A 57671-nucleotide genomic window follows, 5' to 3' on the forward strand; every position below is an offset into this window, starting at 1 on the left:
CCGCGCCCGCGGCGGCCAGCAAGGCCAGGGCGGCTCCTGCCCAGGCCGCGCCGTGTGATGCATCCGGTTCCAGCACGGTTTCGGGTTCAAGCGGTGCTGCGCGCGGCGTCTGCGGTACCGCCGGCTGTGCAGGGCCAATCCGGGGGTCGTCATCGTCGCGTACCGAGGCACCGGCTGCGGGCCGGGCCTGCTGTGCGTAGTCCGGCACTGAACCGCGCGAGGGCGTGGGCTCGAACCGGACCCATCCGGCCCCTTCGAAGTACAGTTCCGGCCAGGCATGGGCATCCGTGGAATCCACCTCGAACTCGCGCAGCGCCTCGCCGTTGGGGCCGGTCCCATCCGGCGTCCGTCCGGTGGCCTTCCCGGGTGCATACCCGAGCGCCATCCGGCTGGGAATGCCCTCCTGCCGGGCCATCACGGTCATGGCGGCAGCGAAGTGGATACAGTACCCGGCCTTGCGCTCCAGGAATTCCGAGAGGACGTCCATGCCGTTGCCGTCATATCCGCCCTCAACAGGCGCATTGAGGGAATACGAGAACGCAGGGCCGCGAAGGTAGCTCTGGATTGCCATGGCTTTGGCATAGGGTGACGACGCCGTGCCTACCGCATCCCGGGTTGCGTCCGCGATTCTTTCGGGCATGTCCTGCGGCAGGGCGGTGAAGACCGGGTCCACGGTGCCGGGATCAGCCGCCGGCAGGCCGCCCAGCCGCTCGGGGGTCAGGTCGGCGGAAACGCTCAGGACCTGGTAGTCCCGTCCGGCGGCGCTGCCGGAACCGTCGTCGAGCATTGTCATGGTCTTCGGGTCCCAGGACCAGGCGCCGTCGGCCCCGGAAACACTCAGCGGATAATACGGGGCCAGCAGCCACGGACTGGCATAGCTGTTGCTGCTGATCCGGGTGACCACCGGGGTTCCCGGGGTGCCCTCGGGGGAGGTGTAGCCGGTAGTTCCCTGCGCCATCGAAGCCACTCCGTCACGCCGCTCGTCCGCCCGGAGGTCAGGCGCCCAGCGCCGGCCGGAAAAGTCCTCCAATGTGGTCGAGCGAAGGTAGACGGGTTCCGTGGAGGAGGTGGCATAGGTGATCCGGCCGGCGGATTGCGGCTGGCGCAGGTCATTTCCCAGGGTCACGATGGGATTCAACCCGCTGGTGCCGGACCAGAAGTTGAACCGGGATCCCTCCGGAAAGGCGCCGGCGGTGAAGCCGGGCAGCACAGCGGGAAGCAGCATCGCCAGCGTGAGCGCAGACGCCGCAACGGCGGTGCTCCTGCCCAGCCAGACGCGCGTCACCGGAACCCCGGGGCCCTGCTGTTCACGGCGGGATCCGGCGGCCAGCAGCAGCAGGAACCCGGCGGCGGCCAGCAGGAAATACCCGGAACCGAGGCTCTCGGGTTTCAGCACTGCCGGGATCATGACCACCGCAAACAAGCCCAGACCGGCCGTGGCGGGCATCCGCAGGGTGGCTGCCAGGGTGTCTGCGAGGACAGCCACCAGCCCCACCCCTGCACAGCAGAGGAAGATAATCCCGGGCAGGGGCTGTACAGGGGTAACTTCGGTGATGATCACCGTCCGCGCCTCCGCCAAAAGGCTGTCGGCCCGGGCAAACGCGGCCGGACCCGGGAACAGCCCGAGCACTGACACCGAGGCAGCGAAAAGCCAGGTCAAAGTGCACACCAGCACCGCGATTCCCGCCAGGGGAACCGCCGGCAGCGGCAGGCCGATCCGCCGTGCCCCGGCCGTTGCGCCCAGGGGCACCGTTACCGACAGGAACAGGGGTGGAAGCCAGGACCAGCCCTCGATTACCCCGTGGATGCTCAATGCAGCCAGCAGCACGGCCAGAGCAGTGGCAGCCCCGACAAGCAGGTTTGCGCTGCCCCGACGGTCCGCCGGCCCCGGCACCGGATCCGCGTGCGTGCCGCCGGCCGGCCCTGCAGGCTGCGGACGGGAGAGGAGTGCGGTCATGCGGAACCCTTTCCAACGCGGGCGGACCTGGCGGAGCCGCCGGAGCGTGCGGTGGCTGCGGCGTCGGGCTGCCCAGTATCTGCGGCATGGTCCGGGTGCAGCAGCGACCAGGCAGCGGAGAGCCGCGTGGCGGGGGTGGCGGCCGCCGCATTCCACCCCGCCTCACGCAGGATCTTCAGCGCCGGACGCAGCTCCACCGGTCTGTCGCCAACCAGCAGCGCCATGGGTTGGGGGGAATAACGGGTCACTTGGGCAAGGGCGGCAGCCTCTGCCGCACTGATGCGCCCGGCCACCACCAGCAACGGTCCGGGAGAGCGGCCCGCGGCCAGCTCGTCCAAGAGGGCGTCGCCGAACGGAGACGCCGCAGGAGACAGGCCGTCCGCTTCCTGCCCGGTGTCCTCCAGGCCCAGGGCAGCCAGCCCCTCGGCCAGGTCCTGGATGCCGTCCGCGCCGTGGAAAAAGCGTTCGCCGGGATCAACGGCCGAAGGAGAGCGGCGAAGCCCGGGGCGGGACAGTTCGTCCGTAAAGCGCAGGGAATAGCCGGTCTCGGAAAACAGGACGGCGCTCGAAATGACGGCGGAGACGGCCCACTCGAAGGACTCGGAGGTGAGCAGCCCGCCGGCTTCGTCAGCGGAGAACGCGCCCGGGGCACCGTAGGAGAGCCGCCGCTGGTCCAGCAGGAGGGAGGCAGTGGGAGACGTGACCGGCTCTTCCTGCCGGACCATCAATTCCCCGTGCCGGGCGGTCGCTGTCCAGTGCACCCGGCGCATCGGGTCGCCGTAGCGGTATTCCCTGGTGCTGACGTCGTCTTCGCTGGGAGTCCCGCGGCGCCTGCTGGGGGAGGATCCGTCCGTCCCCGGAGCGCCGAAGAGCGGCAGCGGGGCCAAGTCCCGCGGGGCAGGGGCCACGGCCAGATGGTTGGTGCCGCCCACCGTATGCACCGTCCGGGCCAGGCCGAACGGATCCAGGAACTCCGCCGTCACCGGCCCGATGGGAAACAGCCCGCGGCGGCTGGAACGCAGCCGGTACCCGTAGCTGGCGGTTCCCGTCCCGGCCCGTCCGTCCGGCGGAAAGCGGAACACCGGGCTTGCCCCGAACCGAAGCGGCAACCCCTCCCGCAGCAGGGTCGCCGACGCCGGCCCGCTGCGGCTGGTGATGTGCAGCGTTACGGTGGCGGCGGTACCGGTTTCCACCAGGGGCGGGGCGAAGGAACGCTCGACGTCGAACCTGGGCCGGAACAGGCGCAGGGCGGCTGCGGCCAGCACGGGCAGGGCAATCAGCAGGACGGCCAGGGCCAGCAGGTCCTTCCGCCCCAGGGCGGCCGCGCTCAGCAGGGCCAGGGCCCCGGCGGACAGCAGGCCCCATCCGCGCGGCGTGAAGAGCCCCCTGACGAAGGAGTGTGCCATGGCGGCCTTTCGCTAGGGGTGCCGCGTTGCCGGCACCGGGGATCAGCGGCGCGAACGCTCCGGCGCGGCAGCCGAGCGGGGGACCGGGACCGAGGCAACAACGGATCCCACAATGCCGGATGCGCTTTCACCGGTACCCGCAGCCTTCCGGTTCAGCAGCAGGCGGTGGGCCAGTACCGGATCGGCCAGCCCTGCGACGTCGTCGGGCAGGACAAAATCGCGGCCCTCCAGCGCAGCGTACGCCTTGGCCGCCCGCAGGAGCTGGAGCAGCGCCCTCGGACTGGCGCCCAGCCGCAGGTCAGGGTGCCCGCGGGTAGCCCGGCCCAGTGCGACGGTGTAATCCTTCACGGCCGCAGATACGTAGACGTCCCTGACCCGGGCGATCATTGCCGAAGCTTCGCGCATCCCCACAACGGGGGTGATGCTGTCCAGCGGTGACCCGGCCTGGTGGTTTTCGAGCATGTCCGCCTCGGACCGCGCATCCGGATATCCCAGCGAAATCCGTGCCATGAACCTGTCCCGCTGCGCTTCGGGCAGGGGATACGTTCCTTCCATCTCAATGGGGTTTTGGGTGGCCACGACCATAAACGGGGCCGACAGCCGGTGGGTGCCCCCGTCCACGCTCACCTGGCGCTCCTCCATGCACTCCAGGAGGGCGGACTGGGTCTTGGCCGAGGCGCGGTTGATCTCGTCGGCAATGACCACGTTGGCAAACACGGGGCCCTGGCGGAACTCGAACCGGTGGCTGTCCTGGTTGTAGATGGACACGCCGGTGACGTCCGAGGGCAGCAGGTCCGGGGTGAACTGGATGCGGCTGACGGTGCAGTCAATGGTCCGGGCAAGTGTCTTGGCAAGCATCGTCTTGCCGACGCCGGGAACATCCTCCAGCAGTACGTGCCCCTGGGCCAGCAGGACGGTCAGGACCAGCCGGGCTGCTTCTTCCTTGCCGTCGATCACCGTCCCGATGGCGGCCAGGATGCCGTCGGCCGCGGTGCGGAAGGAGGCGGCGTCGGCGGTGGAGGGCTCGGCGTGCAGCGCCGTCGTACCGGCTGCCGCCGAGGGCGGGCCGGAGGGAAAGCCATTGAGGGATGCCGCAGCGGCAGACGGGATCGGAGCGTCCATGGACACCTTCCATGTTGGGCGGTTGCAGCTGCAGCCTGACGGGTCACGGCCGGCGCCGACCCGTCAGTAACCGGCGTCGGCGACCTTTTGGCGGAACGTTTGCTTCCAGCCCCGGACAGGAACGGGATAACGATCGAACGGTAAGTTCCGACGGCACGGGTGCCCGCGGACCTGCCCATGGATCCTTCCAGCGGAACTACCCACGGACCTGCCTGCGGATCTACCCACGGACCTGCCTGCGGATCTACCCACGGACCTACCTGCGGATCTACCCACCAGTGGCCCGACCAGCGGCACTTGTCTGTACAGGGTACTAGCTCACTTAGGCTTAAGAACATGAGTAATAGCAGCGGATATGTTCCCGGCAGCACACCGGCAGCCTACCTGCCCCGGGAGGGTGCTCCCGGCTCGGACGGGCAGAAGCGCAAGGGTTATCCGCCGGCACCCGAGCCGCTGCCGGTTCCGGTGATGGACAACCACACCCATTTCGACTTCGCCGGAGACTTTGCGGGGGACCTGGCGGCGGCCCTTGATGCGGCCGAGGCTGCCGGGGTGCAGGGCGCCATCCAGGTGGGAACGGACCTGGCCTCCTCACGGTTCACGGCGGCCGCCGTCGACGCCGATCCCCGCCTGCTCGGCGCGGTGGCCATCCACCCTAATGATGCTCCGCTCCTCGCCGCGGACAACGCACTGGAACCGGCGCTCGCGGAAATCGAAACACTGGCAGCCCATCCGCGGATCCGCGCCATCGGCGAGACCGGCCTGGATTACTTCCGCACCGGCCCGGAGGGGCTGGACCGCCAGCAGTACTCCTTCCGCCGGCATATCGACATTGCCAAGCGCCTCGGCCTGGCCCTGCAGATCCATGACCGGGACGCTCACGCTGACGTGCTTCGGCTGCTGGCCGAAGAAGGCGCCCCGGAAAAAGTGGTGTTCCACTGTTTTTCCGGCGACGCGGAGCTCGCCAAAACCTGTAATGACAACGGCTGGTACATGTCCTTTTCGGGGACCGTTACGTTCAAGAATTCACACGGCCTGCACGAGGCGCTGTCCGTTGCGGACCGCGACCTGCTGCTGGTGGAAACCGACGCGCCGTACCTCACGCCGCACCCGCACCGCGGCCGTCCGAACGCCAGCTACATGGTGCCGTATACCGTGCGTTTTATGGCAGCACACCTGGGCTCGGACGTCGCCGATCTTGGTTCCAGGCTGGCCGCCAACACAGAGCGCGCCTACGGTTCCTGGGTGCTGGACTAGGAACGCGCGGCGGTTCCTGCGGCACTGTCCGGGCGCCTGCAGCCCGAAACGCCCGGTTGCCCTCACATCACGGTTCGGTTACGGTAGGGAGCTATTAGCCGGGGTCGGGGAAGGCATCCGGACTATTTGATACGTATAACTGCGTATAGGCAGGGCCCTGCCTGCGCTGTTTCGGCAGCTCGTGGTGCTTCGGCACCTCGTGCGTTTGCCGCGGCAGTCGTGGCGGGCCCTGGCGGCCATGCCTGCGCCTGGCCGTGTTCCCGCTCCGCCTCCACGGGCGGAATTCCGGGAGCGCGCCAGGGCGCTTCAAGTCCCCGTGCCCGGATGCTGTGACAGTTTGGGATTTTGTGGCACGTTCACTCGCATTGCGTGGGATAAAGATTGTTGGGCAGGCCGCTGTGATGGTGTGCCTGGTCCTGGGGCTGGTGGCCTTCGTCGGGGCCGCCAAGACCGTGGTGGTCACCGTCGACGGCGAGAGCCAGGAGGTGCAGACCTTCGGCGACACAGTTGCGGATGTGCTGGACAAGGCCGACGTAGCGGTCAGTGCAGCGGACCGGGTCGCGCCGGAGCCGGACACCGCCCTGACGGACGGCACCGCTATCGAAGTCACCCGCGCCCGCACAGTGGACGTCACCTTGGACGGCAACGGCACCACGGTGCACACCACCGGCCAGACCGTTGGAGACCTCCTGTCCGAACTGAGGGTGTCTGCACAGTCCGCGGTATCGGCCTCCATGGATACCTCGCTGGCCGGTCTGGATGGGGGCATCTCGATCTCCACCCCCAAGACCGTGTTCCTGACCGTGGACGGCAAAACGCACGAACGAAGCACCACGGCCGGAACAGTCCGTGACCTGCTGAATGAATCCGGCGTCAGCCTCGGGTCCACCGACCGCGTGTCGGCCCCGCGCAGTGCCGCCCTTGTGGACGGCATGGGCCTGAAAGTGACCCGCGTTTCCGCTCCGGTGCAGGAGACCCTCACCGAGGCGGTCCCCTTTACCAGCACCGAGGCGCCGGACCCGGACATGTTCGAAGGTGAAAAGAAGGTCACCACGCCGGGCGTCGACGGCGAACGCGCCAAGGTGTTCTCCGTGACCGTGGTGGACGGCCGGGAAGTGGGCCGGACCCTCATCAGCGAAAGCGTCGCCCGGGAGCCGGTGGCCGAGGTCGTTGCCAAGGGCACCAAAAAGCGCGCTGCTGCCGCCGCTTCCGGCGAGGCCCCTGCCTCCGGCACCTGGGCCGCCCTGGCACAGTGCGAATCCGGGGGCAACTGGCACATCAACAACGGCAACGGCTACTACGGCGGACTTCAGTTCAGCTCCGCCAGCTGGCTGGGCGCCGGGGGCGGAGCGTATGCTCCCGTGGCCAGCGAAGCCACGCCCGAGCAGCAGATTGCTGTAGCGGAGAAGCTGCGGGCCAACGGCGGATGGGGCCACTGGCCTTCCTGCGCCTCGAAGCTGGGACTGCTCTAGGAACCTGGGCGGCTCCCGGACTCCGGGCAGCAGCCCCACCTCAGCGTGCCGTGATTTCATGCGCCAGGGCAGCGGCATGCGCAGCGCGTTCCCCGGCACCCACCGACCGGAAAGACTGCTCACTGTCGGCCAGGTAAACCGACCCGGCATCGGTGGCCCCGGTCCTTGCCAGGGCCAGTCCCAGATGCAGTGCCACTTCCCCTGCAGCCTGCGGAGCCAACTCTTCCCGGTGTGAGTACACGTCGGACAGAATGTCCACCGCTCGGCTGTGCTCCCCGTTCAGGTCCAGCCAGAGACCGCGGCTGTGGGCCAGCTCCAGCTGCTCCGGCGCCGGAAGCCCCACCACCGCCATGGCCGCTTCGGCATGCTCGATGCAGTCCCAGGTCTCGGCGTCGTGTATTCCGGCAGCCAGACGGGCCGCGGACGAGGCCGTATTAAACCGGGCCCAGAGCTCGACGTCGGAACCCGGCAGCAACAGCGCGGCAGCGGTCCGGTGGTGCAGCAGCCCGGTGCCGGGATCCCCGCGGCGGAAGGCGACATCTCCGATGGTCCAGAATGCCCTGCCCCGGGCCTCCCGGAGCACCTCCGCTTCCAGCACCGGCAGCATCAGGGTGCGGCAGTACTCCCAGGCCTCATCGAGCTGCCCCGAACCGGCCAAGGCGGACGACAGAGCCCCGCAGGCCTCGAGGAACAGTTCCGCGCCGACTCCCGGGGCCTGCACCAGGCGGACCGCGGCGCGCGCATGCGAAACGGATAATGCCAGCTCTCCCGTTCCCTGGAGGGCGGCCGCCAGAAGGACCTCCGCCTCCGCCGCGAGGACGGGGTGTTCCCGGGCGAGGGGATGTCCGGGCAGGCCGGATGCCTGGCCGGCGGCATCCCGGTACCGGTCCATGGCCAGCAGGGACCGGGCGGCCAGGCAGGTCAGGTCCCACCATGTGCGCTGGTCTCCCGCATCCAGTGCGGCATCGGCGGCCAGCCCCGCAAATGCCCGCGCCGCCGCATAGTCCCTTTCGTCCATGGCCTGACGCGCCGAGAGTTCCAGGAACAGTGGCCCGTCCCCCCGGCCGTCCGGGGCAGGGCCGGCGCTTTCAAGCCGCCGGCTCAACAGCCGCAGCGCCCCGGGCGCCGGTTCCCGCCGCCCCGTTTCGAGCAGGGAAACATCCCGGGGCCTGAATGTTCCGTTTCCGAGTTGCGCCTGTGACAGATGCCGGTCCAGCCGCGCTGAACGTAGTTTTTCGCCGAATGATTTGCCCATCGTTGTTCCCGCCAATCACCGGGTGCGGCTGCCTGTAGGGTGCCGCAAGTGCGCTCGATGCTACCGGTCTGGAAAGGGCCACGGCAGAGCAGGCAGCCCTTCCGGGAGGCAAAACGGCCAACTGGGTTTCCGGGGCCCGGCACCCGCAGGGATGCCCATTGATTCCGTCTCCCGTCCCGGGCGGGACGGCGGCGGAGGGCCGGGCCGGACGCCGGGGGTGGGCGCCGTCCGGCTCCGGCCGGGCCGCCCTGCTCGGCTAGTATTACTGGGTGAGTGAATCCGAACCCGCCCCCCGTTCATCGGTCCCTGCGCTCCTTGGTGCCACGGATATCCGGGCGCTGGCGGAGGAGCTGGGTGTCCGCCCCACCAAAACCCTGGGCCAGAACTTTGTTATTGACGGCAATACCATCCGCAGGATCGTGGCTGCAGCAGATATCCGCCCCAACGAAACGGTGCTGGAGGTCGGGCCGGGTCTCGGCTCGCTGACGCTGGGCCTGCTTGACGCCGCCGCGACGGTGGTGGCGGTGGAGATTGATCCCGTCCTGGCCGGCAGGCTGCCTGCCACCGTCGCCCAGCGGCGTCCCGAAGCCGCCGCGAACCTGCATGTGGTGCTCGGCGACGGCATGCGGATCACCGAGCTGCCGGCCGAACCGACCGCGCTGGTGGCCAACCTGCCGTACAACGTCGCCGTCCCGGTGGTGCTGCACCTGCTGGAACACTTCCCGTCGCTGCAGCACGGGCTGGTCATGGTCCAGGACGAAGTGGCGGACCGCATGGCAGCCAAGCCCGGATCCAAGACGTACGGCGTGCCCTCGGTCAAGGCCGCCTGGTACGCCAGCATGCGCAAGGCGGGAGTGATCGGCATGAACGTCTTCTGGCCGGCACCGAAGATCGCGTCCGGGCTGGTGGGCTTCACCCGGCACGAGCCGCCGCAGACCCGGGCGAGCCGGGAAGAGGTTTTTGCCGTCATCGACGCCGCTTTTGCCCAGCGCCGCAAGACGCTGCGGGCCGCCCTGGCAGGCTGGGCCGGCAGCCCGGCCGACGCTGAAAAAGCGCTGCGGGCCGCGGGTGTAGACCCGACCGCACGCGGCGAAGTCCTGGATATCGCCGCGTTTGCCCGAATCGCCGAGGCTGCGAAGCCGCTCATTGCCTGAGGAAAGGGAAACGATGGGCATACCTGCCTCTGTCCGTGTCCGGACCCCCGGCAAGATCAACGTGTCACTGAACGTAGGTCCGCTGCGTCCGGACGGTTACCACAGCGTTGCCAGTGTTTACCTGGCCGTCTCCCTGTTTGAGGAAGTTACTGCCGCTCCGCTGGCGGGGGACGAGGTCCGGCTCACCATCAGCGACCCGGACCACCGGGTCGCGGTGGACGGCATTCCGCTGGACGGGAGCAACCTTGCGGCACGGGCCGCACGCGCGGTTGCCGCGCGGGCCGGACGCCGGGAGGCGGGGGTTCATCTGCACATTGCCAAGCGGGTACCCGTAGCGGGCGGCATGGGCGGAGGGTCGGCCGATGCCGCCGCCGCCCTGGTGGCCTGCAACGAGCTCTGGCAGGCCGGCCTGTCCTCCGCCGATTTGTCGGAGCTGGCCGCCGGGCTGGGCGCCGACGTGCCGTTCGCCCTGATGGGCGGGGCTGCCGCCGGACTGGGAGTGGGGGACCGGCTCACGCCTGTACCCGCCCCGCATCCGCTGCACTGGGTCCTGGTCCCCGCCGCGTACGGGCTTTCCACGCCGCAGGTTTACGCCGCCGCAGACTCCCTCCGGGCCGGCGCCGACGTATCCGAACCTGCCGGGGTGGACCCGCGGATACTGGCGGCCCTGGCGGCCGGGAACACCGCCGGCCTGGCAGCCGTTCTTGAAAATGACCTGCAGCCGGCCGCGTTGGAGCTCGCGCCGGAACTGGCCGCCGTCCTGGCCGCCGGCACCCGAAACGGCGCCTTGGCCGGAATGGTTTCCGGTTCCGGCCCCACCCTTGCGTTCCTGGCCTCGGATGCAACCCACGCCTCCACACTGGAGGCTGCACTGCGCGGCGAGGGGCACAACGCCCTGGCCGTCTACGGCCCGGCGCCGGGCGCCGTCGTCCTGCCGGAGACGGACACGGATCCCGCCGCACCACCGACGTACAGAAAGTAGTACCGATTGGCACACCTGCTTGGTGCTGAAAACCTCAGCATTTCCTTTGGCACCCGCACCATCCTGGACGGGGTTTCCCTCGGCCTGGAAGAAGGCGACCGGATCGGCATGGTCGGCCGCAACGGTGACGGCAAATCGACCCTGATGAGCCTCCTGGCCGAGCGGCAGACCCCCGACGACGGACGGGTCACCCGCCGTCGCGACGTCACCGTGGGCTACCTGGACCAGACCGATGTGCTGGACGGGGACCTGACCGTCGGCCAGGCGATCGTGGGGGACGCGGCTGACTACGAGTGGGCTTCGAACCCGCGGATCCGCGACGTCATGAGCGGGCTGGTCCAGGAAGTGGACTGGAACGCCCAGGTCTCCTCGCTCTCGGGCGGACAGAAGCGGCGGGTGGCCCTGGCCAAACTGCTGGCCGGAGACGACGACGTCATTATGCTTGACGAGCCCACCAACCACCTGGACGTGGAAGGCGTGGCCTGGCTGGCCCGGCACCTGAAGCAGCGCTGGCGGGCCACCGACGGCGGCCTGCTGGTAGTCACCCACGACCGCTGGTTCCTGGATGAGATCTGCACCCGGACCTGGGAAGTGCACGACGCGATGGTTGAGCCGTTCGACGGCGGCTATGCCGCCTACGTGCTGGCCCGGGCCGAGCGTGACCGGATGGCGTCCGTGGTGGAAAACAAGCGCCAGCAGTTGGTCAAGAAGGAACTGGCCTGGCTGCGCCGCGGCGCACCTGCCCGTACGGCCAAACCCAAGTTCCGCATCGAGGCGGCAAACACCCTGATTGCCGACGTCCCGGAACCCCGCGACACGCTGTCCCTGAACAAGATGGCCACCGCCCGCCTCGGCAAGGACGTCCTGGACCTGGAAAACGTTTCCCTGCGGCTGGGGGACACCGACCTGTTCCGGAACATCACCCTGCGCCTGGCCCCGGGTGAACGGCTGGGCCTGGTAGGCGTCAACGGTGCCGGCAAAACCACGCTGCTGCGCCTGCTCAACGGCGATATCGAACCCACTGCAGGACGGCTCAAGCGCGGCAAGACGGTGCAGACCGCGGTCCTGACGCAGGAAGTCAAGGAACTGGACGAGGTGGCGGACCTGCGCGTCATCGAGGTCATCGAAAACGAGAAGCGGGTCTTCAACGTGGGCGGCCGGGAGCTGTCTGCCGGCCAGCTCGTGGAGCAGCTGGGCTTCAGCGCCCAGCGGCAGTGGACTCCGGTCAAGGAGCTTTCCGGCGGCGAACGGCGGCGGCTGCAGCTGCTGCGCCTGCTGGTGGGCGAACCGAATGTCCTGATGCTCGACGAGCCCACCAATGACCTGGATACCGACACCCTCGCCGCAGTGGAGGACGTGCTGGACGGCTGGCCGGGAACCCTGGTGGTGGTCTCCCACGACCGGTATCTGCTGGAGCGCGTCACCGACCACCAGATGGCGCTGCTGGGAGACGGGAAGCTGCGGGGGCTGCCCGGCGGCGTGGACCAGTACCTGGAGCTGCGCGGCGAGGCGCTGGCCGCGAACTCCTCCGCCTCCACGGCGGCCCGGGGCTCTTCGCAGGCAGCACGCGCCGCTGCCGCCGGGGCCACCCGTCCCGGCGCGGCTCCGGCTGCCGGCGCGGCCGCGTCCGGCGGGACGACGACGGCGCTGGCCGGCGTGTCCGAAGCCGAAAAGCGGGCAGCCAAGAAGGACCTTAGCCGGATTGAACGGCAGCTGAGCAAGCTGGCGGCGCAGACGGAGAAGATCAACGCGCAGATGAACGAGGCAACGCAGAAATCCGGCGGGGCTGACTTTGAGCTGCTCGCTGACCTGAATGCCAAGCTGCAGGCCGTTGCCGCAGAGCAGGAGGAGCTGGAAATGGAGTGGCTCGAAGCCTCGGAGATCCTCGAGTAACCGGGCCCGGGCGGCGGCAGCGGGGGACGGGTCCGGGCGTCAGCCCGGCAACCCGGTGCCGCTCAGCCGAGCAGCCGGGGCAGTATGTGGTCGCGGAGCAGCGGGGACAGGTCGCCGCGCTCGGCTGCCGCCTCCGGTGCCGCCCAGAGGATCTCCTCGATCTCGGCAGCGGCGGCGGGCTGAACACCTGCGGGCAGGGTCCAGGCGAAGAGACCGGCATCAATGAACGTGTTTTCCTCGTTGGCGGCCGGCCCGTACCAGCGGCCCAGATCCTCCAGATCGGCGGGGGCGGCGTCCACCCCGAGCTCCTCGCCCATCTCGCGGGCCGCGGCTTCGGCGAAGGACTCGCCGGGTTCAAGCTTGCCGCCGGGCTGCATAAACCGGGAGGTCCCGCGCTTACGCACCAGCAGGATCCTGCCGGCGTGGTCCCGGACCAGGACCGCGGAGAGCCGCAGCACCGCAGGGGCGTCTTCGACGTGGCCGGTGCCTTCCGGGCCGGCCGCGTCCATGTGGGAGAGTTTCGGATCCTTCTGCAGCCCTGTCAGCCCGTTCCAGGACAGGTTGACCAGGTGGGCTGCCACGGTGGCCTTGTCGGGGGAGCGGGAGTCCAGCCACCACTGGCCGGTCATGGCGACCATCCCCACCAGCATCTGCGCGTACATACCGCCCACCTCGGCGCTGAGGCCGCGGCTGCCGAACTCCTTGGACAGGATGTGCTCAACATCGCGGGCAATGCGGGAGAGCAGGGTGGAGAAGGTTCCGTCGGGCTGTGAAGGCGGTGCGTCCCGGGTGAGGATCCGGAAGCCGTCTGTGTGGTTTTCGATGTAGTCCAGCAGCGCATAAGCGGCCCGCTCCAGGAGTACGCGGGGACCGGCCGGGGCATTGAGGGACTCGGTGATGGCGTCCAGCAACCGGTGGAATTCGGCGTCCACCACCTCGGTGTACAGTCCCTCCTTCGAGCCGAAATGCTCGTAGACCACGGGTTTGGACACCCCGGCTGCCGCTGCAATCTCCTCGATGGTCGCGCCGTCGAGCCCGCGCAGGGCAAAAAGACCGCGGGCCACTTCAATGAGCTGGGCGCGGCGCTGGACGCCGGTCATACGCAGGCGTGCAACGCCGGCGGAAGTCTTTACCACCGCTTCAGTCTACCCATGTGCCGGCGGCCGCCCGTGGTCCAACTCGCGCACGCAACGGCTCCCGTGGCAGACTAAACTCTTGTGTGCGTGGCAAGCCAGGCACATGATCCGCCCTGGTGTAACGGCAGCACCCCGGCCTTTGGAGCCGTGGAGTATAGGTTCGAATCCTATGGGCGGAACGCTGTGCGGCATCACCGGACCCATCCGGGCAGCCGCGCCGCCGACAAGAACCGGCCGTACCAGCAAGGAGCGCCATTTCGTGACCACCAACGATGTCCGGACCGACGGAAATTCTGCGGAGGGGCTGGCTGCGGTTATTGTCCTGGCTGCCGGTTCCGGGACACGGATGAAGTCCCGTACGCCGAAGATCCTGCACCCGGTGGGCGGCGTTTCCATGCTCGGCCATGCCCTTGCCGCCGCCGAGGCGCTGCACCCCCGTTTCCTGGCCGTCGTGGTCCGCCACGAGCGCGACCGGGTATCCGCCCACGCGGCCGAACATGCCCCCGCCGCCGTGATCGTTGACCAGGACGACGTCCCCGGCACCGGCCGAGCCGTGCAGGTTGCAGTGTCCGCCCTGGACGCGGTGGCCCCGCTGGAAGGCACCGTTGTCGTTACATACGGCGATGTCCCGCTGCTTGAGGCCGACACCCTGCGCAACCTCGTGGCCGTCCACGAAACGGACGGCAACGCCGTTACTGTGCTGACCGCGCGGCTGGCCGACCCCGCAGGCTACGGCCGCGTGCTCCGAGCCGACGACGGCACCGTAACCGGCATCGTGGAACACAAGGACGCCACCGACGCACAGCGTGCGGTGAATGAAATCAACTCCGGCATCTATGCCTTCGACGCCGTGGTGCTGCGCCGCGCGCTTGAATCCGTGACCACGCAGAACAGCCAGGGCGAAATGTACCTGACCGATGTCCTGGGGATTGCCCGGAACGAAGGCGGCCGGATCGCCGCCGTCGTCACGGAAGACCAGTGGCAGGTGGAGGGCGCCAACGACCGTGTCCAGCTGGCTGCCCTGAACGCCGAGCACAACCGCCGGATCCTGGAGAAGTGGATGCGCGCAGGTGTGACCGTGGCAGATCCCGCCACCACCTGGATCGATTCCACCGTCACCCTTGCAGAAGACGTCACCATCCTGCCCAACACGCAGCTGCACGGGACCACCAGCATCGCCCGCGACGCCGTCGTCGGCCCCGACACCACCCTGACCAATGTCCGGGTAGGGGAGGGCGCAACGGTGATCCGCACGCACGGCAGCGACGCCGTCCTCGGCGCCGGCAGCAACGTCGGACCGTTTGCCTACCTGCGCCCCGGAACCGTGCTGGGCGCCGCGGGAAAGATCGGCACCTTCGTGGAAACCAAGAACGCCGTCATCGGCGACGGATCCAAGGTTCCCCATCTTTCCTATGTGGGAGATGCCACTATCGGCGAACAGTCGAACATCGGTGCAGCCTCCGTTTTCGTCAACTACGACGGCGTCAGCAAGCACCGGACGACCATCGGATCCCACGTGCGGATGGGCAGCGACAACATGTATGTGGCGCCTGTCACCGTGGGCGACGGCGCGTACAGTGGAGCCGGAACGGTGATCCGCAAGGACGTCCCGGCCGGTGCCCTGGCCATCAACGTGGCTCCGCAGCGCAACATCGAGCACTGGGTGGAGTCCAAGCGACCCGGCACCGCCGCCGCAGACGCCGCCGCTGCGGCCCTTTCAGCTTCTTCCCCCACAGGTAACCCCACGCGAGAAAGCGACCACGAATGAGCAGCGAAATCACCTCCAAGGGTGAAAAGAAGCTTGTCCTAGCCACAGGACGGGCCCATCCAGAGCTGGCAGAAGAAATTGCACGCTGCCTGGACACGGATCTGCTGCCGCTGGCTGCGTACGACTTCGCGAACGGCGAGATCTACGTCCGCCCGGGTGAGAGCGTGCGCGGCACCGACGCCTTCGTTATCCAGGCGCACCCGGCACCGCTGAACAACTGGCTGATGGAACAGCTGATCATGATTGACGCGCTCAAGCGTGCCTCGGCCCAGCGCATCACCGTGGTTTCCCCGTTTTACCCGTACGCACGGCAGGACAAGAAGGGCCGCGGCCGCGAGCCCATCTCTGCCCGCCTGATCGCCGATCTGTACAAGACGGCCGGTGCCGACCGGATCATGAGCGTGGATCTGCACACCGCGCAGATCCAGGGCTTCTTCGACGGCCCGGTGGACCACCTGATGGCCATTCCGCTGCTCGCCGACTACATCCGCACCCGCGTGGACGCCGCCAATGTCACGGTGGTCTCGCCTGACACCGGCCGGGTCCGGGTTGCCGAGCAGTGGGCCGAACGCCTCGGCGGGGCTCCGCTGGCCTTCGTGCACAAGAGCCGCGACCTCACGGTGCCCAACCAGGCCGTGTCCAAGCAGGTTGTGGGCCAGATCGAGGGCCGCACCTGCGTGCTGATCGATGACATGATCGACACCGGCGGAACCATTGCCGGCGCCGTTCGCGTGCTGAAGGAAGCCGGAGCAAAGGACGTCATCATCGCTGCCACGCACGCGGTGTTCTCCGATCCCGCAGCTCGCACCCTGGCCGAATCCGGCGCCCGCGAAGTGGTGGTGACCAACACCCTGCCCATCCCGGCGGCCAAGCGCTTCGAGCAGCTCACCGTGCTGTCCATCGCCCCGATGATTGCCCGGGCCATCCGGGAGGTCTTCGAGGACGGGTCCGTGACCAGCCTCTTCGACGGCAAGGTCTAAGCCGCACCGCACCTTACCCAAAGGCGCCCGCCCGGACAGGAGTTCGGACGGGCGCCTTTGTGCTGATACCATGGGAGCCGATGCCTAGGCGAGGGAGCGGTCCGGAAATCTTCGGACGAACTCCGTTATCGACGGTGGCTGGCAACTTCTGATCGTGCGAGGGACTGGTGTGGACCGGTTCCGCAGTTCGTACGGTGCACTGTTCCGAAACCGGCGCCTATGCCAATGGAAACAGGCCCCCTGGAACGCCGACACGGCACCCACGGAACACCACTTACAGGAGTTAGCAATGTCTGAGCAGAAGCTCGCAGGAACCGCCCGCACCGATTTCGGCAAGGGTGCAGCCCGCAAGGCCCGCGCCGCCGGCCAGATCCCCGCCGTCATTTACGGACACGGCGCTGACGTCATGCACATCCTGCTGCCGGCCAAGGCCACCACGCTGGCCGTCCGCACCGCCAACGCGCTGCTGGAAATCGACGTCGACGGCGAGTCCCACCTGGCCCTGGCCAAGGACATCCAGCGCGATCCGATCAAGCAGATCATCGAGCACATCGACCTCCTGACCGTCCGCAAGGGCGAAAAGGTCGAGGTTGAGGTCAACGTCCACGTTGAAGGCGAACTCGCGCCGGGCTCCGCAGTCTTCAACCAGGAAGCCAACACCGTCCTGGTTGCAGCCGACGCCACCAACCTGCCGGAAACCATCGTGGTCAACATCGAAGGCCGCGAAGCCGGACAGCACATCTTCGCCAAGGACCTGGAACTGCCTGCCGGCGTAGAGCTGCTGCTGGATCCGGAAACCATGATCATCAACGTTTCCGAGTCCACCGTGCAGGATCTGGGCGAGTCCGCTGACGCCCCGGCCGAGGGCGACGTGGCTCCGGAAGTTGTCGAGAACTAATACCGCGTGAACAGCAACACCTGGCTTGTAGCCGGGCTCGGCAACCCCGGGCCCGGCTACAGCCGTAACCGGCACAATGTGGGACAGATGGTCCTGGACGAACTGGCCGCCCGCATGGGCGGGAAGTTCAAATCGCACAAGGCCCGCGCCTCGGTGCTCGAGGGCCGGATCAGCCTGGGCGGACCGCGGGTGGTCCTGGCGAAGCCGCTGACCTACATGAATCTTTCCGGGGGACCGGTGTCCGCACTGGCCCGGTTCTACGACATCGATCCCGGGCAGATTGTGGCAGTGCACGACGAGATCGACATCCCCTTCAACACCATCAAGCTCAAGCGCGGCGGCGGCGAGGGCGGCCACAACGGTCTGCGCGACATGAGCAAGGCCCTGGGGACCAAGGACTACCTCCGCGTCCGGGTTGGTGTTGGACGTCCGCCCGGCCGGATGGACACCGCGGATTACGTGCTGAAGGACTTCTCCGGCACCGAAGCGAAGGAACTTCCCTTCCTGATCGGCGACGCGGCAGATGCGGTGGAGCTGCTGCTGTCAGAGGGCCTTGTCGCTGCGCAGCAGAAGTTCCACGGCGCCGCCTCCTGACCGTTGCCCGACACTAGGTAGCGGGCTCCCGGAATGGGGTAGTTTTCCCGCGGCCGGTAACTCCCGGACCCATTGTTTCGGTTCCGCGCCCGGTCCTAAAATGGAAGAAGCCTTAAGGGCTCCCAAAGCGGGGCCGACGTCGGGAGGCCTCCGAGACTGGGCCACCCCCATCCCGGCGTCGGTCCCTTTTATTTGCACCCGCTTGTTACTTGCACCCGCTTGCGGGCACTCCCTTCCCTGCATCCGCCCCGATAACAGGCACGCGCGCAGTGCGGAAGTGCGCAGTCCGGGATGTGCCGCATGCCGCAGTCCGGAATGTGCGCTGTGCGAAACGTGCGCATCCGCGGTCCGCCGGTCCGATATCCGCACTCCGGATCGATGTGTCTGCATCTACTGGACGGCGCCTTGGGCCGCGCGTATGCTCTCGTCTACTGAGCGGTAGCTACCGGTTGCTGGGGTATCTGCCATCCGTGGTCCGGATACGGTGGGCGTTTTTTGGGGGCGTGGCTTGACCGATGGGAAATGCGTCGACTGTGGCCGAACTGATAGGCCGTGCGGACCTGCTCGATGACGTGTGTGCGGCGGTCACGGAAGGCCGCGGAGCGCTGGTCCTGGGCGGCTCCGGCATGGGCAAGACAGCCGTCCTCAAAGCCGTGGCAAAGCGCTTGGACGAGGAATTCTCCACCCTCTACATCCGCGGCACCGCCCTGTCGGCGGACACGCCGTACGGCGCTCTGGCCTTCCTGGTGGGCGGGCTTTCCGAAAAAGCCGTAAACGATCCCCTCCGGCTGCTCCGGGAACTGGACCGGTCCCTGGCCGCCCGGGCCGCCGGGCGGCGGATCCTGCTGGCGGTGGACAACGCGGACCGCCTGGACCGGTTTTCCAGCATGGTGCTCTCGCAGTTGCTCCGCCGCGGCAGCGTGGCCATAGCGGCGGCCGCCTCCGCGCACTGGGAGGCAGGTTTCGAACTGATGGACCTGTGGAGCGAAGGACTGCTGGCACGGTTTGCCTTGGAACCGCTCACGGAGCGGCAGACGAGGCAGATGATGCAGCAGATCCTGGGCGGAGCGGTCTCCTCCCTCGCCGCCGGAACCATGTGGCGGGAAGCGGAGGGCAGCCCCCGTTTCATTCGGCTGCTCACCGAAGCGCAGGTCGCATCCGGAACGCTGGTGCGGCGCGGTCCTGTGTGGGTCAGAACAGGAGCTTTTGCCTGGACCGGTGAGGTAGGCGAAGTAATCGACACGGTCCTGGGCCGGCTCGGGCCCCCGGAACGCCGTTTGGTCGAAATCCTGGCCCTTGCGCGCAGCCTTCCCCTGCCGGTTGTCCTGGACCTGGTCCCGGCAGCCGTCGTTGATGCCCTTGAGGAGCGCCAGGTGATCCGTGTGGACCCCCAGAACGGCGTCCGGTTTGCCGGTGGGAACCTCGGCACCGTGATTGCGGCGGCCATGCCACTTGGACGGAAAAGGGAACTTTGGGAAGACGTTTCGGCCCGGATAGCCCCTCAGGAGATGGCCTCGTCGGAGCTGGACGCCTACGTAGCATGGAGCCTGGCATGCGGCGAGGCACCGGGGCCGGTTCCCGTGCTGGAGTCAGCAGCGGCGGCTGCAAACACCGCAGCGGATCCGCTGCACGCCTTGGAACTCGTCAGGACTGTTCCGGCCGGGGAGCGCACGCCGGGACTGGTGCTGGAAGAGGCGCGCGCCCTTGACGCGCTCGGGGATCCCGAGGGCGTGATCAGGGTGGTGCGGGAGGCCCGGCCCCGGATTGAGGGCGGAGACCGGGCCGGTTACGTGCAGCTGATGCTGCTTTACGCCTCATCACTCGCCAGGACGGCCCGCGGAGACCCGGATGAGGTACTTGCCGGCGTCGGGCGGTCTGCACAGGGCAATGACCCCGATTCGGCGGCCGCACTGGCCATAGCACGCATAGCCCTTGCCCTGGACTACCGTGCAGCGCCGGAAGCGGAGGCGCTTGCACAACTGGGGACCGTGGTCCTGGACCCCCGGCTGGGCCCTGAAACACGCACCCATGCACGGGCGCTGTATGCCAACGCGCTTGCCGTGACCGGCAGAAGCAGCGAAGCGCTGGCCGCTGTCGCGGCCATGGGCAGGCCGGAGGGATACTCCCTGACCCGGGGGAACGCGGCCGAAGTGTGCACCAGGGTATTCGACACTTACATCCTGGCCGGCGATTTGATGCAGGCATCCGACTTCGTCAGGGCCTTCGACGAATCGGGCATCCGGCCTTCCTATCGGGGCAGCGCCGGGGAATTGGCTGTTGCCGTGCTGGCTGCCTGGCAGGGGCAGGACGGGGCCGCCAAGGAAGCCCTGACCGGCAGCATCGGGCAGTTGTCCGTACACGATCCGCAGGAGATGCTTCCGCTGGCCAGGACGCTGGCGGGGTACGTCCACCACAATCTGGGGTACGCGCACGAGGCAGCGGGGCACCTGCTCGAAGCAGGAACCCCGAGGTTCCGGGAGCCGTACTTCCGCCGGTTCCAGCGACGGTATTTCGGTCTGCTGTCGGAAGGACCGGTGCCGGCAGAACGGTGCCGGGCCTTGCGGGAAGAAGCAGCTGAGGCATTGGCGAATGGGTACGGTGCACCGGCCTGCCTGCTCTACACCGCGGCATTGCGCTCCGGAGACAAAGAAGCAGCAGCTGCACTGCTTGAGACGGGGGACAGGATACAGGGACGGTTCGCCGAGCTGGTGTCCCGGTACGCTGCCGGGACGCTCAATGATGACCCGGCCCTGCTGCTGGGAGCCGCCAAAGGGTTCTCCGACCTGGGTCAGTATCCGCTGTGCCGGGATGCGGCACGTGCCGCGGCGGACCTGCTCGCTGCAGGAGGTACGGGTGATGAGCGCGGGTTGGGCAGGACGGCCAGGACTCTGGTGAATCTCAGCATGAGACGGATGAAGCACATTGGCGGACGCGCGGAAACACTGTCGGAATTGAGCGGGTTTGAAGCAGATCTTGCGCATCGGGCCGTTACCATGGCCACAACCTCGCAGATAGCCAAGGAATTGAACTTGTCTCCTCGAACCATCGAGTGGCACCTCGGGAAAATCTTTGCGAAGCTCCACGTCTCCGGACGTGCCGAGCTGGCCGAGGTATTGGCCTAGGAACCGGGGGGAGAACGGATGTTGGGGTTGCACCCGCGATCACTGGCGGGCAGGGACGATGTGCTCTCCGCCGTGCTGGAAAGCCTCCGGCGTCCGGGCGGTCATGGCGCAGTGGTGGCCGCCGAAACAGGACTGGGCAAGACGGCCGTCGCAGCGGCGGCCGCGCGTGAGCTCGGCTCCGCACTGGCCATCCACTGGGTCTATGCCAGTCCTGCCCTCACCTCCGTTCCCTACGGCGCACTGGCCGCACTCCTGCCCGACATTCCTCCGGCCCAAACGGCTTCGCCGCTGGCCGTTATGCGCGCGCTGATCGCCAAGCTCCGGTCCGAAACCGGTGACAATGCCGGCGCCAGGCGTGAGGGAGCCGAGCCGCTGGTCATCGTAGACGACGCCCATGAGATGGACTTCTCCAGTCTGGACCTGCTCTCGCAACTGCTGGATGCGGGGGAAATCAGGCTGCTGGTGCTCACCCGCACCTTCTCGGACGTGTCGGGCGTGCTTCCGCAGCTATGGGACGGCCAGCTCACCCGGCACCGGCTGTTGCCCCTGACCGAGGAGGAAGTCCACTTCCTTTGTGAACAAGAGCTTCCGGGCCAGGTCAGCACAACGGCTTCCGTGGAGCTGGCACGCATCACCGGGGGCAACCCGGTGTATGTGCTCGCGCTGGTTGAGGAAGGAGCGCGAAGCGGCTATCTCATTGAGCGGCACGGTATCTGGGTCCTGTCCGATGCCCGGCTCCCGGTGGGTGGACGGGTAGCGGACCTCCTGAAGGCGCGGCTGAGGGGTCTGGACGCGGAGGACCGGGCGGCATTGGAAACCATCTGCCTCGCGGAACCGTTCCCGGTGCGGGCGGCATTCAGGCTGGGCATGCACCGCTCCCTGGACCGGCTGGAGCAGTCCCTGCTGGTCCGGATATCCCAGGAGCCCGACGGCGCACAGGTGCTGCGGCCGCTCCACCCGATCTACGGGGCCACGGTTCGGAACATGGTGCCGGCGGCCCGCAGTGCACGCCTGCTCGCCCAGGTTCAGCAGGATCTCCCGGGGACGGACGAGGAAAGCCTGCTCCGCTGGGTGGACTGGTCCCTCACCCTCGGCGCTGCCCTCCCGGAAGAGCAGTTGCTGCGCGCCGCGGAAGCAGCCAACAACCGCTCGGATCCGCGGCTTGCACTGCGGGCCGCCGCCGCTGTCCCGCCGGGCAGCGGAAGGACTGCAGCCAGGCTTGAGGAAGCCCGGGCGTTGCTGCAGCTTGCCGAACCCGAGGCAGCGGCGGCTGCGGCCCAGGGGGCCCTTGAGGAAGCTGCCGATCTCCGCACCCTGAAGCAGGCCGTGATGGTGCAGATCCAGGTGTGCCTGCAGTCGGGCGGCGCCGACGACGATTGGCTGGTTGATGTAGCGAACGACTGGAGGATGGCGATTGCGCGCCTCAGCCCGGGTGAATCTCCGGAAGCAGTGGCACGGGCCGGCTGCGGGGTGGATATGCTCCTGCTCCTGCACATGGTCCGACAGGGTGAATATGCCCGGGCGGAACCAGAGCTGAATGCTCTGCTGGCCCGGGCCGGAGCCGACGATGAAGCAGTCCTGTTTGCCGAAGCCCTGCTCGCCGAAGTGCTGGTGGCCACCGGCCGGGCCGCCGCAGCACTGGGTCACAGCAGCGCTGCCATGGCCCTTCTGCGCCGTGATGGAACCGGAGCAATGCTCAGCTGCCCCTTTGTGCTCCACCGGCACCTCACGGCTTTGGTCTGGCTGGGGGAATGGGACGAAGTCCGGCGCTGTGTTGGATCCGCTGACTCCCCGGCACAGCAACTCCTCCTGCATTCCGGCGGCATGGCGGACTTCGCCTTGGGCCTTTGCGGCCTGCGCACGAGCGTGCTGGACGAGGCAGTACGGCACTTCACCGCAGCAGCCGAATCGGCCGAAATGGCGAAGGACCCTGAAGGTGTGCTTCCGCTTGCCTTGGGGCTGGGTTCCTTTGCCGCGGCAAGCCTGGGCCGCCGGGAACTGGCGGCCAGGCTTCAAGAGGCGGGGGAGCAGGCCGCCCTGCGGGGGCCGCAGCAGTACCGGATCCTGGCCGCCGGCATTCTCAGCGGGGGCAGGCTTGCAACGGAATCCGGGGATGCCGTGGCGCAGGGACTCAAGGAGTTTTCCGCCACGGCCCAGGAACGTTCCTTTACCGCCGTCGAATTCACCTTGCGCCACCTCGCCATGCGGCTGGGTGACTTTTCCGACGCCGGCCGGCTGCTGAAGGTCGCCGAAGGGCTCGAGGGGCCCCAGGCGCCGGTAGTCAGCCAGGTTGCACGCGCTGTCCTGGACCAGGACGTGCACGCGCTTGCAGCCCTGGCCACAATGCAGGATCCCGAAATGGACCTCCTGCTGGCCCGGCAATGTTCCTTGGAGGCGTTGCGGCTGGCGCGAAAAGGGTCGGACCGTGCCACCCTGAACCGCATCCAGCGGCTGGTGGGACGGCAGGCCGGAAGCGGGCATGCCTCCCTGCCGGAGCTCACGCGCAGGGAACACGCTGTCGCAGAGTTGGTTGCCTCCGGCTACCGCAACGCGGAGATTGCCGCGCGGCTGAATCTGTCCGTTCGCACGGTGGAGGGCCATATTTACCGGACCTACGAAAAACTCGGGATCAGCCGGCGGGAGGAACTCAAGGCCCGGTTCCCCTCCCTGAGAAATCCCGCCGCGGACTGGAACCGTCCGCCCGGGTAGTTTCCTCGCCAAACACCAGTAGGTTTTACTCGGGCAAAGCCTTTCCAAGGTTCGTAGCGTTAGGGCGTTACCTGAGGTGTACGGGTGAGGCAGTGCGCGGGCTTCGAAGGTGTCTTCCTCTGGGGGTGGTCGAAGACGCCCTGGCCGGTACTGGCTCACCCGAACCTCAGGTCCCACATACGGAGCCGGCGGCGTCGATGCCCTCTGAGACCGGGGCGTCCCCCCAGCCGCCGCCGGCTCCTTCCCCCTAGCGACAGGTCCCTGACAGCACCCGAGATTCTGAGAGCACTGGCCCCTACAGCCCGGTGGTCAGATGGAGCCGTTCGATGGATGTTGCCGGCCGCGGACTGGTCCGCAGCAGCGCCGATAGCCCCTCGCCCCAACAGGAACCGTCCCCGCTGCTGCCCCAGGTGCAAAGCGGGGCAGCGGCCGCCGTGGAAGCGCTCGAGGAGGGCAGGAGCGTCGTCATTTCCGGTGTCGCCGGAACGGGTAAATCCACGCTGATGGCCCGGATCCTGGCAGACCTTGGCGGCGGGTTCTCGGTGCTGCGGCTCCGCGGCGCGGCCGCCTGGTCAGGGAAACCCTTCGGCGGGCTGTTTTGGCTGCTGAGCGAGCTTCCGCCGGAGGCACTGGCCAACCCGGTGTACGTCCTTCAGTTCATCCGGAGGGTGCTGGACGAAAAGGCAGCCGGCCGCCGGCTGGTGCTGGCAATCGAGAACGCCGAGGACCTGGATGTGTCCACCATCGCTGTCCTCCTCCAGCTCTGCCGTGCCGGCCATACCCTGATGCTGGCTACCGTGCGGGACCCTGCGGCCTGCCCGGAGGAGTTTATCCGCTGGTGGGCCGAAGGGACGGTCCACCGCGAGGACCTTGGGACGTTGCAGGCCGGTGAGACGCGCACGCTGTTGGAAGGGCTGTGCGGCGGCCCGGTCTCCAGCCGCCTCGTAGTGGAGGTTCAGGAACGCACCGGCGGGAACCCGATGCTGGCAACACTGTTCTTCCAGGAACAGATGGAGGCAGGGACAGTGGTTCGGCGCCGCGGCACGTGGGTGTGGACTGGTGCGGTTTCATATGCGGGGGCCCTGTCGGAACGGGTGGAAACAGAAACCCGGGGCCTTTCCCCGGCGGAGCGGTACGCCGTGGACGCACTGGCACTCACGGGCGGATTGCCTGTGCAGGTGGCCCTCCGGGTGACCGATGCTGCGGCTGTGGAACGGCTGGAAGAGATGTTCCTGGTAGCCGCGGACCCAAGCACCGCCGGAATCCTGCGCCTGAAGGATCCGGTTCTGACGGGAGCCGCCGCGGCGCTGGTGCCGCACGGCCGGGCACAGGAGATCCGGTCCCGGCTGGCCGGTGCCGCGGCGGCCGGTGAGGCAACGGGCGGCACAGGACCCGCCCCGGAAGAGACGGCGGCCCGGGCCGCTGCCAGGGAAGCCCGGGACATGGCACGCAACGGCCGGTGGGGCGAAGCCACTGATGCGGCGCAGGCAGGCCTTGCCTTGCTGGCCACAGGCAGCGGCCCGCACCGTGGTCTGTTCGCGGATCTCTTTTGCGTGTTCCTGCGCTGCGGGGAGTTGCGGCTCGCGGGACATTTGCTGGCCCGGACGGAAGCAGGCGCGGACGGGGTGGAATTGCCCGGCGGCAACGATTTGTGCGCCGGCCTGGTGCATGTATTGGGCGGACGCGCGGACCGGGCGCTGGAGTACCTGCAACGTGCCCTCGCGCAGCTGGAGGAAAGCCGTTCGGCGGAACTGATCCCACTGGCCCACGCGGCCGCGGCCTATGCCTGCGTCCTGCTTGGCGACCCCGAGGCCGCGCGCGGATACCTGGCGGCACCGGTAACAGTGCCGGGGCCGTCCGCGTCCCAGGCAGGTGGCAGTGGGGCGCCGGACCGGTGGGGACAGGACTCGGCAGAAGGGGTCACCAGATGCCTTCTACTGCTGTGTTCCGCGCGCGGGGTGCCGGCAGAAGGCGACGTCGGCAGTCAGGCGGGAAGTGAGGTGGAACCTGCACTCCGCCTGACGGTGCTGGCAGCATTGGCACTGCGCGGAGTACCCGGGGCCGCCGGTAAGCTGGAGGACGGGGCCGCCGGCTGCACCGGCGCGGCCGCAGCCATGTATACGGACCTCGCAGCCGGACTGACCGATGCCGACAGGACGCGGATGCTGCGCGCTGCGGAATCCGCGCACAGCCTCGGCCAGTACCTGCTTGCCCATGAGTCGGCCGGACGCGCGGTCCGCCTGGCCCGCCGCCAGGGTGACCGAACCGCACTGCGCGCTGCGCGCCGGGTTGAGAACGCGAGTTTCCGGATGCTGCTTGCTGCGAACTCGGTCCCGGACCGGCTGCCCGACCTCTCCGAATTCGAACGCGGCCTGGCATTGGGAGCCGCCGCAGGGGAGAGCAGTTCGCACCTGGCCGCTCGGCTGCACTTGTCTCCCCGCACCGTGGACTGGCACCTGGGCCGCATTTTCTCGAAGCTCCGGGTTTCAGGACGGGCCGAGCTGCGTGAATGCCTTGAGGCCGCGCGCCCGGAAGCATAGCTCCCTCCCGTCCCGACGGTGGTTCTGCGCACCGGCAGGTGGTTCCAGGCCGCCGATCACGTAGGCGGACACCCCTTTCCCGTTACATTTCCAAGTAACCAAGTGCTTCGACTAGGGGACGCTACTCGTGTACCGCCGGAAAACGGTTCCTACTCTGGTGCGCAACAGCGATGCCGGTGACCGGCTCCAAATGGTCGGGTACCGGAGTTGAACAGCAGAACCTGAATCGATAGAAACCGGGTCTCAAAGTGCAGCCTCACGATGATCAGCCGTCCTTTAGCCGCCTTGCCGCTCCCGCGCCCGCCCCGGGTTCGCCTCCGGACGGAGGTTCCAGCGCCCCGACCCAGCCGGCCGTCGTCGGCAGGGCGCCCGTCCTGGAAGACATACTGAAGGCCCTGTCCGGAACGGCCCCGGGCACCGGGTGCGTACTGGTAGGCGAAACCGGTATCGGGAAGACCGCCGTTATGCAGCACGTCCTGCGCCAGCTGCAGGACGAAACATACATTGTGCAGGTCCGGGGGTCCGAATTCGCCGGCCGGACACCGTTCGGGGCGCTGACGTTCCTCCTCTCGGACCTGGAACCGGAGCTTTCCAGCCATCCGGTGATGATCCTCAGGGGCCTGACCAAGCTGGTGAAGGAACGTTCGGCAGGCCGGCCGGTGCTGCTGGCGGTGGACAACGCCGAAGACCTGGATGACTTCTCGGCCATGGTCCTCACCCAGATGGTCCTGAACCGCAGCGCCAACATGCTGGTGGCCTTCCGTGATTTCAGCTCGGCCCCGGGGGAGTTCACGGGACTCTGGCGCGACGGCATCCTCTCCCGGGTGGACCTTGACCCGCTGACCGTGCCCGAAACCGCCTCCTATCTGGGCGCGGAACTTGGCGGAGCCGTTTCCCGGGCAGCGGCAGCGGCTCTGTGCGGTTTTGCCGGCGGAAATCCGCAGCTGCTGTCGCTTGCCCTGCAGGACTTCCAGGACGCCGGGCGGCTGAAACAGCACAACGGGACCTGGATACTCACCCCGGGCGAGGACATCCGGGGCGGGCGGGCCGCCGCAGCTGTCCAAGCGGGCCTCACCAACCTCAGCGCCGGCCAGAACCAGCTGCTGCAGATGCTCGCCATGGCCGGCTCGCTACCGCTGCCGGCCGCCCTGGCGCAGCTGGCGAGCCCGGAACTGGACGAACTGCAGGAACGCCGGTTGGTCAGTCTGGACCTGAACCCGGTACCCAACGTGTTGATCCGGAATCCTGCACTGGCCCGGTCCCTCCGTGCCGGACTCAGCCCGGCCCGGCAACGGTTGCTGTTTGAACAGCTGGCGCCGTCACTGAACACCGTCGAGGGTTTCGTCCTGGACCCGGTCCTGCTGGCGCGTTGGCTCGAGGGAATTGGCGAAGTGCCCGCCGTCGACCTGGCAGTCCGCGCAGCCCGGCAGGCCACTGCCGGGGGTGATCCGGAGACCGCGGTCCGGGTGCTGATAGCCGCAACGCAGTTCGGCGAGTCCGCCGGTGCCGTCGTCGAACTGGCCCGTGCCCGCACTGCCCAGGGCGAATACGGTGCCGCGCTGGGTGTCCTCGCCCGGTTCCGCGGCGGCGACACGGCGCCTTCGCCCGAGGACCGGGTAAGGCTCCTGCTCGCCGAATGCCGGGTGCTCTGCATCGAGGCCACGGGGCTCCGGGACCCGCGTTCCACCGACACGCCCGCGGAACCTCCACGGATGCGGCACACGGATCTGTTTGCCCAGGTGGAACAGGAAGTGGCCGGCTTGGATGCCAACCTGCCCGTGACGGCGGAACTCAGGCGGGAGCTGGCCGAAGCCCGCGCGGAGTGCCATTCGGCCCACGGCCGGTTCCAGGAAAACATGGCGTACCTGGCGGAGCTGGACCTGTCGGGCGGCCCGGAATTCCAGCTCCAGCGGGCAGCGTGGCTGTGCGAAGCGTGGGGGATGACCAACAGGCAGGACGACGCCGTCGATTTGGCCGGGAAAGTGGAAAGGATGCTGGCGGGAGCAGAGGTCAGTCCCGGTACCCGTGCCCGGGTTGTCGGCAGGCTGCTGCACACCTACCTGCTTACCGGTGCATTGCCCTCCTGCGAACTCCTGCTGGCACGGGCGGCCGCTTCCGGCATGGAAGGGATCTACACCGAGCTGGCGGAGGGACTGCTGCACGCGTACGCCGGGCGGCCCGGTCCCGCGCTCACAGCCCTGACCGGAACGGTAAGCCAGCTGGCCGTGACGGGGCCTGCCGCCTTCCTTCCGCTGGCTGCGGCAGCTGCGGCCTATTGCCATGCGATGGAAGGCCGCGCCGAGCAGGCGCGCCACTACCTGCAGATGCAGCGGTCATCGGCCGACGGCGGGCCCTGGTCCGTCCGGCGGGGCGCCCGGCACTTCGCGGCCCTGGCCGAGGCAGCACTCGGAACGGAAACGGGCAGCGCCCGGTTCTCCTCACTGGCTGCCCAGGACCACCGGAGGGGTGCCCACGCCTACGAGCTGCTGGCCCGCGTCACAGCCATGCGGCTGGGTGACGCGGAGAGCCTGGACGATGTGCTTTCGGTGGCGGCGAACCAGCAGGGCGACTTCGCGTCCCTGTGTGAAAGCTATGCGAAGGGACTGGGCAACGCTGATGCCCAGCTCCTCCTGCGGGCATCGGAAATCGCAGCAGGATCCGGCCACGAGCTGTTGGCCCGGGAGATTTCCGAGCATGCCCTCGGGATTGCTTCCGGCGCCGGGGACCGGGCCACCGTCCGGTTTATCCACCGGAGCAGAAGGGTGGCCGCACCGGATCCGGCCGCGGAGGCCGCCGACGAATTCCTGGGCGGGCTGACCGCACGGGAGCGTTCAATCGCGCGGAAGGCGGCCGCCGGTACCAGCAACAAGAAAATTGCCGAGGAACTCGGAATCTCCGTCCGGACGGTCGAAGGCCACCTGTACCAGGTCTACTCGAAGCTCCATGTAGGCAGCCGCAGGGAACTGGCCCGGACCATTGCTGAGCAGTCAGGGGCAAAGAAATGACGCTATGGGGTCAGGACAGGCAGTTGTTCGGGCGGGAACGTGAGCTCACCGAAGTGACCAACCGGCTCTTGGACCCGGGGCTGCGCGGGGTGGTCATCCTCGGAGCGGAAGGCATCGGTAAATCCTCCCTGGCCGAGCAGGCGGCTGAGCGGCTGGCCTCCATCATGGCGCCGTACTACGTCTGCGGCAGCCCGGTGCTTTCCGGCATGCAGTACGGCATCCTGTCCACCTACCTTGGTTCCGCCACCGCCGCGGAGATGGGCTCCCCGCTGTCGGTGCTGCGGACAGTGCGTGCGCACTTCCAGCGCCTGGCGGAAACACGCGGCATGCAGACGCTGCTGGTGGTAGACAATGCCCAGCACATCGATGAAGCCAGCGCGCATCTGCTCACACAGCTGGCCATGTCCGGGGAACTCCGCCTGATGGTGATTTCCCGTGCCCGGGCTCCCCGCATCCACGAGCTGCTGTCCCTGGCCCGGGACGGCCTGCTTGCCCGGATCGACCTGGGCCCGCTGTCCCGTCCGGCGGTCCACGAATTCTGTACCAGCGTGCTGGGCGGGCCGCTCCTGCAGTCCTCTTCAACCCTGCTCAGCCGCACATCGGGAGGGAACCCGCTGTATGTGAAGGAACTGCTCAGCCGGGCGCAGCGGCAGGGCCGGCTGGTGGAAGCCAATGGTGCCTGGTACCTCAAGGAGGAGCCGGACTGCGTGGATACCTCCCTGATGGACCTCATCAAGGGCATGCTTGCCTCCCGCACGCCGGCGGAACGGAACGTGCTGGAGACGCTGGCCCTGGCGGGAAGCCTGCCGCGCGCCGTGGTCTCGGCGGTAGCGGATGACGAGGCGGTGCGGGCACTGGTGATTGACGGCCTGGTGGAAATCCTCCCGGACCGCACCGAATCAGCCCACCTGGTGCAACCGCTGCACGAGGAGATCATCCGCTGCCTGGTGCCGGCGGCACGCAGCGCGGAGATCAGGGCACGAGTGGAGGCCCGACGGATCACCGGGCAGCCGGACCGGACGCCGAGCCTCAGGCAGACGGAGTGGGCCCTCGATTGCGGCGAACGCCCGGGAGCAACGGACCTGCTTGCGGCTGCCCGGACAGCCAACGGTGCAGGCGATGCACTGCGCGGTCAGCGTTTCGCCGCGGCGGTGACATCCCCGGCGCTCCAGACCGCGGCCGAAGTGGAACTTGCGGTTGCTTGCGCCCAGCAAGGCAGCTATGCCACGGCACGCGCGCGGCTGGAGGGCCTGGTGCAGGGCACCCGGGGGGACAGGGCCGGTGCCTGGGATCAGGAGAGCATGCGCCGGGCCGCCTTCACCTGCGGTATGCTGCTCCGGCATACCGGCCGGCGGGGTGCCGGAATCGCGGAGCTGGCGGACAAGTGGCTGGACGCAGCGAAAAACGATTCCGCCGTGCCCGCCGCGGTCCTGCCCGCGGCCGAAGTGCTCCGGGTAGCCGCACTTATCCTGGACGGTCACTTCACGGAGGCCCGGACCAGGCTGGCGGAAATCACGGCCGGGCATTCGCGTCCGGAGAACGACGCCGACGCCGAGCGGATGCTGGTGGCCCACGGTCTGTACGCGGAGGTGCTGGCAGCCTGTGGCGAAGTGGGTGCGGGCCTTGACCAGGCACTCGCCGCGGCAGCCCTGTTGAACTACGCAGAGGGGAAGCTCCAGTCCTATACGGGATTCGTTTTTGTCCGGCAGGCCCAGGCGCTGCTCCATGCCGGCCGCTTTACGCAGCTCGACCAGCTGCTGGCCAGGATGCATGCCGGACCGAAGCACCTGCTGACTGCCCTCGGGGGAACCCTGGGGGTTTTCGAAGCGGCACTTGAAATCCACCGCGGCAGGCTGCACGAGGGACTGCGCCGCCTGCGTCCGTCCGTAGAAGCGTTGCGCGACAGGGATCCGGAGCTGCTGCTGCCCTACGCCCTGGGGCTGGCCCACTACGCGGCCACCGTGGTTGCGGACGGCACTCCGGCCACTGGATTCGGGGCAGAGGTCAGCGGCGGCCAATACCGGGGGCCGCTGCACCTCTGGCTGACGGCCCAGGCCTACGTTGCAGCCGCCGAGGCTTCACAGTCAGCAGAGGGACCTACCTCGGGCCACCTCGCCATGCTGGCTGCGCAGGCGCGCGAGGCGGGCCTGCGCAGCACCGAAAAGGACATCCTCGAGCTGTGCCTCGCCGTCGGTGACTTGGCCCAGGTCCCGCGGCTCGCCGAGCTCACCGCGGATTTCGAAGGGGGAGAAGCGGAGGCACTGCATGCGTATGCCGAGGCGGTCGCCTCGGGAAACCCGGACCGGATGGTCGCAGCAGCCGAAGACGCCATCCGCGCCCAGAAATACCTGGTAGCGGTTGAAAGCATCGGCCATGCCATCCGCTTCTACGGTAACCACGGGAACCTTCGCCGCCAGCGGGCCCTGATCCAGCAGCTCCGGCGGCGCAGGGAGGAACTGGCCGGAGTCACTGTCTCCTACCTGAGCCCTTCCCTGCATCTGGTCCGTCTTACCCGGAGGGAGCACGAGATTGTGGACCTGCTGCTCTCCGGGGCAACCAGCAAGGACATTGCCACCCACTTCACCTTGTCCCAGCGGACCGTGGAGGGCCACGTTTACCGGATCTACGTAAAACTGGGCATCAGTCGCAGGGCCGATCTGGAGTCTGCCTACCGGGCACTGGAACCCGGGCCGCGCAGCGGGTCGCTTCTCTAGGACATTCCTTTCCGGTACCCGTCGCCGCCGGAAGCAGCACGTCCGATGTGCGTGCTGCTTCCGGCGGTTTTTGCGCGCCTTGGAGGGGCGGATGCGGCTGGTGTTTCTCCTGTTTCCCCGCCGCTGAGGGCATCTAAGAGTTTCGGCTCCCGAGGTGAGTAGTGAGAGCCGTAAGAACGGAACGAACTGTGCCGGGCCGGGTATGGGGTACTCGTGCCTGCCGTATCCGCCGATCCTAGGCTGAGGCCGATCCAGTAATCAAAAAGGTCTTATTTGCGGGTTGTTCTTGGGGGATAAAGATGACGGCGATACAGGAATCCGGGACCGAAGTTCTCCAGGCACCCACCTTCACCTTTCCCAGCTTCACCACGCAGGGCGTGTTCGGCAGGGACGGCCACCGCAGGAGCGCAGCGGTCGCGTGGAGCCGGCGTTACTGCCGGATCCTGCTGGCCTCGGACGCACTGGTGGTGTCCGCATCGGTCCTGTTGGGACACCTGGGGAGGATCCCCGGAGGAACACCGGTCCTGAAGATCGGACCATTCCGCGATCTGGCAGTGTCACTGCTGATAGGCCTGGCGTGGATGCTGGCGCTGCATGTCTACCGCAGCCGGGATGCACGCATCACGGGCATGGGCACCGACGAATACAAGCGGGTGGTCAATGCCACCGTAACCCTCGTGGGCAGCCTGGCCTTCGCCGCGGTGGTGTTCCAGGCGGAAGTGGCCCGCGGATATTTCGGTCTGGTGTTTCCCATCGGTGCAGTCGGCCTTATCTGCAGCCGGTGGGTTTTGAGGAGATGGCTGGGCCGCCAGCGGCGCCAGGGACGATACCTCTCCAAGGTCGTAGTCCTGGGGCGGCCCAGGGACGTGCGCTACGTAGTCCACCAGATCAACGGGAAGTCCGCCTATCAGGTGGTGGGCGTAGCCCTGAGCGGGAAGCCCCGGACGTGTTTCACCGTGGACGGGACGGCGCTGCCGGTGGTCTCCGACGAGGAATCGGTGGTCCAGGCGGTAAGCAAGGCGGGAGCCGACGCCGTGATCGTTGCCGGCCCGACCAAAGGCGGAAGCCAGTATGTGCAGGAGCTTGGGTGGGAACTGGAGGAATCGGCAACTGAACTGATCCTCACCACCGGACTGACAAGCGTCGCCGGTCCCCGGATCCATTCGCGTCCGGTGGAAGGGCTGCCGCTGATGCATGTTGAACTGCCCCAGTACTCCGGTGCACGGCACGCACTCAAGCGATTGTTCGACATTGTCCTGTCCGCAACGGCACTGATACTGCTGTTCCCGCTGATGGTGCTACTCGGTGTGCTCGTCAAACGGGACAGCCCGGGACCCGCACTGTTCCGCCAGGAGCGGGTAGGGCGCGGCGGCAGGAAATTCCTGATGCTGAAGTTCCGCTCCATGGTCGAAACCGCCGAAGACGACCTGGCTGGCCTCCTGGACCGCAACGAGGGAGCGGGCCTGATGTTCAAGATCCGCAATGACCCGCGCGTCACCCGGGCCGGAGCCTGGATGCGCCGCTATTCCCTCGACGAACTGCCGCAGTTCTGGAACGTGCTGATCGGCGATATGTCGCTGGTGGGTCCGCGCCCGCCGCTGCAGCGGGAAGTGGACGGCTACCGCAACCGGGTGCACCGCAGGCTTTACATCAAGCCGGGGATTACCGGGATGTGGCAGACCAACGGCCGCTCCAACCTCAGCTGGAGGGACAGCGTGCGCCTGGATCTGTACTACGTGGAGAACTGGTCCCTGACCGGAGACCTGATCATCCTCTGGCGCACCGTTGTCCAGATGTTCAAACCCCTTGGGTCCTACTGATGACGTGCTCAATCCTGTCTATCCACTCCATCCACATCGGGAAGGCGGCTAACATGGCCATTCGTATCGGCTACGCCGCAGGCGCTTTTGACTTGTTCCACATCGGTCACCTCAACATCCTCCGGCACGCCCGCTCGCAGTGCGACTACCTGATTGCGGGGGTGGTGTCGGACGAACTCTGCGAAGAACGCAAAGGCCGGCCACCGGTCATTCCCTTGACAGAGCGCCTCGAAATTGTCCGGGGGCTCCAGTGCGTGGACCGCGCCGTTGAAGAGGTCCTGCCGGACAAACTCGACACCTGGCAGCAGCTGCGATTCAACATCTTCTTCAAGGGAGACGACTGGAAGGGTACAGCGGAGGGAACGGCGCTGGAGGCATCCTTTGCCGCCGTGGGCGTGGAAGTTGTCTATTTCCCCTATACGGTCCACACCTCCAGCACCAGGCTGCGCCGGAGCCTCGAGATTCTGGATGCAACGGCCGGGAGCCGGATATGACCGGGAAACGGGGGTGGACGCAGCAGCCCTCCCTTAACGTGGCGCTGGTGGGAACCCGCGGTGTACCGGCGCGCTATGGAGGGTTCGAGACCTGTGTCGAACAGGTGGGCCGGCGGCTGGCCGCCCAAGGGCACCGGGTAACGGTGTACTGCCGCACCGACCAACAGACCGACACCTCCGAAACCGAGTATCTCGGAATGGACCTGGTATACTTTCCGGCCCTGCGGAAGCGCTCCCTCGAAACACTCAGCCATACCGGGCTTTCCTCGTTCCACCTTCTGCGCCACCGCCCCGATGCCGCCATCGTCTTCAACGCCGCCAATGCTCCCTGGCTGCCCCTGTTGCGCGCAGCAGGCATTCCGGTTGCCACGCATGTGGACGGGCTTGAGTGGAAGCGGGCCAAATGGGGGCCGGCAGGAAAACGCTATTACCGGGTCGCAGAGGCGCTCGCAGTCCGCTTCTCCGATGCCCTGATTGCCGATGCACAGGGCATCCAGGACTACTACCGGGAACGGTTCGATGCTCAGAGCACGCTGATCGCGTACGGTGCGCCGGCGCTCAGCGGTACCGGCAGCAACCGGCTGGCTGAGCTGGATCTGGCCCCCGGCAACTACCAACTGGTGGTGGCCCGGATGGAGCCGGAAAACCATGTCCACCTGATTGTCGAGGGATATGTGGCGAGCGGTTCCACGCTGCCCCTGGTAGTGGTGGGCAGCGCGCCCTACGCCGAGCGATACACCGCCGCAATACGGGACATGGCCGATGACAGGGTGCGGTTCCTCGGCGGGATCTGGGACCAGGAACTGCTGGACCAGCTGTATGCGAACGCGCGGGTTTATTGGCACGGCCACTCGGTCGGCGGCACCAACCCCTCCCTGCTGAGGGCCATGGGCGCAGGAGCGGCAGTAAACGCGTTTGACGTCGGCTTCAACCGGGAGGTCCTGCGCACCGCAGGCCGGTTCTTCGAAACCGCTGAGGACGTGGCCAAGCTGGCGGTCGACGCCGACGCATCGCCCGGCGCCCTGGCCGAACGCGGCAGGGCGTCCGCCCGTGAAGCTGCCCGATACGACTGGGACGAAGTGGCGCGCGACTACGGGCAGTTGGTCCAACGGCTTGCCGCAGGCAAAGCGGAACGTCCGCGTGTGTCCCGGCGGCATCGGGCAGGAGCGGGGGCATCATGACGCAGAAAACGCATGAAGACGCCGTTCCGGCACGGCAAGGGGCTCACCGGTCTCCGTCTCCGGGGTATGCCGAAACGGTGCGGTCTTTGGCCGCAGCCCAAAAAAGGGCCGCCCCCGGAGCCCCGGCGTACTCGCTCCTGATCAACCGGCGCGCCGGCCGCCATCTGGCTGCAGCGAGCCACCTCGCGGGAATGACGCCCAACGCTGTCAGCGCGGTAAGCGCCGCCTTTACCTTCAGCGGAATCCTGGTGCTGGCCCTTACCACTCCTTCCTGGCTCAGTGCGGCGGCCATCAGCCTCTGCTTGGCGGCCGGATATGCCTTCGACTCCGCTGACGGCCAGCTCGCGAGGCTGCGCGGGGGCGGCTCGCTGGCGGGAGAGTGGCTGGACCACTTCCTGGACAGCGTCAAACTGTCCTGCCTGCATCTGGCGGTTGCCCTCTGGGCGTACCGGCTGGCGGACCTTCCCGGTCCCGGCTGGCTGCTGGTGCCCTTGGGATTCTCCGTGGTGGCCAACGTGTCTTTCTTCGCCATGATCCTCAACGACCAGTTGAAGTCGGGGCATTCGCTGAGGACGGGCCAACCTGCTGCCGTCCGCACCGGAAGCCTGCGGCGATCGCTGATACTCATTCCCACTGATTACGGCTTCCTGTGCCTGTTGTTCCTTCTCACTGCATTGCCGGAGGTATTTGTGCCCGTCTACACCGCTGTGTTTGTCCTCAACTTCTCGCATCTGGCCCTGGCTGCCCCGAAATGGTTCCGGGACATGTCCCGGCTGGAGGCACGGCGATGAGCGGATCGACGCGTGGCGGCGCGGGTGTGCCGCCGGAACCCTCCCCTTCGGACGCAGAACCCTCCCGCCGGAACCGCAGCCGGACGGTGGTGGCCGCGGCCCTCGCCCTGGCTGTGGTTGTGGGCGGTTTCCTTACCGCCAACGCCGTTCGGGACAACAACAAAGAAGTCCCCGTCGCGGTAACTTCCCCCGACGCATCCACGCCTGCCCCGGACCCGTCCGGTGCCGCCACTGAAGCGGCACCCGCGCAGACCCAGAGCCCGGCGGCAACCGAGCCGGCCGACGGGGCGCCGGCGCCGTCGGAACAGCCCGGGCCGGCTGTCGAGGAAGCAGCCAAGGCAACCCAGGAACTTCCGGTTGCCGAACCTGTCGCCATCGACGGCGGGTCCGCTGCCACAGGTGGCGTGGACATCCAGGTGACGGCCACGGAACCGGTGGACGGCGAAGCGCGGGGTATCGGCGAAATTGCCGGCCCGTCCGTACGCTTCACCGTCAGCATCGCCAACGGCGGCAAGGACCCGGTAGACCTCTCGTCTGCCGTGATAACAGTGGAGACCGGTGCCGATCGGCTGCCGTGCTCCGAACTCAGCGGACCGGACTCCGTCCCCTTCCCCGCCGTGGTGAATCCCGGAGAGACGGTGAGCGGCAAGTTTGTATTCCTCATTCCGGTCGACAGCCGGAGCGATGTTTCGGTGTTCGTCAACTTCTCCGTTGACGCGGCCGTGGCTGCCTTCAAGGGACAGGTGCCCTAGCATGCACGGTGTCAACGAAGTCCGCAGGACAGCGCAGCGGGTGTCCGCGCCGTCAGCGGCGCGGGGGCTGGTCCGGAGCGCCCGGCGTGCCGGGCGCCATCTTCGCGCACGGGTGGAAGCACCGGTCCTGGCGGCGCGGAACGTCCGTTCCGCCTCGCCGGTCACGGGGACCGCGCCGGTGGTGGTATCCCTGACCAGTTACGGCCCGCGACTGGCAACCGTACACCTGGCCATCGAGTCGATAGGCCGAGGATCAGTCCGGCCGCGCCGGCTGATCCTCTGGGTGGAGGACCCCGCGGTGGTTTCTTCCCCACCTCCGGAGCTCTCCCGGTTGCAGGCGCGGGGGCTGGAAGTGTGCCTGACCCGGGGTTACGGCCCGCATACCAAGTACTACCCGTACGTTGCGTCCGTGCCGCGGCACACGGATCCGCTGGTGACGGCCGACGACGACATTATCTATCCGCGGCACTGGCTGCGCGGCCTGCTCAGCTCCTATGCCGAAGCTCCCGATGTCGTCAGCTGCCACTGGGCGAACCGGATGGCCGTCAGTGAGGGCACCATTGCCGGGTACCGTTCCTGGATTCCGAGCAAAACCACGCAGAAGCGGCGCGACAGCCTGGCCTTGGGCGTCTCCGGGGTCCTGTATCCGCCCGGCATGCTGGACCGGATTGCCGCCGCAGGACCGTCCTTCGAGGAACGCAGTCCCACCGCCGATGACATCTGGCTGCATTGGGTCGCCCTCCGAGCGGGCATTCCCGTGCGCCAGGTTGCCGCCGCGCCCCGACACTTCCCGGTGATTCCGGGCAGCCAGGACACCGGTTTGCTGTCCGTCAACGTGGCCCAGGGCCGCAATGACGAATGGATCCGGGGTCTGTACACGCAGGAAGACATACGGATGATCGAGGGCGCCTATCAACCATGACTGTGGTTCCACGAATGGGGAAAACAATGCTGCGCGGCCGGGGTCCGGCTGCTGTCCCGGGTCGGATACCGGCCCGGCTTAACTCTGGTTCAGGGTGCAATGCACCCAACAACGGATGGAAACCGCTATGAAAGTCAGGAAAGTCGCCGCGCATCGACGCGCGGAACACAAAGACCCGGACCTGGGTCCGGGTTCCCTCCGCAGACGGACCCGCCACGGATCCGGTCTGCCCAACGCAATGCGCCGGATGGGGGCACTGGCGGCCGCCTGTGCCTTGACCGTTTCTGCGCTCACCGCCGTGGCCGGCACTGCCACCGCAGACACCGCCCCGGTGAATCCTGCCGATCCGAAGACCCCGGTCACCGTCTCCTCCGACGCGCTGCCCACCGCCCAGCTCGACGGCGTGGCATGGCAGCAGGTGGTGGTGGGGGACACTGTCTACGTGGCCGGCAAGTTCACCAAGGCCCGCCCCGCGGGGGCAGCGGCCGGAAGCCAGACCGTAAGCCGCAACAACGTCCTGGCATACCGGCTCTCCACCGGCGAGCTGCTGCCCTTTTCGGCGAACCTGAACGGCCAGGCGCTGGCCATTGCCGCTTCGCCCGACGGCTCCCGCATCTACGTGGGCGGTGAATTCACCTCTGTCAACGGCCAGGCGCGGTCACGGATCGTGGCGCTTAATGCCGCCGACGGTTCCGTGATCTCCAGTTTCAATCCGAAGGTAGGAGCGACGGTCCGTGCCCTTGCCACGGCCGGCGATACGGTTTACGCGGGTGGAATCTTCTCCAACGTCGGGTCCGTGTCGCGGTCGCGGCTGGCCGCGTTCCGCGCCGGTGACGGTGCCCTCCTGCCGTGGAATCCCAAGACCGACAACCGCGTCAACGCGCTGGTGGTGTCCCCGGACGGCCGCCAGGTGGTCATCGGTGGTGCCTTCAGTACGCTGAACGGCTCGAACCGGCCGGGCTTCGGCCTGGGACGGGTGGACGCGGTAACCGGAGCCAACCTCTCCCTCGGCGTAAACAACACCGTCCGCAACGCCGGAAACAATGCGGCAATCCTCTCGCTGTCTTCCGACGGAACGAACTTCTACGGCACCGGGTACATCTACCGGGCCTCCAACGGAACGGGCAACCTGGAAGGTTCCTTCTCCGGCAAGTGGGGGGACGGCAACCTGCAGTGGGTGGAGGACTGCCACGGTGATACCTACGGCATATGGGCTTCCTCCACGGCGGTCTACATTGCCGGACACAATCATGACTGCCGGAACTTCGGCGGTTTCCCGGAAGTCAACCCCCGGGTGGAGCACCGGGCCGTGGCAGTCAGCAAAGCAGCCACGGGGGTCTTGGCGAAGGATACCCAGGGATGGCCGTCCTTCCCCGGGACTGCCGCTCCCAGCATGCTCAACTGGTTCCCCGACCTGGACACCGGCACGGCCAGCGGCCAGAGCCAGGGGCCTTGGGCAGTGGCCGGAAACGAACAGTATGTGGCAATGGCCGGAGAATTCCGCAATGTCAACAACAAGCCGCAGCAGGGACTGGTGCGGTTCGCTGTCCGGGACCTGGCACCGAATGCCGACGGCCCGCGGGTCAGCGGAGCCAAGTTCAATCCCACGCTGGCCTACAAATCGGCCGGAACGGTTGAAGTGGGGTGGAAGGCGAACTGGGACCGGGACAACGAGTCGCTGACGTACCAGGTGATCCGGGACAGCAACCCGACTCCGGTGTTCACCACTACGCAGTCATCGCGGTTCTACAACCGGCCCAACCTCAGCTTCACGGATACCGGGCTGACCGCCGGTGAACACAGCTACCGCATTGTTGCCATGGATCCGCTGGGCAACACGGTCAAGAGCGATATCCTCCGGGTCAATGTGCCGGTAGGGGGTCCCGGGGGAGGTCCTGCTCCCGAACCGCAGCCGCAGCCCGGTACCGGAGCCTCGGATGACTTCGGACGGACCGGGACCGGCGGCTGGGGTACCGCATCCACCGGCGGAGCCTGGAGCCACACCGGGTCCTCGGCCCTGTGGTCCGTTGACGGGGCCGGGAAAATGTCCCTGAACAAGGCCGGACTCGGCCTGACGGCACAGCTCAACCTGGCGCAGCGGGATTCCGTTGTCCGGGTGGATACTGCATTGGACAAGGTACCCAACGGCGGCGGGGCGTTCCTGACACTCGCGGCACGCAAGAGCACGGCCGGCGAGTACCAGGGCGTGGTCAAGGTTTCGTCGGCAGGCGCCGTAACCGTGGACCTGGTCCGGGTGGCCGGGGGAACCTCCACTAAGGTGGCGACCAAGACCGTCCCCGGGCTCACGTACGCCGCCGGGAGCCAGTTGGCGGTCCGTTTCTCTGCCGTAGGGTCGGGATCCACTGCGCTGGGAATCAAGGTCTGGCCGGCGGGCAGCGCCGAACCCTCGGCGTGGACCATCACCGCGACGGACACTTCTGCTCAGCTGCAGCAGGCCGGAACCGTTGCGCTGACGGGCTACGTATCCGGGAGCACCACCAATGTTCCCGTTACGGTTGCCTTCGACAACCTGCGGGTCACGGAGCAGTAGTGAGCGCTGCTGAAGTGCACGGAAAGCGGGACCGGTCTACAACCGGTCCCGCTTTCCTGTGTCTGTTCCCGCGTCGCGGCCGGGCTGCCGGGTCTAGCTGCGCTTGTATTCGCTGAAGACGTACCCGAAAGCCCCGGTGAGGATGCCGGCTCCCCGCGCCGCGGTCCGTAGCCCTCTGGCCTGGTGGCGCTGCGAGCGCAGGAGCATGCCCAGCGCGTAGCGGGCGGCTCCGCCGGCAGAGCGGACTGCTCCGGGGGCCAGCAAACGGAAACGGACTGCCATGCGGCCGGCAGGGGTGGGCGTAATGGCCAGGAGTACCCGCGAATGGCAGTTGCCGCTGCGGAAGGCCCTCCGCAGCACCCACCTGCGGGTCAGGCGGGAGATCGGCACCCGGTCAACAACGGTCGCTTCGTCACACCAAACCATCATCCCGCCGGCCTGGACGAGCTGCCGCGAGAACAGAGTGTCCGATCCGCCGCTGAGTCCGAATCGCTCGTCGAATTCCAGTCCCAGCGACCGGACCTGGTGCAGATCCAACAGCAGGTTGTTGGTTGCCGCAACGTCCAGCCGCGAGCCGGTGGGCAGTCGGCGGCGCCGGAAGAAGTCTCCGGCCGCGACCCACTCGTCGGGTTGCTCCTCGTACTCGGAGATGACGGGGCCCACCACAGCGGCTGCACCGGTATCCTTCTGCAACGCCACCAACTGCCGGAGCCAGCGCCCGGAGGGCACCTCGTCGTCGTCGATAAAGGCCAGCAGGTCCGCTGCGGCGGAAGCCTGCCGCAGTGCACGGTTGCGCGCGGCAGCGATACCGGGGCGCGGCTCGTGGGTGTAAACGAGCGCGGGATCCTTCAGGGATTCGACGGGGGTGCGGGCACCGGCGTCGGGATCATTGTCCACCACCAATACCTGGGCCGGGAGCGGGGCGCTTCGGGCCTGGGCAAGCAGCCGGGGGAGGGCGACGGCGAGATCATCGGGCCGCTTGTAAGTGAGGACCGCGATAACGAGCCGGGCCTGCACAGTTGGAAGGCTCTGTTCCGGATCGGCGGCAGCGGACATATTCATGCTCCTCGGGTAGGGACGGGGACACGGCGGCGCAGCACGCGCTGAAGCAAAGGAACCAGGGCGCGAACGGTTGGCCGGTGGAAGAGGGCCAGCACGGCCCCCGAAATGAACAGGAAGAGGGCCAGTCCCAGGAAGAGTTCCGTTCCGGGGTCCGGGAGCACCCTTCCCAACAGGAGATAAGCTGCGCTGCCCCACAAGCTGGCATGCACCGGCGGCCACAGGATCCGCATCTGCGCCAGCATTCCCACCCCCGTCAGCCGCGACTGCAGGAACATCAGCACGGGAGTGAGGGCAAACCCCGCAGCGGTATATCCGGCCGCGACACCCAACAGGCCAAACTGGAGGCCGATGATGATGCCGCTGAGCTGGGCGGCAGTGGCCAGCAGTTCGTATCGCAGGTTAAGCCCGGCCCTGCCGAGCCCTTTCATCAGCGACGGTGCGATGTAAAAGACGGTCTCCCGCGCACCTCCTATCGCCAGGATGCTCATCAGCGGGGCTGCGGCCAGCCAGCTGCCGCCGAGCAGCAGATGCACCAGCGAGGGTGCGGCGCAGGCAACGAAGGCCATCAGCGGGATGACGCAGGCGGCCAGCAGGGCCATCGCGGCCCGTAACTGGGCGGCCACCTGCGCAGGATCAGCCGATGCGCGTGCGAAAGCGGGAAACATCACCCGGTTGACGGTCTGCCCGATCAACTGCACGGGCACCACCAGTACCCGGTAGGCCATGGCGTACAGGGACAGGGAAGCGACCCCCAGCACGCGCCCTACCAGGATGTTGTCGATGTTGCGGGAGAAGTAGGCCAACCCGTTGGTGGCAAACACGCCGGCGCTGAAGCCGAGCAGGGGCCGGACCTCGCCCAGGTGCAGGTTGGGTGCCGGCCCGCGGGTGCAGGCCAGCAGCACTGCAGCCATCACCAGGTCGGTAAGCACCGTCTGATAGAGGACGGCGAAGTACCCGGCGCCCAGGACGGCGGCGGCAATCCCGGCCGTGGCGCCCAGGACGGCGGCCGCGACGTCGGCGGCAGCGATCCCGCGGAACCTCAGCTCCCGTGCGAGCAGCGCCCGCGGCGTGATGCCCAGGGCCTTGAGCGGAAGGGCCAGGGCTATGAGACGCAGCAGTTCGGCTAATCCGTCCACGCGGAAGAAGCCGGCGATGGCCGGGGCGCAGACCCATGTTGCCGCCCCGACGATGACGGCCAGCACAAGGTTCAGGGTGAAGGTGGCGCCGGCAGCCCGGGGGGTCAGTCGGGGACGTTGGATGAGGGCGGAGGACAATCCCTGATCCAGCAGGAGCGTGGTGAAGACAATGAACAGGCTGGCAACGCTGACAATGCCGTAACTTTCCGGCCCCAGCAGGCGTGCCAGCACCACGGCCGAAAGCATCTGGAACCCTTGTTTGGCCAGTACCGCCAGCAAGCTCCAGCGGACTCCGCTGGCGGATCTCGCACCGATGTCCGTGCCGTCTTCCGGCAGCTGCTCTCCGGCCCCGCTGCGTCCGGGGCGGGAGGCGTTCCCCGGCAGTTCCTTTTCCAGGGGTGTTACGGCTGCGGCCGGGACGCGCGGCGGCCGGCTGCGCCTCATGCGTCCGGTCCCGTGGAGTCGAAATGCATTGTATTGCCCCCCTTGCAGCGATTCGCCGGCTGAACCCGGTGGAATCCGGTGAATGATGCGCCCCTGGCCGCACGATGACCAGGCTGAGACCGATCTGCCTGCATAGGCTCGAAACACTAGGCCGCGGGTCCGGGCACGTCCAGAGTGGTTGCTGCTGTTTCCCATGGCAGGTAATCGGCGGAAAAAGAGCAGTATCACCGGCCCCCAAACACGTACAGCTTGCGTGGTACAAATTGCGGGATTTCACTCGTCGAGGGATTGGGTCTCGCTATGAAACTTGTGGATTATGCACGTGCGTTGGTCCGGGGCTGGTGGGTTGTGCTCCTGTGCCTGGCCCTCGGGCTGGGCGGTGGAATGGCGGTAACCGCCTTGGTCCAGCCGCTCTACCAAAGCACGGTTACGTTCTACGTGGTGGCTCCCAGCACCGAGAGGCAAAGCGCCCTCCAAGCGGACGAACTGGTCCGCGGCCGGATCACCGCCTATGCGGCGCTGCTGACCAGCGAACAGTTCATCGACCGCATAGTCAGTGCCAGCAGCGTGGACCTGGATGAGGACGTCGTGAAGGAAAGCATCACGGGCGTGGGCGATCCTGAAACGCTGACCCTGACGGTGAATGTCCGCGACCCGGAGCGCGAAACGACCGATGAGATAGCCACCCAGATTGCCGGCAGCTTCGGCAAGATGGTCAGCGACCTGGAGAGCGGGACCTCCGCGGAAACAGTGCTCAATGTGGTCTCCGGACCCTCCACATCCGAAGAGCCCGTCCGGCCGCGTCCTGCGCTCAACCTGGCCATCGGGGGCCTCCTGGGGCTGTTTGCCGGGGTGCTTCTGGTGGTGGCCCGCTCCCGCGGCGGGCAGCATACCGCGGCACCGCGGCCGGCTACCCGCGAAGAACCGGCAGATGTTGCACGCTAGCGGCCCCTCACCGGCGGGTCCGGCCGCGAATCCAGGGGAGGCGGTTGGCTAAATGCATCTCCTTCTCTGGATCCTTGCCTGTGCTGTTGCCGCCCTGGCGCTGCGGAGGCATCCGGCCGCGGCAGCGCTCGCCGTCGTCGCCCTGTGGTTCACGGTGCCGGCAGCCGGCAGTTACCTGCTCACCGGACAGAGTGACGGATGGTTGTCCCTGCACGCGGCCACCTGGCTGATCTTTATGATCCTGGTCTTCCAAATGGCCTTCGAACCCTCGGTGCTGGCCGAGGCCGCGGCCCGGCATATCTACGCCGTTGTTGTCATGGCGGCCGTGCTTGCCTCGGCCATCCTCAGCACAGCGGTCAACGGCCAGGGGGAGGGCGGGGTCCTCCTCGTGGACCAGATCCTGGCGCCGGCCCTGTTTTTCCTGTTCGTGGTCGGCAGCGCGGCCCGCGATGAACGCGTTGTGCCCTGGCTGCGCAACGGGCTGCTGGCGCTGGGCGCATTGGTCTGCCTGGTGGCGGTGGCACAGTGGCTGACCGGCAGTGTCCTGTTTTACGAAGCCGGCTTCCGGACCAGGTACTGGTTCAACCCGGAAGGGCCGCGGTGGATGGGACTGCTGGACCAGCCGCTTACCCTGTCCCTGGCCGCCTGCGTGGTGGCGCCGCTCACGGTAAGGCTGCGGCGGCTCTGGCTGCAGGTTGCCCTGCTGGCACTTTTCGGTGCGGGTGTCCTGGTCAGCCAGTCCCGGGTGGGGCTAATCGTCCTGGCAGCCGTGATCCTTTACGTAGCGGTCGCCACCCGCAAGCCGGCAGCTGCACGGGTCGGCCTGCTGGGAGTCCTCGCCGCCCTGGTGGTCTGGGCCCTCTCCGGGCCATTGGCCGAAGGATTGCTCAACCGGCTGGAAGATGACAACGGTTCAGCTGCCGCCCGTACCTCAGCGGTCCTGACCGTGCTGAAGCGGTGGCCCGAGTACCTCTTTGAAGGCCAGGGCGTCAGCGGCAGCTACCGGGTGGCCGATCAGGGCGGGCTCGGCACCAGCCTGGAAAACTCCTTCCTGATGTACGGGGTGGACCTCGGCCTGTTCTTCAGCCTCCTCTACTTCGGGTTGCTGACCGTCCTGGTGCTGAAGAACTTCCGGCGCACGCTTCCCGGGGGATTGGCGGTGGCGGGACTGCTGGCTATCGCCATCCCGCAGACCTACAGCGGCTTGGCGACCCGTTCCGCGGCGGCAATCCTGCTGTGGACCGTGGTCGCCCTGATCGTTGCCGAGGGAGAAAGATCCCGTATCCCCGCCCGGCCGGAGCGGCATGGAGGGTGGCACCGCACCACGGGGGCATTGCGTACCGCCGGGGAGAGCCCAGCAGGCCGGGATGAAGCGGGGAACCGCGTGGCAGCCGCCTCCGGGGCCACGGCCGTCCCGGCGGCAGGTCCGGAATGACCCGCCGGCGGCATGCGGCGCCGCCGCCGGCCGCATCCGGATCGGGGTTGTCACGCCGGAACGTCCTGTTCCTTGCCGGTGCGGGTGCCGGCCTGCTCGCTACGGGGTGCGCTCCCGGTGCGCGCGTGACGCCACCCGCGGCGAACAGCATTGCAACTGTGGAAGACCTGTTGACCAGGGAGCCGTTTTATGCCGCCCACCGGGGGTCCCAGGACAACTGGACCGAGCACACTGCCGAAGCATACCGCCGCGCGGTCGAGGCAGGCGCGCCCGCCCTGGAGATCTCCGTGCACCGCACCTCGGACAACGTTTTTGTGTGCCACCATGACCCCAACACGCTGCGGATGACCGGGGTGGATAAGGAGATCGCCCGCAGTACTTATGACGAACTGCTGGAGCTGTCCAACAACGCCAAACCCTGGCTGGGGCCAAACAGTGCCGGCGCCCCCCTGCCCCGGCTCACCGACGTGCTGGACCAATACGCCGCATCATGCGTGATTTTCCTGGAGGACAAAGCCTCCGGGGACCCGGACGATCTGCTGGGCATCATGGACGGCTACCCCGAGCCGGCCCGGCACTTCATCTGGAAACAGTCCGGTACGGCCAGGCAGCACGCAGCGGTCAAGGACCGCGGCTACCTCACCTGGGGGTATTTTGCGGAAGACGAAACCGATGCCCTGACGGCGCAGCTGGCCGACGAGTTCGATCTGGTGGGCCTGCACTGGACGGCATCCGACGATGCCTTCAAGGCAGCGGTGGAGTACGGCAAGCCGGTGGTCGCCTGGGACATCCACACGCGTTCCGAGCGGGACCGCATGGTGCGCCTGGGGGTACGCGGCATCATTTGTGCCAACATCCCCTATGTCACCAGCGACGCCCCTTCAGCTGACGCGGACTCCTTTGCCGGCGGCGTACGTGCGCCGGGTGACCTGCCCTACGCCCTGGCCTGGACCCACCAACCCGTCATCCAGCCGGCCACGGCATCGATCCGGCTGGAGCATCCCGTGAAATCCAGTTACTGCATGGGTTCGATGTGTCCACTGGACGGGGAAAAGGGCTACACCGTTTCCTTTGAAATGCGGTGGCCGGACAGGTTGCCGCAGGAGGCCGGACACGCCGGACTCGCCTTCGGCCAGGACAGCGACGCCCCCTACCGCGTCCGGGAACCCTCCCTCTCAGGCGGGTACCACTTTGTGCAGCGCACCGACGGCGCATTGGAACTCTTCGGACGGCAGGCCGGTGAAATCTCCGGCTACGACCTGGGGCGCGTTGCTACCGCGCCGCCGGTTTCCGGCGAGTGGATGCGGTACGAGGTCCGCGTAACGCCGGAGAGTGTGTCCGTCTCCCGCATTGACGGGGGGCCGGGGAAGGAGTGGACTGTGACCTCCGAAGACAACACGTACCGGGGCGGCTATTTCTTCCTGTGCCGGAACCACGATGCCCCACCGGCCGTGGAATTCCGCTCCATCGAAAGCCAGCCGGCAGCGAACTAAGGCCGTGCTCAGGTGCACACCCGGATTCTGCGTGGAATGATTAGGGAAGACTCGTGTTGCGTAATGGCACACCCCTTTCCCTCCTAGGAGTCTTCCGTGCCCGTGGTTTCCACTCCCGTCAGCCTCCGCCATGCCGAAGGCCCCATGGATAACGCCGAAGTTGAGCGCATCCGCAATGACTTCCCGATCCTTCACCAAGAGGTAAACGGCCGCCCGCTGGTCTACCTGGACTCCGGTGCCACCTCGCAGAACCCGCTCAGCGTCATCGAAGCGGAGCAGGAGTTTTACGAACAGCGCAACTCCGCCGTCCACCGCGGAGCGCACACGCTGGCTGTTGCTGCCACCGATGTGTACGAGGACGCACGGAAAGCGGTTGCCGGCTTCATCAACGCCCGCACCGATGAGATTGTCTGGACTTCGAATGCCACGGAAGCACTGAACCTGCTGACGTATGCGTTCTCCAACGCGTCGCTGGGCCGCGGCGGAAGCGCTGCGAAGCGGTTTGCGCTGGGTCCCGGCGATGAAATCGTGGTGACGGAGATGGAACACCATGCGAACCTGATTCCCTGGCAGGAACTGGCATTCCGGACCGGTGCCGCCCTGCGCTATATCCCCGTGGACGACACCGGCGCGCTGAACCTTGAGGAAGCCGGGAAAATCATCGGACCTCGCACCCGGATCCTCGCCTTTTCGCACGCCTCCAACGTCCTGGGCACCATCAATCCGGTGGACACCCTGGTCCGGATGGCCCGCGGGCAGGGGGCCCTGGTGGTCCTGGACGCCTGCCAGTCGGTACCGCACCTTCCGGTGGACGTGAAGGCGCTGGACGTGGACTTCGCTGCCTTCTCGGGGCACAAGATGCTGGGCCCCACCGGGATCGGCGTGCTATACGGCAAGACGGAACTCCTGAACGCCATGCCCACATTCCTCACCGGAGGATCCATGATCACTACCGTGACCATGGAGAAGGCAGAGTATCTGCCCGCCCCGCAGCGTTTTGAAGCCGGAACCCAGCGCATTTCACAGGCGATGGCGCTGGCGGCCGCCGTGAACTACCTCCAGGAAACAGGCATGGAGCGGATCCATGCCTGGGAAACCGAACTGGGCCGCCGCCTGGTGGCGGGGCTGGAACAGATTGACGGCATCCGGGTGCTGGGGCCCAAAGCCGGAGTGGAACGCATCGGCCTGGCCGCTTTCGACGTTGACGGCGTCCATTCCCACGACGTCGGCCAGTTCCTTGACGATCAGGGCATCGCGGTCCGGGTAGGACACCACTGTGCCCAGCCTCTGCACCGCCGGCTGGGACTGGTATCCACTACGCGCGCCAGCACCTACCTTTACAACACGACGGACGACGTCGATGCCTTCCTCGCCGCCGTTGCCGGCGTCCGCCCGTTTTTTGGAGTGAGTAAATGAGTTCAGACCTGCAGCAGCTTTACCAGCAGATCATCCTGCAGCATGCCAAGGACCGGCACGGCGACGGGCTGGCCGAGGTGCCCGCCGGCGCCCGGTCCGGCGAGTCGCACCAACTGAACCCGACCTGCGGCGATGAGATCACCCTCCGTGCCGTGATGGCCGGCCCCCGGCTGGACGGGATCAGTTGGGAAGGCCAGGGCTGCTCCATCTCGATGGCCTCCGCATCGGTGCTCACGGACATGATGGCAGGCCTGCCGCGTGAGGAAGCCCTCGCCCTGGTGGAGGACTTCCGCGAGTTGATGCGGTCCCGCGGAACCATGGAACCGGACGAAGAGGTCCTCGGTGACGCTGCCGCCTTCGCGGGAGTGTCCCGTTACCCCGCGCGGGTGAAGTGCGCGATGCTGGCCTGGGTGGCGCTGGAGGAAGCCCTGCTCGCCGCCGCCTGAGTCCCGCCGCCGGCCGACGGCTGGTCAGCGCTTATGCCGTCAGCCACCGTTGGGGACCGCTCCATCACGGGCGAAGACCGTCACTCTATTGGTGGTGCCGGCCCACTGGTCCACGGCCGTGAATCCCCGCGCAGCGAACCACCGGTCTTCCAGCTCTGTCAGTTCCCGGGGATAGTCGGCCCGCCGCACGGCCACCACCCGCTCAACGCCGGCCAGCCGGCCGGCGCTGTCCTGCAATGGCAGTGACGAGCCATCCAGGCTGCCGTCGTCCTGGCCGCTGGCCAGCAGCGTCACGTCCAGCAGACCGTCAAACGCCTGCGGGTAAGCGGTGCTGATGCGCCGCTGCGTCTGCTGTACAAGCGGCCCCTCCGGAACGCGTCGCGGTCCGAAGTACACGGCATTTCCCGGCTCGGTATGTGATTGGACATAGTCCGCTACCTGCGCCCAGTCGGAGGAGTTCTTGGCCTCGGCGGTGCGCTGGGAGGCGTAGATGGGCAGGATGAGCACACACAGCAGGGCACCGGCCATGGCAGCATGCCCCGGCCGCAGCTTTGCGAGCCCTGCACCTATCAGCAGGGCCATGGCAGGAGCCGTAAGGGTGAGATAGCGCGGGTTGTAGACGGGAGCGGCCGCCAGGGAAATCAGGACAAGGACCGCGGTCGGGACCAGCAGCAGCGGGAGCGCCAAGGCCGGCACGGCCCGTGGGGCCCTTCGGACAGCGAACGCTGCCAGCAGCCAGGCCGTACCTGCCAGAAGCACGGCAGCAGCCTGCCAAAGTCCGCTGCCGGACCCCGGCACGGCCGGATTGGTGGGGGTTTCCCCGAGGAACCACTGGTTCACCAGGATGTTGCGGGCCAGCTGTCCAACGGAGAGGTCCGGAGTTCCCAACTGGCCGGACTGGCGGACGGCTGCCAGCAGCACCGGGGTGCCCGCCAGCACGCCGGCCAATGCGGCCGCCAACCACGGCAGCAGGATTCGGCGGGCCCGGGGGAGCAGGCATACAAACACGCCGTGGGCGGCCACCACCAACAGAACGTAGATGTTCACGGCGATGCCGAGCGCTGCGAGCAGGGCATATAGGACAAAGTAGCGCCGGCGTCCGCTGTCCGCCCCTGCCAGCAGGACCCAGCAGAGCCCAACGGTCAGGGCGGTACCAAGGGCAAACGAGCGGCCTTCCATGCCCATCCACGTAGTCCGCGGGAGGATGGCGAAGACTGCTGCCGCAGCGACCGCCGTCCGGGGGCCCGCCAGACGGTGCGAGAGGACATACAGTCCCGCCGTCGAGAGGCCCACGGCCAGGGCACTGGGCAGGCGAAGCGCCAGTTCCGAGTATCCGAAGACGGCGCACCACAGGTGCATGAGTGCGTAGTAGGCGCCGTGGACGGCATCCACCTCTCCGAGCATCGCCGCCAGTGAAGACCAGCTCCGCGAGGCCGCGGAGATGGTGACCGCCTCGTCGGTCCACAGGGACGGCTGCCAGGACCAGAGCAGGGCCACCACTGTGGCTGCAAGCCCGAACGCGGTCGGGAGCCGGATTCCCGGTGACGGCAGGGCAGGGCCCGGCGGGGTCGGCGCCGGCGCCCGGTGCGGCGGCTGGGTTTCGGAAGCGGGGAGCTGCGGATCGGGCATGAGTGTCCCTCTGGCTAGGCAAAGCGGCGGAGCGGACGGCTCAGCGCTGGATGCTAACAGGCGGTTCGCGCCGGCGGGACCGCATATGCGGGCGGGCGCGAAACAGGTAGCCGCGGGTAACTATGCCGCCCCTTTCCCGTAGGTAGTAAGCGAGTGTTCCGACGCCGGGGGGCTTCTTCGTAGCCTCGGGGGTACGTCACAACATCCTGGAGACACGTATGCGCCCGGACAGGGAAACCCCAGGCAGGAAAACCCCAGCAAACCCAAGCAGGAAAACAGGCAGGAACACCCGGGCACGCACCGGGATCCTGTGCGTGCATTCCTCCAATGAGATGTACGGGGCGGACCGGGTGCTGCTTCAGGTGGTGCAGGCGGTGCCGCCGGACCGCACCCAGGACGTCATCGTGTGGTTGCCGCCCGCCCCGGAGCCCGCCTCAGGCGCTCACGGGCCGGAGCAAGGGCGCCTCGCCCGGGAACTCCAGCGGCTGGGGATCCGCCACTCGCAGCGGTCACTGCCGATCCTGCGTCGGCGGCTGGTCTCGGCGCGCGGCGTGCTGGCACTCGCCGCCCAGCTGGTATCCGTCCTGCCCGCATTGATCCGGCTGCGTCCGCAGGTGCTGTACTGCTCCACCAGTGCCGTCCTGCTGTTGGCACCGGCAGCCAGAATGCTGGGCGTCCCGCGGGTGGTGTTGCACGTCCAGGAAATCTGGTCCGGCCCGGAGGCGGCACTGCTGCGCGCGATGTCCCGGTTCGCCACGGATTGGATCGCCATCTCCCGAGCATCCGCGGCGTCATTGCCCCCGGCGATCGTGGACCGGGCGCAGGTCATCGTCAACGGCGTCGAAGACCGGGAACCCCGGCCGGCCGGGGCCGCCGTTGGCCGGCCCGCAGCCGGGGGGACGGCAGAAGCGGAACCCGGCAGAACGCCCGGCCGTGTGGCGGAGGTCCAGCCGCCGGCCGGGTCGGAGGAAGAACCGCTGCGGTTCCTGATGGCCGGGAGATGGAATGCCTGGAAAGGCCATGAGTTCCTGCTCCGTGCCTGGGATTCAGGTGACCCGCCGGGAATCCTGACTATTCTGGGCGGCCCTCCGGACACGGGAACCGGGGTCGATGTGGCCGGTTTGGTTGCCGCGCTGCGGCACCCGGAGTCCGTAACCATCGTGGGGGAAGTGCCAGAGATTACCGAGTATGTGGACGCCGCCGATGTGATGGTGGTGCCGTCCACGGCCCCGGAACCGTTTGGCCTGGTGGCGATTGAGGCCTTTGCCCGCGGCAGGCCGGTGGTGGGTAGCAACGCCGGGGGACTGGCGGACGTGGTCACGCAGGGTGTCACGGGGTGGCTGTACGCCCCGGGCGATCTTGCCGCGCTCTCCGCCGTGCTGCGCCGCCTGGACCGACCCACCGCCCGCGTCGTGGGCAAACTGGCGCGGCGGGCGTACGAGGAGCAGTACACAGCGGCTCTCTTCCGGGAGAACCTGGGCGCCTGGTGGAAGCAGGTGGTGGAGAGCTAGGGGCGTCCCATGCCCTTGTAGTTCCACCCGGCGGACCGCCACTGCTCCGCATTCAGGACGTTGCGGCCGTCAATGATGTTTTTGTCCGTGACCAGGGCCCCAATCGTGACCGGATCCAGGGCCACGTACTGCTTCCACTCGGTCAGCAGTACCAGGGCATGGGCGTTCCCGATGGCGTTTTCCGCCACCGGTTCGTAATTGAGCTCCGGGAACCGGCCCTTCGCGTTCTGCAGTGCCTCCGGATCTGTGACCGTGACCGTGGCACCCTGCAGTTGCAGCTGCGCGGCGGCGCTGAGCGCGGGCGAGTCCCGTACGTCGTCGCTGTCCGGCTTGAACGCGGCGCCCAAGATGGTGATGCGTTTGCCCAGCAGGGACCCGCCGCAGATGTCCCGGGTCATTTCCACGACTTTTGACCGGCGCCGCATGTTGATCGCGTCCACTTCCCGCAGGAAGGTGAGGGCCTGGTCCGCGCCCAGCTCCCCGGCCCGGGCCATAAAGGCGCGGATGTCCTTGGGCAGGCAGCCGCCGCCGAAGCCCACTCCTGCGTTGAGGAATTTGCGTCCGATCCGCTCATCCATGCCGATGGCGTCAGCGAGTGCCGTCACATCCGCGCCCGAGGCCTCGCATACCTCTGCCATGGCGTTGATGAAACTGATTTTCGTGGCCAGGAACGAGTTCGCCGCCGTCTTCACCAGCTCGGCCGTGGCGTAGTCCACCAGCATGCGCGCGGTGCCGGTGGCCAGCGGAACGGCATAAACCTCGTCCAGGGCCGCGGCCGCAGCCTCGCCCGCCGGTCCTGCCGGCACCCCGTACACAAACCGGTCAGGGGACAGGGTGTCCTGGACCGCGTGCCCTTCGCGCAGGAACTCGGGGTTCCAGAGCAGGACGGCGTCCGGGGCATCATCCGCCAGCATGTCCGCCAGCCGCGCCGCGGTACCCACGGGAACCGTGGACTTGCCCACCACGACGTTGCCGGGTTTCAGGTACGGGGCGAGCCCCGCGACGGCAGCATCCACGAACCGCAGATCCGCCGCATACTCACCTTTGCGCTGGGGAGTGCCCACGCAGACAAAGTGCACGTCCGCACCGGCGGCGTCCGCCATATCCGTACTGAACGTCAGCCTTCCGGTCGCCTGCGCTTCGGCCAGCAGCTCGGGGAGGCCGGGTTCAAAGAACGGCGCCCTGCCGGCGGCGAGTTCGTCCACTTTGGATTGGTCGACGTCGATCCCGGTGACCTCATGGCCGAGCTTGGCCATGGACGCGGCATGTACGGCCCCGAGATAGCCGCAGCCAATGACTGAAAGACGCACGTTTCCCCTTTGGTTCCAGCGGATAAAGTCCACCCAAGAGTCCGGCGGATGAACTCCACTCCAGCCTATCGTCTGGCCTCCGGCCGCAACCACAGAGGGAAAACCAAGTATCGGACGGGGGAAAACAAGTAGAAATGCGCCTGATCGGCACGGGACGGTGCCGGGTTCCTAGCCGATGGGGGAGGGCGCAACCGCAGTCAGGTTCACCGGTATCTCCACCCGGAAGGTGGTGCCCACGCCCAGCTCGGAGGTGAAGGAAATCCGGCCGCCGTGGGCTTCCACAATCGACTTGGTGATGACCAATCCCAGGCCAACCCCGGGGATGGCCGCCTTTTTGACCTGCCCGGTCCGGAAAAACTTGGTGAACACATCGCGCTGGTCGGATTCGCTCATGCCGATGCCGCTGTCCTCGACTTCCAGGACCACGTTCGTGCCCTGCCTTCGGGTGCGCACGGTGACCGTGCCGCCGTCGGGCGAGTATTTGATGGCATTCGAGAGCAGGTTGTCCAGGACCTGGGACATTCGGTCCGGGTCCGCTACGGCTTCGAGGTCCGGCTGGCAGTCGCAGTGCAGGGTCACGTCGAGGGCGGCGGCCCGCCGTCTCGCGCTGTCCAGGCTGGAACGAACCAGTTCGGCGACGTCGGTCTCCCGGCGGTGCAGGTGCATGGTCCCGGACGCGGTGGTCAGCAGATCCGCCACCAGCAGCAGCAGCCGTTCTGCATTGCGCTGCGCCACCTGCAGGGCACTGTTGATGTGCGCGGGGACCCCTTCCGGCTCCAGGTCCTCGAGGACGAGGTCGAGATAGCCGATGATCGATGTCAGCGGGGTACGGAGTTCATGCGAGACGCTCGATACGAAGTCTTCCTTGGCATTCAGTGCGTTGACCATATCGGTAACGTCGCTGTAAGCCAGCACCGAGCCGGCGAATTCGCCGTTGTCCCGCAGGGACCGCGAACACACGGCCAGGGCGCGCTGCCGTTCCCCGGTCCCCACCCACACGATGACATCCGAAAAGGATTCCTCGCGCAGGGCACGTTGGGACGGACGCTGGGCATGGGTCAGCGGGGTGACCTGGTCCAGGTCGAAAATCAGGGCGTGCTCGTTGCGGTCCGCGCCGCCATCCAGTCCGGCGAGGGCGTGGTTGGCCCGCTGGCGGCTGTTCATCAGAATGGTCCTGCCCTGGGCGTCCAGGGCCATCACTCCCACGTCCACCGTCTCCAGGACACCGTCCAGGAGCTGGGAGCGGAGGCGGGTCTCCTGCAGGCTGCCCTGCAACCGCCCCTCGGCCTCCGTCAGGCGGCTGCGTTGGGCCTTGGTGTCACGCTCTACGGTGGACACCACTATGGCGATGCCCATCATGACGAACGGAATGAGCATCGGACCAACCAGGTCACGGGCCGACGGCGAGCCGTCCGTAAACAGCGGAGCCCACAACACGGCCGTGGTGCAGATATAGCTGATAAGCCAGGCCAGACGCGCCGACGCGCCGGACCAGGCCATCCAGAAAACCGGGAAAACCGCCAGGAAGCTCAGGCCGGTAACCGAGTGGCGGCCGTCATGGTAAAGACCGCCCACCACGGCGAAATCCAGGATCGGAATCATCCAGTAGGCCAGTGGGTGGTACCTTTCCCAGGGGACGGCCAAACACGCGCCGGTCAGTACAACCAGGAGCACCAGTGCGGACTGGAAGCCGGTGCTGCCGAACAGCGCAGGGTTGACCGCGGCCGCAATGGGCAGTGCCACGGCAACCGAAAGCACCAGAGGCAGCTGGCTCACCAGCAACCTCATCCGCAGATTGAGTTCATAAAACTGTGTTTTGAAACCCAACAGAGCGGCAACGCGGCCTTCGAGACTGGACATAAAAAAGGGGAACCCCCCGGATTCCTATAGTGGTAGCTCAGATTATAGGGGCGCTCCTGTAAGATACCGAGCAAGGGGAGCGGGCAATCAGAAGTCTCGCAGGACAGGAAAATAAACAGGCATGGAAATACAGCGCGTAGCCGTCATCATTGAAGACGACGCAGATATCCGCGATCTTCTCAACGCAGTTCTGCAGCAGTCGGGATTTAAGGTGTTCACCGCCCCCAACGGTTCCGAAGGCGTAGAGATGGTCCGCCTGCACAATCCCACGGTCGTGACCCTGGACCTTGGCCTGCCTGATATTGACGGCTTCGAAGTGATCCGGCAGCTCCGGCTGTTCAGCGACGCCTACATTGTGATGCTCACGGCCCGTGCCGAGGAACTCGACACCCTCATGGGCCTTGAAGCCGGTGCCGACGACTACATCACCAAGCCCTTCCGCCCCCGGGAGCTGCGTGCACGCATCTCGGCCATGCTCCGCCGCCCCCGCGGGGAGTCGGTGCCCGAAACGGAAGCGGGTGCGGTGGCAGCGCCGTCCGCGGACGCCGGCAGGAACCAGACGCCCGCAGCGCCGGTTGCGACGGCGGTTCACACTGCGGTGGCCCCCGGCGCTTTCGCCCACAACGGACTGACCCTGGACCCGGGAACCCGCACCACTGAAATCAACGGCCAGGCCGTCGAGCTGACGCGTACCGAGTTTGACCTCCTGCATGCCCTGCTGGAAGGCGGGCGCCTGGTACGGACCAAGACCGATCTGGTGCGCCGGCTGCGGGGCGAGGAATACGACACCGGTTCCTTCATCAGTGACGCAGATGAGCGCACCATTGAAGTCCATGTGGGCAATCTCCGCCGCAAGCTCGGCGATGACTCCAAGTCGCCGCGCTGGCTGGAAACGGTCCGCGGCGTAGGGTACCGGCTGACCCCGGTTTCCTGACCCCCGTTTCCAACTCCCCGTTGGACCGGCAAAACCTGACATAGCAAAACCCCCGGATGGCCTGGCCTTCCGGGGGTTTTGCTGTGCGGGGGAAGGGCAGGCCTACAGCTGCGCCTGCCGGGCGGGCATCAGGCCGAGGGAATCGGTAAGGAACGCCATGGTGTCGCCGCCGCACCCGCCGATTTCTTCCACCAAGGTGCCCAGGGCCGGGAAATCGTAGGCGCTTACGGCTTCCTGTGCCTCAGCGGCCAAAGCGGAGAGCCGCTCTGCGCCGGCCATGTGGCTGGAAATCTTGATGCTGAGGATTACGTCCATGGCAGCCTCCATGTCCCTGATGTCCGCGGCCCGGACCAGACGCGCGTAGCGTCCGTCCCACATGGAGGTGAAATTCCCGATGTACTGCAGGCAGGTGCGCGCCCCCATTTGCTCGCTCAGCTCCATGAGGGTGCCCAACGCAATCAGGCGGCGTCGTTGGTTCGGCATTACCCACCGTCCTGTGGCCGGTGCGCGGCGGGCCCGGTCGTGGAAACGGTTGCAGCCGGGAACCGGCCATGGTCTTCGACCAGGCTCCGTGGCGGTGCAGTGAGGTACAAAAAAATATCCTTCGAGTGGGGGCTCGTCGAGGTGGTGGTTCCTTGATCCGTGCCGGCACGGATGTTTCCGGGCCAAGACCTACAGTTTCATTCGAACCTCAGGAACTGGTGTCCGCAACACTCAAGATCGTGGCAATATTTTGGTCACGGTTTTGTCCCTTTACTTTCGGGATAAAAGGCAGCTTTCAGCCGTGGCCGTTTCCCTGGATTCAGGGACGTATTCGCCGGCGGTGCGGGTGGAAGATATAGGCCAATAAGGCGCCAATGGCGGAGCCCAGGGAATTAGCCAGTACATCGTTTACGGTGGCATATCTCTGCGGCAGGAAAGCGTCCTGCACCGTCTCCACGCCAATGGAAACCGCAACGCCGCACAGCACGGCCAGCCATACCCAGCGCCGCGGCAGCAGCAGCCCCGTCAAGAGGCCGAGCGGGAGGAACAGTGCCACGTTCGCACCCCACTCGAGCAGGGCATAGTCCACCCACAGCGGCAGTCCCTGCCGGTACAGATCCGCGAGGGTTGCCTCCAGAAATCCGCGGGCGGGCCGGTCAACGGGGGAGGGCCACAACACCACCGCTCCCAGCAGCACCGGGTACACCGCCAGGCCGACGGCGGCTGCCGCGCGCACGAGGAACGCCCACATGTTCCGGGGCTGTGCTTCGTAGTGCTGCGGTGCTTGATGACGGGGCATCGTGTGTTCCCTTCAAACGGGAAAGGCATCCGGAACCCGGTGCCTCTGCGCCGGTTTGAGTCGATGTTGAGACTACCTTGTGCGCCGCTTGAGCTTTGCCCCAATGTTGCTCCAACCCTGCGGCAAGCGCTGCTGGATTCTTGAGGGCGGGCAACCAGAGTTAGGGCATCGGCAGGAAAACATTCCTACGCCTGGGACTTTCAAACAAGGGGAACAACATGAAGAAGATGACCAAGGGTGCACTGGCAATCGGTATCGGCTCGGCAATGCTGCTGGGCGGCGGCGGAACCCTC

At 67.2% G+C, this 57671-nt stretch carries 41 protein-coding genes, 1 tRNA gene and 1 pseudogene (1 of these 43 running past the window's edge); 30 read left to right on the forward strand and 13 right to left on the reverse strand.

Annotated features, from left to right (window positions below; genetic code table 11):
• From AC5RUF_RS09185 to AC5RUF_RS09195, 3 genes are all read right to left on the reverse strand, one after another.
• A partial coding sequence (locus tag AC5RUF_RS09185) for a transglutaminase TgpA family protein (RefSeq protein WP_494130374.1) occupies window positions 1–1957 on the reverse strand: 1957 nt, incomplete at its 3' end.
• Window positions 1954–3363, reverse strand: coding sequence for a DUF58 domain-containing protein (locus AC5RUF_RS09190; protein WP_494130375.1), 1410 nt, complete (start codon window positions 3361–3363; stop codon window positions 1954–1956). The genes AC5RUF_RS09185 and AC5RUF_RS09190, both read right to left, overlap by 4 nt.
• A 42-nt stretch (window positions 3364–3405) precedes the next feature.
• Window positions 3406–4485, reverse strand: coding sequence for an AAA family ATPase (locus AC5RUF_RS09195; protein ID WP_494130376.1), 1080 nt, complete (start codon window positions 4483–4485; stop codon window positions 3406–3408).
• Between the two features lie 336 nt (window positions 4486–4821).
• Here AC5RUF_RS09195 and AC5RUF_RS09200 point away from each other — a divergent pair, with 336 nt between their 5' ends.
• Window positions 4822–5742, forward strand: a complete 921-nt coding sequence (locus AC5RUF_RS09200) for a TatD family hydrolase (protein WP_494130377.1) — start codon at window positions 4822–4824, stop codon at window positions 5740–5742.
• A 347-nt stretch (window positions 5743–6089) separates the two neighbouring features.
• A complete protein-coding gene (locus tag AC5RUF_RS09205) occupies window positions 6090–7214 on the forward strand; it encodes a resuscitation-promoting factor (protein WP_494130378.1) in 1125 nt (374 codons plus the stop codon).
• 40 nt (window positions 7215–7254) lie between these two features.
• On the opposite strand, the gene AC5RUF_RS09210 is transcribed toward AC5RUF_RS09205, so the two are convergent.
• Window positions 7255–8232, reverse strand: coding sequence for a hypothetical protein (locus tag AC5RUF_RS09210; RefSeq protein WP_494130379.1), 978 nt, complete (start codon window positions 8230–8232; stop codon window positions 7255–7257).
• 506 nt (window positions 8233–8738) lie between these two features.
• On the opposite strand from AC5RUF_RS09210, the gene rsmA reads away from it, so the two are divergent.
• Genes rsmA through AC5RUF_RS09225 form a run of 3 tightly spaced genes read left to right on the forward strand, consistent with a single transcriptional unit; the run spans window position 8739 to window position 12498 of the window.
• Window positions 8739–9623: a 16S rRNA (adenine(1518)-N(6)/adenine(1519)-N(6))-dimethyltransferase RsmA gene (gene rsmA, locus AC5RUF_RS09215; RefSeq protein ID WP_494130380.1), complete on the forward strand. Its 885-nt coding sequence runs from the start codon at window positions 8739–8741 to the stop codon at window positions 9621–9623.
• A 13-nt stretch (window positions 9624–9636) separates the two neighbouring features.
• Complete coding sequence (locus tag AC5RUF_RS09220) at window positions 9637–10605, forward strand: 4-(cytidine 5'-diphospho)-2-C-methyl-D-erythritol kinase (RefSeq protein WP_494130381.1); 969 nt, start codon at window positions 9637–9639, stop codon at window positions 10603–10605.
• A gap of 6 nt (window positions 10606–10611) precedes the next feature.
• Window positions 10612–12498 carry an ABC-F family ATP-binding cassette domain-containing protein gene (locus tag AC5RUF_RS09225; RefSeq protein ID WP_494130382.1) on the forward strand — a complete coding sequence of 629 codons (1887 nt, stop codon included), beginning with the start codon at window positions 10612–10614 and terminating at the stop codon, window positions 12496–12498.
• A gap of 62 nt (window positions 12499–12560) precedes the next feature.
• On the opposite strand, the gene AC5RUF_RS09230 is transcribed toward AC5RUF_RS09225, so the two are convergent.
• Entirely contained in the window at window positions 12561–13007 is a 447-nt protein-coding gene (locus AC5RUF_RS09230; protein ID WP_494130427.1) for an NUDIX hydrolase, read from the reverse strand.
• Between the two features lie 6 nt (window positions 13008–13013).
• Window positions 13014–13598, reverse strand: a pseudogene (locus tag AC5RUF_RS09235) (TetR/AcrR family transcriptional regulator); the annotation flags it as partial.
• A gap of 143 nt (window positions 13599–13741) precedes the next feature.
• On the opposite strand from AC5RUF_RS09235, the gene AC5RUF_RS09240 reads away from it, so the two are divergent.
• From AC5RUF_RS09240 to AC5RUF_RS09320, 17 genes are all read left to right on the forward strand, one after another.
• Window positions 13742–13813 (forward strand) — tRNA-Gln (locus AC5RUF_RS09240).
• A gap of 80 nt (window positions 13814–13893) precedes the next feature.
• Window positions 13894–15402 (forward strand): bifunctional UDP-N-acetylglucosamine diphosphorylase/glucosamine-1-phosphate N-acetyltransferase GlmU, encoded by a 1509-nt coding sequence (glmU, locus tag AC5RUF_RS09245; RefSeq protein WP_494130383.1) that lies wholly within the window; start codon window positions 13894–13896, stop codon window positions 15400–15402.
• Window positions 15399–16382, forward strand: a complete 984-nt coding sequence (locus AC5RUF_RS09250) for a ribose-phosphate diphosphokinase (RefSeq protein ID WP_493996554.1) — start codon at window positions 15399–15401, stop codon at window positions 16380–16382. The genes glmU and AC5RUF_RS09250 overlap by 4 nt, the downstream gene beginning before the upstream one ends.
• A gap of 289 nt (window positions 16383–16671) precedes the next feature.
• Window positions 16672–17280 carry a 50S ribosomal protein L25/general stress protein Ctc gene (locus tag AC5RUF_RS09255; protein ID WP_493996553.1) on the forward strand — a complete coding sequence of 203 codons (609 nt, stop codon included), beginning with the start codon at window positions 16672–16674 and terminating at the stop codon, window positions 17278–17280.
• A gap of 6 nt (window positions 17281–17286) precedes the next feature.
• Window positions 17287–17874: an aminoacyl-tRNA hydrolase gene (gene pth, locus AC5RUF_RS09260; protein ID WP_494130384.1), complete on the forward strand. Its 588-nt coding sequence runs from the start codon at window positions 17287–17289 to the stop codon at window positions 17872–17874.
• 533 nt (window positions 17875–18407) lie between these two features.
• A complete protein-coding gene (locus tag AC5RUF_RS09265; RefSeq protein WP_494130385.1) occupies window positions 18408–20996 on the forward strand; it encodes an AAA family ATPase in 2589 nt (862 codons plus the stop codon).
• 27 nt (window positions 20997–21023) lie between these two features.
• Window positions 21024–23705: a LuxR C-terminal-related transcriptional regulator gene (locus tag AC5RUF_RS09270; RefSeq protein WP_494130386.1), complete on the forward strand. Its 2682-nt coding sequence runs from the start codon at window positions 21024–21026 to the stop codon at window positions 23703–23705.
• Between the two features lie 326 nt (window positions 23706–24031).
• Window positions 24032–26245: a LuxR C-terminal-related transcriptional regulator gene (locus AC5RUF_RS09275; RefSeq protein ID WP_494130387.1), complete on the forward strand. Its 2214-nt coding sequence runs from the start codon at window positions 24032–24034 to the stop codon at window positions 26243–26245.
• Window positions 26246–26493: 248 nt separating this feature from the next.
• Window positions 26494–29250 carry a helix-turn-helix transcriptional regulator gene (locus AC5RUF_RS09280; RefSeq protein WP_494130388.1) on the forward strand — a complete coding sequence of 919 codons (2757 nt, stop codon included), beginning with the start codon at window positions 26494–26496 and terminating at the stop codon, window positions 29248–29250.
• The gene (locus AC5RUF_RS09285) at window positions 29247–31964 is read left to right on the forward strand and encodes a helix-turn-helix transcriptional regulator (RefSeq protein WP_494130389.1); all 2718 of its coding nucleotides are present in this window, start codon (window positions 29247–29249) and stop codon (window positions 31962–31964) included. Before AC5RUF_RS09280 ends, AC5RUF_RS09285 begins: the two co-directional genes overlap by 4 nt.
• Before the next feature lie 299 nt (window positions 31965–32263).
• Window positions 32264–33784, forward strand: a complete 1521-nt coding sequence (locus AC5RUF_RS09290; RefSeq protein WP_494130390.1) for a sugar transferase — start codon at window positions 32264–32266, stop codon at window positions 33782–33784.
• Between the two features lie 53 nt (window positions 33785–33837).
• Complete coding sequence (locus tag AC5RUF_RS09295; RefSeq protein WP_493997258.1) at window positions 33838–34278, forward strand: FAD synthase family protein; 441 nt, start codon at window positions 33838–33840, stop codon at window positions 34276–34278.
• The gene (locus AC5RUF_RS09300; RefSeq protein WP_494130391.1) at window positions 34275–35459 is read left to right on the forward strand and encodes a DUF1972 domain-containing protein; all 1185 of its coding nucleotides are present in this window, start codon (window positions 34275–34277) and stop codon (window positions 35457–35459) included. Before AC5RUF_RS09295 ends, AC5RUF_RS09300 begins: the two co-directional genes overlap by 4 nt.
• A gap of 191 nt (window positions 35460–35650) precedes the next feature.
• The gene (locus tag AC5RUF_RS09305) at window positions 35651–36250 is read left to right on the forward strand and encodes a CDP-alcohol phosphatidyltransferase family protein (protein WP_493997256.1); all 600 of its coding nucleotides are present in this window, start codon (window positions 35651–35653) and stop codon (window positions 36248–36250) included.
• Window positions 36247–37002 (forward strand): hypothetical protein, encoded by a 756-nt coding sequence (locus tag AC5RUF_RS09310; RefSeq protein WP_494130392.1) that lies wholly within the window; start codon window positions 36247–36249, stop codon window positions 37000–37002. Before AC5RUF_RS09305 ends, AC5RUF_RS09310 begins: the two co-directional genes overlap by 4 nt.
• Before the next feature lies 1 nt (window position 37003).
• Window positions 37004–37924, forward strand: a complete 921-nt coding sequence (locus AC5RUF_RS09315; RefSeq protein WP_494130393.1) for a hypothetical protein — start codon at window positions 37004–37006, stop codon at window positions 37922–37924.
• A 127-nt stretch (window positions 37925–38051) separates the two neighbouring features.
• A complete protein-coding gene (locus AC5RUF_RS09320; protein WP_494130394.1) occupies window positions 38052–40475 on the forward strand; it encodes a WD40 repeat domain-containing protein in 2424 nt (807 codons plus the stop codon).
• 93 nt (window positions 40476–40568) lie between these two features.
• On the opposite strand, the gene AC5RUF_RS09325 is transcribed toward AC5RUF_RS09320, so the two are convergent.
• Window positions 40569–41531, reverse strand: coding sequence for a glycosyltransferase family 2 protein (locus tag AC5RUF_RS09325; RefSeq protein ID WP_494130395.1), 963 nt, complete (start codon window positions 41529–41531; stop codon window positions 40569–40571).
• A gap of 2 nt (window positions 41532–41533) precedes the next feature.
• The gene (locus tag AC5RUF_RS09330; RefSeq protein ID WP_494130396.1) at window positions 41534–43117 is read right to left on the reverse strand and encodes a lipopolysaccharide biosynthesis protein; all 1584 of its coding nucleotides are present in this window, start codon (window positions 43115–43117) and stop codon (window positions 41534–41536) included.
• A gap of 300 nt (window positions 43118–43417) precedes the next feature.
• On the opposite strand from AC5RUF_RS09330, the gene AC5RUF_RS09335 reads away from it, so the two are divergent.
• From AC5RUF_RS09335 to sufU, 5 genes are all read left to right on the forward strand, one after another.
• Window positions 43418–44062, forward strand: coding sequence for a YveK family protein (locus tag AC5RUF_RS09335; RefSeq protein ID WP_494130397.1), 645 nt, complete (start codon window positions 43418–43420; stop codon window positions 44060–44062).
• Between the two features lie 52 nt (window positions 44063–44114).
• Window positions 44115–45497 carry a hypothetical protein gene (locus AC5RUF_RS09340; protein WP_494130398.1) on the forward strand — a complete coding sequence of 461 codons (1383 nt, stop codon included), beginning with the start codon at window positions 44115–44117 and terminating at the stop codon, window positions 45495–45497.
• Window positions 45498–45655: 158 nt separating this feature from the next.
• A complete protein-coding gene (locus tag AC5RUF_RS09345; protein ID WP_494130399.1) occupies window positions 45656–46990 on the forward strand; it encodes a glycerophosphodiester phosphodiesterase in 1335 nt (444 codons plus the stop codon).
• 96 nt (window positions 46991–47086) lie between these two features.
• Window positions 47087–48406: an aminotransferase class V-fold PLP-dependent enzyme gene (locus tag AC5RUF_RS09350; protein ID WP_494130400.1), complete on the forward strand. Its 1320-nt coding sequence runs from the start codon at window positions 47087–47089 to the stop codon at window positions 48404–48406.
• Entirely contained in the window at window positions 48403–48852 is a 450-nt protein-coding gene (sufU, locus tag AC5RUF_RS09355) for a Fe-S cluster assembly sulfur transfer protein SufU (RefSeq protein WP_493997542.1), read from the forward strand. The genes AC5RUF_RS09350 and sufU overlap by 4 nt, the downstream gene beginning before the upstream one ends.
• Before the next feature lie 39 nt (window positions 48853–48891).
• Here sufU and AC5RUF_RS09360 read toward each other — a convergent pair whose 3' ends face one another.
• Window positions 48892–50481, reverse strand: coding sequence for a glycosyltransferase family 39 protein (locus AC5RUF_RS09360; protein ID WP_494130401.1), 1590 nt, complete (start codon window positions 50479–50481; stop codon window positions 48892–48894).
• A gap of 314 nt (window positions 50482–50795) precedes the next feature.
• Here AC5RUF_RS09360 and AC5RUF_RS09365 point away from each other — a divergent pair, with 314 nt between their 5' ends.
• The gene (locus AC5RUF_RS09365) at window positions 50796–51992 is read left to right on the forward strand and encodes a glycosyltransferase family 4 protein (protein ID WP_494130402.1); all 1197 of its coding nucleotides are present in this window, start codon (window positions 50796–50798) and stop codon (window positions 51990–51992) included.
• Here AC5RUF_RS09365 and AC5RUF_RS09370 read toward each other — a convergent pair.
• Complete coding sequence (locus AC5RUF_RS09370; RefSeq protein WP_493997728.1) at window positions 51989–53302, reverse strand: UDP-glucose dehydrogenase family protein; 1314 nt, start codon at window positions 53300–53302, stop codon at window positions 51989–51991. The two genes, AC5RUF_RS09365 and AC5RUF_RS09370, sit on opposite strands and share 4 nt — an antisense overlap.
• Before the next feature lie 168 nt (window positions 53303–53470).
• Window positions 53471–55078 (reverse strand): sensor histidine kinase, encoded by a 1608-nt coding sequence (locus AC5RUF_RS09375; protein WP_493997727.1) that lies wholly within the window; start codon window positions 55076–55078, stop codon window positions 53471–53473.
• Between the two features lie 205 nt (window positions 55079–55283).
• Here AC5RUF_RS09375 and AC5RUF_RS09380 point away from each other — a divergent pair, with 205 nt between their 5' ends.
• Entirely contained in the window at window positions 55284–56096 is an 813-nt protein-coding gene (locus AC5RUF_RS09380; RefSeq protein ID WP_494130403.1) for a response regulator transcription factor, read from the forward strand.
• 102 nt (window positions 56097–56198) lie between these two features.
• On the opposite strand, the gene AC5RUF_RS09385 is transcribed toward AC5RUF_RS09380, so the two are convergent.
• Both AC5RUF_RS09385 and AC5RUF_RS09390 read right to left on the reverse strand, forming a co-directional pair.
• On the reverse strand, window positions 56199–56579 hold the full coding sequence (locus AC5RUF_RS09385; protein ID WP_493996703.1) for a hypothetical protein: 381 nt from the start codon (window positions 56577–56579) through the stop codon (window positions 56199–56201).
• 319 nt (window positions 56580–56898) lie between these two features.
• Window positions 56899–57378 (reverse strand): VanZ family protein, encoded by a 480-nt coding sequence (locus AC5RUF_RS09390; protein ID WP_494130404.1) that lies wholly within the window; start codon window positions 57376–57378, stop codon window positions 56899–56901.
• Window positions 57379–57596: 218 nt separating this feature from the next.
• On the opposite strand from AC5RUF_RS09390, the gene AC5RUF_RS09395 reads away from it, so the two are divergent.
• Window positions 57597–57671, forward strand: the beginning of a protein-coding gene (locus tag AC5RUF_RS09395; protein WP_494130405.1) for an alternate-type signal peptide domain-containing protein. The gene runs 438 nt beyond the window's last position; 75 of the gene's 513 nt are visible here — the first part of the coding sequence; the start codon lies at window positions 57597–57599; the stop codon falls past the right edge of the window.

This window comes from Arthrobacter sp. Y3224198 (assembly GCF_059090025.1).

Coding starts and splice junctions, on each gene's coding strand:
- AC5RUF_RS09190 (WP_494130375.1), bottom strand. CDS start 3,363: ATGGCACACTCCTTCGTCAGGGGGCTCTTCACGCCGCGCGGATGGGGC.
- AC5RUF_RS09195 (WP_494130376.1), bottom strand. CDS start 4,485: ATGGACGCTCCGATCCCGTCTGCCGCTGCGGCATCCCTCAATGGCTTT.
- AC5RUF_RS09200 (WP_494130377.1), top strand. CDS start 4,822: ATGAGTAATAGCAGCGGATATGTTCCCGGCAGCACACCGGCAGCCTAC.
- AC5RUF_RS09210 (WP_494130379.1), bottom strand. CDS start 8,232: ATGGACGAAAGGGACTATGCGGCGGCGCGGGCATTTGCGGGGCTGGCC.
- AC5RUF_RS09220 (WP_494130381.1), top strand. CDS start 9,637: ATGGGCATACCTGCCTCTGTCCGTGTCCGGACCCCCGGCAAGATCAAC.
- AC5RUF_RS09230 (WP_494130427.1), bottom strand. CDS start 13,007: ATGGACGCGGCCGGCCCGGAAGGCACCGGCCACGTCGAAGACGCCCCT.
- AC5RUF_RS09250 (WP_493996554.1), top strand. CDS start 15,399: ATGAGCAGCGAAATCACCTCCAAGGGTGAAAAGAAGCTTGTCCTAGCC.
- AC5RUF_RS09255 (WP_493996553.1), top strand. CDS start 16,672: ATGTCTGAGCAGAAGCTCGCAGGAACCGCCCGCACCGATTTCGGCAAG.
- AC5RUF_RS09275 (WP_494130387.1), top strand. CDS start 24,032: ATGGATGTTGCCGGCCGCGGACTGGTCCGCAGCAGCGCCGATAGCCCC.
- AC5RUF_RS09285 (WP_494130389.1), top strand. CDS start 29,247: ATGACGCTATGGGGTCAGGACAGGCAGTTGTTCGGGCGGGAACGTGAG.
- AC5RUF_RS09290 (WP_494130390.1), top strand. CDS start 32,264: ATGACGGCGATACAGGAATCCGGGACCGAAGTTCTCCAGGCACCCACC.
- AC5RUF_RS09295 (WP_493997258.1), top strand. CDS start 33,838: ATGGCCATTCGTATCGGCTACGCCGCAGGCGCTTTTGACTTGTTCCAC.
- AC5RUF_RS09300 (WP_494130391.1), top strand. CDS start 34,275: ATGACCGGGAAACGGGGGTGGACGCAGCAGCCCTCCCTTAACGTGGCG.
- AC5RUF_RS09305 (WP_493997256.1), top strand. CDS start 35,651: ATGACGCCCAACGCTGTCAGCGCGGTAAGCGCCGCCTTTACCTTCAGC.
- AC5RUF_RS09310 (WP_494130392.1), top strand. CDS start 36,247: ATGAGCGGATCGACGCGTGGCGGCGCGGGTGTGCCGCCGGAACCCTCC.
- AC5RUF_RS09315 (WP_494130393.1), top strand. CDS start 37,004: ATGCACGGTGTCAACGAAGTCCGCAGGACAGCGCAGCGGGTGTCCGCG.
- AC5RUF_RS09320 (WP_494130394.1), top strand. CDS start 38,052: ATGAAAGTCAGGAAAGTCGCCGCGCATCGACGCGCGGAACACAAAGAC.
- AC5RUF_RS09325 (WP_494130395.1), bottom strand. CDS start 41,531: ATGTCCGCTGCCGCCGATCCGGAACAGAGCCTTCCAACTGTGCAGGCC.
- AC5RUF_RS09330 (WP_494130396.1), bottom strand. CDS start 43,117: ATGAGGCGCAGCCGGCCGCCGCGCGTCCCGGCCGCAGCCGTAACACCC.
- AC5RUF_RS09335 (WP_494130397.1), top strand. CDS start 43,418: ATGAAACTTGTGGATTATGCACGTGCGTTGGTCCGGGGCTGGTGGGTT.
- AC5RUF_RS09340 (WP_494130398.1), top strand. CDS start 44,115: ATGCATCTCCTTCTCTGGATCCTTGCCTGTGCTGTTGCCGCCCTGGCG.
- sufU (WP_493997542.1), top strand. CDS start 48,403: ATGAGTTCAGACCTGCAGCAGCTTTACCAGCAGATCATCCTGCAGCAT.
- AC5RUF_RS09360 (WP_494130401.1), bottom strand. CDS start 50,481: ATGCCCGATCCGCAGCTCCCCGCTTCCGAAACCCAGCCGCCGCACCGG.
- AC5RUF_RS09380 (WP_494130403.1), top strand. CDS start 55,284: ATGGAAATACAGCGCGTAGCCGTCATCATTGAAGACGACGCAGATATC.
- AC5RUF_RS09385 (WP_493996703.1), bottom strand. CDS start 56,579: ATGCCGAACCAACGACGCCGCCTGATTGCGTTGGGCACCCTCATGGAG.
- AC5RUF_RS09390 (WP_494130404.1), bottom strand. CDS start 57,378: ATGCCCCGTCATCAAGCACCGCAGCACTACGAAGCACAGCCCCGGAAC.